The following is a 55496-nucleotide window of genomic DNA, read 5'->3' on the forward strand; positions in this document are numbered from 1 at the left end:
AGCTGGTAGCGGTCGCCGTCCGGGTCGAAGCGGACCAGGACGATGACCGCCAGGACGAGCGTGGCGAGCGAGAAGAGCAGCGCCAGCCACTTGGCGGCGGTCCGCTTCGCGGCCGGTACGGCGGCCGTGGCGATCGCCCCGACGGCCGGGAGCGCCGCTGTCACTGTCAGCAGAGGAAAGGACATCGGTATCAGACCGCCCTCATCAGCAGGGTCGCGGCGACGATGACCGCCGCGCCCCCGAACATCGAGACCGCGTAGGAGCGGGCGAAGCCGTTCTGCAGCCTGCGCATCCGCCCGGACAGGCCGCCGACCGAGGCCGCCGTGCCGTTGACGACGCCGTCGACCAGGGTGTGGTCGACGTAGACCAGGGACCGCGTGAGGTGCTCGCCGCCGCGGACCAGGACGACGTGGTTGAAGTCGTCCTGGAGCAGGTCGCGCCGGGCGGCCCGGGTGAGCAGCGAGCCGCGCGGGGCGACGGCCGGGACCGGGCGACGGCCGTACTGGGCCCAGGCGATGGCGACGCCGATGATCATGCAGGCGACGGTCGCGCCGGTGACCACACCCGCGCTGATCGGCGGGTTGCCGTGGCTGTGTCCGGTGACGGGCTCCAGCCAGTGCAGGAACCGGTCGCCGATGCTGAAGAACGCGCCTCCGGCCACCGATCCGACGGCCAGCACGATCATCGGGACCGTCATGACCTTGGGCGACTCGTGCGGATGCGGCGGGGTGTACTCGCCGCGCGTCTCGGCGGCGGGCTCCACGTCGGGCTTGGCCGGGGACGGCGTCGGGGCGTTGCGCCAGCGCTCCTCGCCGAAGAACGTCATCAGCATCACGCGCGTCATGTAGAACGCCGTGATGGCCGCGCCGAGCAGGGCGCAGGCGCCGAGGATCCAGCCCTCGGTGCCGCCCTTGGCGAACGCCGCCTCGATGATCTTGTCCTTGGAGAAGAAGCCGGACAGACCCGGGAACCCGATGATGGCCAGGTAGCCGAGGCCGAAGGTGACGAAGGTGACCGGCATGTACTTCCGCAGTCCGCCGTAGCGGCGCATGTCGACCTCGTCGTTCATGCCGTGCATGACGGAACCGGCGCCGAGGAACAGCCCGGCCTTGAAGAAGCCGTGCGTCACCAGGTGCATGATCGCGAAGACGTAGCCGATGGGGCCGAGTCCGGCGGCGAGGATCATGTAGCCGATCTGCGACATGGTCGAGCCGGCCAGGGCCTTCTTGATGTCGTCCTTCGCACAACCGACGATCGCACCGAACAGCAGCGTGACCGCGCCGACGATGGTGACGACCAGTTGCGCGTCCGGGGCGCCGTTGAAGACGGCCGCGGAGCGGACGATCAGGTAGACGCCCGCCGTCACCATCGTCGCGGCGTGGATGAGGGCCGAGACCGGGGTCGGGCCCTCCATCGCGTCCCCGAGCCAGGACTGCAGCGGCACCTGGGCGGACTTGCCGCAGGCGGCGAGGAGCAGCATCAGCGCGATCGCGGTCAGCTTGTCCTCACCGGCTGCACCGGCGAGACCGGCCTCCCCGTGGCTGCCGAGCACCGGCCCGAAGGCGAAGGTGCCGAACCACAGGAACATCAGCATGATCGCGATGGACAGGCCCATGTCGCCGACGCGGTTGACCAGGAAGGCCTTCTTCGCGGCCGTGGCGGCGCTGGGCTTGTGCTGCCAGAAGCCGATCAGCAGGTAGGAGGCGAGACCGACGCCCTCCCACCCGACGTACAGCAGCAGGTAGTTGTCGGCGAGGACGAGGATCAGCATCGCCGCGAGGAACAGGTTCAGATAGCCGAAGAAGCGGCGGCGCCGCTCGTCGTGCTCCATGTACCCGACGGAGTACAGGTGGATCAGCGATCCGACGCCCGTGATCAGCAGCACGAACGTCATGGACAGCTGGTCGAGCTGGAAGGCGACGTCCGCCTGGAAGCCCTCGACCGGGATCCAGCTGAACAGGTGCTGGCTCAGGACGCGGTTGTCGGCGTCCTGGCCCAGCATGTCGGTGAACAGCACCAGGCCGAGCACGAAGGAGACGGCCGCGAGCAGGGTGCCGAGCCAGTGGCCGACGGCGTCCAGCCGGCGGCCACCGCACAGCAGGACCGCCGCTCCGAGCAGGGGCGCCGCCACCAGCAGCGCAATGAGGTTCTCCACGATTCTTCCGACCCCTTACAGCTTCATCAGGCTGGCGTCGTCGACCGAGGCCGAGTGGCGGGCACGGAACAGGGACACGATGATCGCGAGCCCGACCACGACCTCGGCGGCGGCGACGACCATCGTGAAGAAGGCGATGATCTGGCCGTCGAGGTTGCCGTGCATCCGGGAGAAGGCGACGAACGCGAGGTTGCAGGCGTTGAGCATGAGCTCGATGCACATGAACACGACGATCGCGTTGCGCCTGATGAGCACGCCGGTGGCGCCGATCGTGAACAACAGGGCCGCGAGGTAGAGGTAGTTGACGGGGTTCACTTCGACGCCTCCTCGGGCCGCTGGAACTTCGCCGGCCCGACCGCCCGTCGCTCCAGCCGCTCCTCGGACCGCTGCTCCAGGGCCTTGAGGTCGTTGAGCGCCTCCCGCGACACGTCACGGATCTGGCCGCGCTCGCGCAGGGTCTTGCTGACGGTGAGGTCGGACGGGGTGCCGTCGGGCAGCAGGCCCGCGATGTCGACCGCGTTGTGCCGGGCGTACACACCCGGTGCCGGCAGGGGCGGCAGTTGCTTGCCCGACCGGACGCGCTCCACGGCGAGCTCCCGCTGTGTCTTGGCGCGCTCGGTGCGCTCGCGGTGGGTGAGCACCATGGCGCCGACGGCGGCCGTGATGAGCAGGGCGCCGGTGATCTCGAACGCGAAGACGTACTTGGTGAAGAGGAGGGCGGCGAGGCCCTCGACGTTCCCGCCGGCGTTCGCCTGGCCGATGCCGTTGAACTCCGTCAGGGACGCGTTGCCGATCCCGGCGACCAGCAGGACGCCGAAGCCGAGCCCGCACAGGGCGGCCAGCCAGCGCTGGCCCTTGATGGTCTCCTTCAGGGAGTCCGCCGCCGTGACGCCGACGAGCATCACCACGAACAGGAACAGCATCATGATCGCGCCGGTGTAGACGATGATCTGGACGACGCCCAGGAAGTAGGCGCCGTTGGCGAGGTAGAACACCGCCAGGATGATCATGGTCCCGGCGAGGCAGAGCGCGCTGTGCACGGCCCGCTTCATCAGGATGGTGCACAGGGCGCCGATCACCGCGACGGTGCCGAGGATCCAGAACTGGACGGCCTCTGCGGTGGAGGTGGAGTAGGCCGCGAGCTGGGTGGTCATCGGCCGGCCACCTTCCCCGACGCCGGTTCCGTCCCACCGAAGGTCGAGTCGGCCTCCTGCACGACCTCGCCCTCGGAGTGGGCGACCTGCTGCTCGGTGCCGGGCGCCGCCTCCGTCACCAGGCCCCGGTAGTAGTCCTGTTCGTCCGTGCCGGGGTAGATGGCGTGGGGCGAGTCGACCATGCCCTCCTCCAGACCGGCGAGCAGCTGCTCCTTGGTGTAGATGAGGTTGGCCCGGCTGGAGTCGGCCAGCTCGAACTCGTTGGTCATCGTGAGCGCGCGGGTGGGGCAGGCCTCGATGCACAGGCCGCACAGGATGCAGCGGGCGTAGTTGATCTGGTAGACGCGGCCGTACCGCTCGCCCGGCGAGTAGCGCTCCTCGTCGGTGTTGTCCGCGCCCTCCACGTAGATCGCGTCGGCGGGGCAGGCCCAGGCGCACAGTTCGCAGCCGACGCACTTCTCCAGGCCGTCCGGATGGCGGTTGAGCTGGTGCCGTCCGTGGAAGCGCGGAGCCGTGGTCTTCTGCTGTTCCGGGTACTGCTCGGTCAGCCGCTTCTTGAACATGGCCTTGAAGGTCACGCCGAAGCCGGCCACGGGGTTCTGGAAACCGGGCTTGGTGTCCTTCGGTTCCTCAGCCTTCGAACGCTCGAGTTCCTCAGCCATCGGACGCCTCCTTTCCATCCGTAGATCCGCCCAGAGATCCGTCACTCTGAGTATCGGGCCCGCCACTGACAATCAGCTCCCGCTCACGGCGCGAGCGGCGGCGCGGGACCGGCGGTAGTTCCTGTCCGGGCAGCGGCGGTACGGGGAATCCGCCCGCCATCGGGTCGAAGGCGGCCGGGGTCTCGGCCGGCTGTTCGGCCTTCTTGGCCTTCTCGCGGAACATGTCGGCGACGAAGGAGAGCAGGAGCAGGGCGAGGACGCCGCCGCCCACGTACAGGGCGATGTCGGCGAAGTCGTAGCCCTCGTTGCGGAAGGCCCGCACGCTCGCGACGAGCATCAGCCACACCAGCGAGACCGGGATGAGGACCTTCCAGCCGAGCTTCATCAGCTGGTCGTAGCGGACGCGCGGGAGGGTGCCGCGGATCCAGATGAACATGAACAGCAGCACCTGGACCTTGACCGTGAACCACAGCAGCGGCCACCAGCCGTGGTTGGCGCCCTCCCAGAAGGTGCTGATGGGCCAGGGGGCGCGCCAGCCGCCGAGGAACAGCGTGGTGGCGACGGCCGAGACGGTCACCATGTTGACGTACTCGGCGAGCATGAACATCGCGAACTTGATCGACGAGTACTCGGTGTTGAAACCGCCGACCAGGTCGCCTTCGGATTCGGGCATGTCGAAGGGGGCGCGGTTGGTCTCGCCGACCATCGTCACGATGTAGATGATGAAGGAGACCGGCAGCAGCACGACGTACCAGCGGTCGGCCTGCTGCTCCACGATCGTCGAGGTCGACATGGACCCCGAGTAGAGGAAGACGGAGGCGAAGGCGGCGCCCATCGCGATCTCGTAGGAGATCATCTGCGCGCAGGAGCGCAGGCCTCCCAGCAGCGGGTACGTCGAGCCTGAGCTCCAGCCCGCCAGCACGATGCCGTAGATGCCGACCGAGGCGACCGCGAGGATGTAGAGCATCGCGATCGGCAGGTCGGTGAGCTGCATCGTGGTGCGCTGGCCGAAGATCGAGATCTCGTTGCCGGCCGGGCCGAAGGGGATCACCGCGATCGCCATGAAGGCCGGGATGGCCGCGATCACCGGCGCGAGGACGTACACCACCTTGTCCGCGCGCTTGACGATCACGTCCTCCTTCAGCATCAGCTTGATGCCGTCGGCGAGCGACTGGAGCATCCCCCAGGGGCCGTGCCGGTTCGGGCCGATGCGCAGCTGCATCCACGCCACGACCTTGCGCTCCATGACGATGGAGACCAGCACGGTCACCATCAGGAAGGCGAAGCAGAAAACCGCCTTGATGACGACCAGCCACCAGGGGTCGGTGCCGAACATCGAGAGGTCTTCAGCGGCGAGGTACGGGCTCATGCCTCCACCTCCTTGGGGGCCTCGCCGGCGAGGGTCGCCGGGCCGATGCGGACGAGGGAGCCGGGCCGCGCCCCGGTGTCGGAGGCGACGCCGCCGCCGGTGGAGTTCAGCGGCAGCCACACCACCCGGTCGGGCATGTCACTGATCTGGAGCGGGAGTTCCACGACCCCCTGGGGGCCGGTCACCGCGAGCAGGTCGCCGTCCTTGACGCCCGCCTCGGCGGCCGTCGCGGACGACAGCCGCGCGCGTGCCGCGTGCCGGGTGCCGGCGAGGGCCTCGTCGCCCTGCTGGAGGACGCCCTGGTCGAGCAGCAGCCGGTGCCCCGCGAGTACGGCCTCTCCGACGGCGGGCCGCGGCAGCGCGGCCGCGGTCTCCAGGGGCTCACCGGCCCGCGGGCCGCCCCAGGCGCCGAGCCGGTCGATCTCGCCGCGCACGGTGCGCAGATCCGGCAGTCCGAGGTGGACGTCCATGGCGTCGGCCAGCATCTGCAGCACGCGCGCGTCGGTGGGCGCGGCGCTGCGGGTCATCTGGTCGGGCTTGAGCGCCGCCTCGAAGAAGCGGATGCGGCCTTCCCAGTTGAGGAAGGTGCCGGCCTTCTCGGCGACCGCGGCGACGGGCAGGACGACGTCGGCCTTGCGGCTGACCTCGCTGGGCCGCAGTTCGAGCGAGACCAGGAAGCCCACCTCGTCCAGGGCGGCACGCGCGCGTGCCGGGTCGGGCAGGTCGGCGATCTCCACGCCCGCCACCAGCAGGGCCTGGAGCTCTCCGGTCGCGGCGGCCTCCACGATCTGGCCGGTGTCGCGGCCGTAGCGGTGCGGGAGACCGGCCACGCCCCAGACGGCGGCGACCTCGTCCCGCGCGCGCGGATCGGTGGCCGGGCGCCCGCCCGGCAGCAGCGACGGCAGAGCGCCCGCCTCGATCGCGCCGCGCTCCCCGGCCCGGCGCGGGATCCACACCAGCCGGGCGCCGGTCGCGGAGGCCGTGCGTGCGGCGGCGGTGAGCCCGCCGGCCACGGCCGCCAGCCGCTCGCCGACGACGATCACCGCGCCCTCGGCGCGCAGCGCCTCGGCGGCGAGCGCGCCGTCGCCCTCCAGGCCGGCGCCGCTCCCGAGCGCGTCCAGCCACTCGGTCTCGGTGCCGGGCGCGGCCGGCAGCAGCGTGCCACCGGCCTTCTCCAGACCGCGGGTGGCGTGCGTGGCGAGCGAAAAGGTCTTCTGTCCGTGCTTGCGCCAGGCCTTGCGCAGCCGCAGGAAGACGCCGGGCGCCTCCTCCTCCGCCTCGAACCCGACGAGCAGGACGGCGGGTGCCTTCTCCAGCGCGGTGTACGTGACGCCCGTGCCGTCGAGGTCCCGGCCCCGCCCGGCGATCTGCGCGGCGAGGAAGTCGGCCTCCTCACCGCTGTGCACCCGCGCGCGGAAGTCGATGTCGTTGGTGTCGAGCGCCACGCGCGCGAACTTGCTGTACGCGTAGGCGTCCTCGACGGTGAGGCGGCCGCCGGTCAGGACACCGGTGCGGCCCCGGGAGGCCAGCAGCCCCTGGGCCGCGATCTGCAGCGCCTCCGGCCAGGAGGCCGGTTCCAGCTCGCCCTCGGCGTTGCGCACCAGCGGCGTGTCGAGCCGGTCGCGCTGCTGCGCGTACCGGAACCCGAACCGCCCCTTGTCGCAGATCCACTCCTCGTTGACCTCGGGGTCGTCGGCGGCGAGCCGCCGCATGACCTTGCCGCGCCGGTGGTCGGTGCGCGTGGCGCAGCCGCCGGAGCAGTGCTCGCACACCGACGGGGAGGACACCAGGTCGAACGGGCGGGAGCGGAATCGGTACGCCGCCGAGGTCAGCGCGCCGACCGGGCAGATCTGGATGGTGTTGCCGGAGAAGTACGACTCGAACGGGTCGCCCTCGCCGGTGCCGACCTGCTGGAGCGCGCCCCGCTCGATCAGCTCGATCATCGGGTCGCCCGCGACCTGGTTGGAGAAGCGGGTGCAGCGGGCGCACAGCACACAGCGCTCGCGGTCGAGCAGCACCTGCGTGGAGATCGGGACGGGCTTCTCGTAGGTCCGCTTGCGGCCCTCGAAGCGGGAGTCGGCGTCGCCGTGCGACATGGCCTGGTTCTGCAGCGGGCACTCGCCGCCCTTGTCGCAGACCGGGCAGTCCAGCGGGTGGTTGATGAGCAGGAGCTCCATCACACCCTTCTGGGCCTTCTCCGCGACCGGCGAGGTGAGGTGGGTCTTCACCACCATCCCGTCGGTGCAGGTGATGGTGCAGGACGCCATGGGCTTGCGCTGGCCCTCGACCTCGACGATGCACTGGCGGCAGGCGCCGGCCGGGTCGAGCAGGGGGTGGTCGCAGAACCGGGGGATCTCGATGCCGAGCTGTTCGGCGGCCCGGATGACCAGGGTGCCCTTGGGCACACTGATCTCCGCGCCGTCGATCGTCAGCGACACGAGGTCCTCCGGCGGGACCGCCGCCGCTCCCCCGCCGGAGGGAGAGCTGGTGGTCACGGTCATGCGTTCACCTCCGTGCGGTCGGCCCAGGCCGTCGACTTGGCCGGGTCGAAGGGGCAGCCCCGGCCCGTGATGTGCTGCTCGTACTCCTCGCGGAAGTACTTGAGCGAGGAGAAGATCGGCGAGGCGGCGCCGTCGCCGAGGGCGCAGAAGGACTTGCCGTTGATGTTGTCGGCGATGTCGTTCAGCTTGTCGAGGTCGGACATCTGTCCCTTGCCGGCCTCGATGTCGCGCAGCAACTGCACGAGCCAGTAGGTCCCTTCGCGGCAGGGCGTGCACTTGCCGCAGGACTCGTGGGCGTAGAACTCGGTCCAGCGGGTGACGGCACGGACCACGCAGGTCGTCTCGTCGAAGCACTGGAGGGCTTTGGTGCCGAGCATGGAACCCGCGGCGCCCACTCCTTCGTAATCAAGAGGGACGTCGAGGTGCTCGTCGGTGAACATCGGGGTCGAGGAGCCGCCCGGCGTCCAGAACTTGAGGCGGTGCCCGGGGCGCATCCCGCCGCTCATGTCGAGGAGCTGGCGGAGCGTGATCCCGAGCGGCGCCTCGTACTGGCCGGGGCTGGCGACATGGCCGGACAGGGAGTAGAGCGTGAAGCCGGGCGACTTCTCACTCCCCATCGACCGGAACCATTCCTTGCCCCGCTGCAGGATCGCGGGAACCGACGCGATCGATTCGACGTTGTTCACCACAGTCGGGCATGCATAGAGGCCCGCGACGGCAGGGAAGGGGGGACGGAGCCGCGGCTGGCCCCGGCGGCCTTCGAGCGAGTCGAGCAGTGCGGTCTCCTCACCGCAGATGTACGCGCCCGCGCCCGCGTGCACGGTGATGTCGAGGTCGAGTCCGCTGTCCAGGATGTTCTCGCCGAGGAAGCCGGCCTCGTACGCCTCGCGCACGGCGGAGTGCAGCCGCCGCAGCACGGGGACGACTTCACCACGCAGATAGATGAAGGCGTGCGACGACCTGATGGCGTAACACGCGATGATCATGCCCTCGATGAGGCTGTGCGGGTTCGCGAAGAGGAGCGGGATGTCCTTGCACGTCCCGGGCTCCGACTCGTCGGCGTTGACAACAAGATAGTGCGGCTTTCCGTCCCCCTGGGGAATGAACTGCCACTTCATCCCGGTGGGGAACCCCGCGCCGCCGCGCCCGCGCAGACCGGAGTCCTTGACGTACGCGATCAGGTCGTCCGGGGACATGGCGAGCGCCTTGCGCAGCCCTTCGTAGCCGTCGTGCCGCCGGTACACGTCCAGCGTCCAGGACCTGTCCTCGTCCCAGAAGGCCGACAGCACCGGTGCGAGCAGCTTCTCGGGGCTCGTGTCTTTCAGCTCGGGTGCCAAGGTCATCACTCCCCCTCCTCGGCGGTGGGCCCGGCCGGGTGGGCCGGGTCGGAGGCCGACGTGTCCTGCGGCGCGTCGTGCGAGCTCAAGTGCTCCGACGGTGACGGCTCGTGCGGTGCCCCGGTGCGGGCCGCCTCGCCGCGCGGGTGCACCACGCGCGCGGGCGAGGCCTCGCCCTTGGCGAGCTTCAGACCGACCAGGGAGGCGGGTCCCGCGCTCCCCCCGGATTCCACGGCGCCCTCCCGCTCGTCGGGGAAGCCGGCCAGGACCCGGGCGGTCTCCTTGAAGGTGCACATGCGCGCCCCGCGGGTGGGGGTGACCGGCCGTCCCGCGCGCAGGTCGTCGACGAGACGCTTGGCGCTGGCCGGGGTCTGGTTGTCGAAGAACTCCCAGTTGACCATCACGACCGGCGCGAAGTCGCAGGCCGCGTTGCACTCGATGTGCTCCAGGGTGACCTTGCCGTCGCCGGTGGTCTCGCCGTTGCCGACGCCGAGGTGCTCCTGGAGCTCCTCGAAGATCGCGTCCCCGCCCATCACGGCGCACAGGGTGTTGGTGCACACCCCCACCTGGTAGTCGCCGCTCGGCCGGCGGCGGTACATGGTGTAGAAGGTGGCGACCGCGGTGACCTCGGCCGTGGTCAGGCCGAGCACGTCCGCGCAGAACTGCATGCCGGTGCGCGTGACATGGCCTTCCTCCGCCTGCACGAGGTGCAGCAGGGGCAGGAGGGCGGACCGGGAGTCGGGGTAGCGGGCGATGATCTCGCGCGCGTCCGTCTCCAGACGGGCCCGGACGTCGTCCGGGTAGGCGGGTGCGGGCAGTTCGGGCATGCCCAGGCTGACGCCCCGCTCGGAAGACGATGTGGTCACCGGTCGACGCCTCCCATCACGGGGTCGATGGACGCCACCGCGACGATGACGTCGGCGACCTGGCCGCCCTCGCACATCGCCGCCATGGCCTGCAGGTTGGTGAAGGACGGGTCGCGGAAGTGGACCCGGTAGGGGCGGGTGCCGCCGTCGGACACGACGTGCACCCCGAGTTCGCCCTTGGGCGACTCGACCGCCGCGTAGGCCTGCCCCGGCGGGACGCGGAAGCCCTCGGTGACCAGCTTGAAGTGGTGGATCAGGGCCTCCATGGAGGTGCCCATGATCTTCTTGATGTGGTCGAGGGAGTTGCCGAGGCCGTCGGGGCCCAGGGCGAGCTGGGCCGGCCAGGCGATCTTCTTGTCGGCGACCATGACCGGGCCGGGCTGGAGCCGGTCCAGGCACTGCTCGACGATCCTGAGGGACTGGCGCATCTCCTCCAGCCGGATGAGGAAGCGGCCGTAGGAGTCACAGGTGTCGGCGGTCGGGATCTCGAAGTCGTACGTCTCGTAGCCGCAGTACGGCTGCGCCTTGCGCAGGTCGTGCGGCAGGCCGGTGGAGCGCAGGATCGGGCCCGTCGCACCGAGGGCCATGCAGCCGGCCAGGTCGAGGTAGCCGACGTCCTGCATACGGGCCTTGAAGATGGGGTTCCCGGTGGCGAGCTTGTCGTACTCCGGGAGGTTCTTCTTCATCTTCTTCACGAACTCGCGGATCTGGTCCACCGCGCCGGGCGGCAGGTCCTGGGCGAGTCCGCCGGGGCGGATGTACGCGTGGTTCATCCGCAGGCCGGTGATCAGCTCGTAGATATCGAGAATGAGTTCACGATCACGAAAGCCGTAGATCATGATCGTGGTCGCGCCGAGTTCCATGCCGCCGGTGGCGATGCACACCAGGTGCGAGGAGAGCCGGTTCAGCTCCATCAGGAGCACGCGGATGATCGAGGCACGGTCGGGGATCTGGTCCTCGATGCCGAGGAGCTTCTCGACGCCGAGGCAGTACGCCGTCTCGTTGAAGAACGGCGTCAGGTAGTCCATGCGCGTCACGAACGTGGTGCCCTGCGTCCACGTCCGGTACTCGAGGTTCTTCTCGATGCCGGTGTGCAGGTAACCGATTCCGCAGCGGGCCTCGGTGACGGTCTCGCCGTCGATCTCCAGGATCAGCCGGAGCACACCGTGGGTGGACGGGTGCTGCGGACCCATGTTGACGACGATGCGCTCGTCGTCGGCGCGGGCCGCGGTCTGGACGACCTCGTCCCAGTCGCCGCCGGTGACCGTGTAGACGGTGCCCTCGGTGGTCTCGCGAGGAGAAGCGTGCGAGGTGCTCATGAGTACGACCTCCGCTGGTCCGGAGCCGGGATCTGGGCGCCCTTGTACTCGACGGGGATGCCGCCGAGGGGGTAGTCCTTGCGCTGCGGAAAGCCCTGCCAGTCGTCCGGCATCATGATCCGCGTCAGGGCGGGGTGGCCGTCGAAGACGATTCCGAAGAAGTCGTACGTCTCGCGCTCGTGCCAGTCGTTCGTCGGGTACACCGAGAACAGCGACGGGATGTGCCGGTCGCTGTCGGGGCAGCTGACCTCGAGCCGGATCACCCGGTTGTGGGTGATCGAACGCAGGTGGTAGACGGCGTGCAGCTCGCGGCCCTTGTCGTTCGGGTAGTGCACGCCGCTGACGCCGGTGCACAGCTCGAAGCGCAGGGCCGGGTCGTCGCGCAGGGTGCGGGCGACGAGGACGAGGTGCTCGCGCTCGATGTGGAAGGTCAGCTCGTCGCGGTCGACGACCGTCTTCTCGATGGCGTTGTCGGGGAGCAGGCCCTGCTCCTCCAGGGCGCCCTCCAGCTCGTCGGCGACCTCGTCGAACCACCCGCCGTAGGGGCGGGTCGCCGGTCCCGGGAGCCGGACCGAGCGGACCAGGCCGCCGTAGCCGGAGGTGTCGCCGCCGTTGTTCGCGCCGAACATGCCGCGCTGGACGCGGATCTCCTCGCCGCCCTGGCCGCGCTGGCCCGGGAGGTTCTCCGCGGAGAGGTCCTTCTCGGGGTTGACCCCGTTGCCGTTCGCGTCGCTCACCGCAGCAGCCCCTTCATTTCGATGGTGGGCAGCGCCTTGAGCGCCGCTTCCTCCGCCTCGCGGGCCGCGTCCTCGGCGTTCACGCCGAGCTTGGAGCTCTGGATCTTCTGGTGGAGCTTGAGGATCGCGTCCATGAGCATCTCCGGCCGGGGCGGGCAGCCGGGGAGGTAGATGTCGACCGGCACGATGTGGTCGACGCCCTGGACGATGGCGTAGTTGTTGAACATGCCGCCCGAGGAGGCGCAGACCCCCATGGAGATCACCCACTTGGGGTTCGGCATCTGGTCGTAGACCTGCCGGAGCACCGGCGCCATCTTCTGGCTCACCCGGCCCGCGACGATCATCAGGTCCGCCTGGCGCGGCGAACCGCGGAAGACCTCCATGCCGAAGCGCGCCAGGTCGTAACGGCCGGCGCCGGTGGTCATCATCTCGATGGCACAGCAGGCGAGGCCGAACGTGGCCGGGAAGACGGACGACTTGCGCACCCAGCCCGCGGCCTGCTCGACGGTGGTCAGCAGGAAGCCGCTCGGCAGCTTTTCTTCGAGTCCCATGACGTGTGGCCCCTCAGTCCCATTCCAGGCCGCCGCGCCGCCATACGTACGCGTACGCGACGAAGACGGTGAGCACGAAGAGCAGCATCTCCACGAGCCCGAAGATCCCCAGGGCGTCGAAGGTGACGGCCCAGGGGTAGAGGAAGACGATCTCGATATCGAAAATGATGAAGAGCATCGCCGTCAGGTAGTACTTGATGGGGAAGCGCCCGCCGCCGGCCGGCGTGGGGGTCGGCTCGATACCGCACTCGTAGGCCTCGAGCTTGGCGCGGTTGTACCGCTTGGGCCCGATCAACGTGGCCATCACCACGGAGAAGATCGCAAAGCCTGCCCCGAGGGCTCCCAGTACGAGGATGGGCGCATAAGCGTTCACCGCTCCTCGCTCCTCTCAGTCGGCACTGACTGCTGGCGGTTTGCATCGGGCTCACGTCCACCCCACCTGTCCCTCGAACCCCGCCCGCCCCGGCGAAGATCGGGAACATGTGAAGCAGGTCACAAGCCCAACCGCGTGCATCTTATGCCCGACGCTCTGTGATCTGCGACACGGGGTATTGCACAAGCTTTGTGATCTCCACCACCTGACGATCGATCATGAAGTCGGATGAGCGGTGATCTTCACACGCGAAGCGTCCGAGTGATCACGAGAGGTGACATTTTGGCTCGTCAGCGCAGGCCGGAGGGGTCGTCTCAATATCAAGAGGGTTCTCTTGCATGCAAATTCGCGATGGACTTGATCCCTTGATAGAGGCGCGTTCACACGTCAGGGGGCACCCGGGGCGAGGTGTGGACGTGTGCGCGCGTTCACGATCTTCGCGAGGCCGTGACACGGTCGTGATCTCCACACCCGGACGCGACCGGCAGGACGGCCGTTGCGTGACCTCCGTCACACGGATGAGAGGTCCGTGAGAACGGGGCTTGGCCAATCGACCCAACCGATGGTAGGCGCGGGGCAATTCGGGCGTATTGATCAAACACCGTGACCACAGGCTGGTCACGGGGCGCCCGCAATGTCCGTTACGGCGTCAATAAAGGGTCTCGTTCGGGGGTTTTGAGGGCCCGATTGAGTAACTGTGGCGCAGCACACGTTTCTTGAAGATATGAAGGAGCCCCTGGTACCGGTTATTCCCATGTCCCACACCGCTCACATACGCAGCCACCGGAAACCCCGCCGCAGCGCGACCTCTTCGATCGCCCTGCGCGCCGGCGTTGCCGGTGGCGTTCTCAGCATGGCAGCGGCGGGCGCGTCGGCCTCGGCGAGCGCCGCCGAGCCGGTGACGCAGACCATCGAACTGCCCACCCTGACGGCCGATATGTCCGCTCAGGTCGCCCAGTCCGCCGCCGCCACCCAGCAGGCCGCGGCGAACTACGAGCTGCGCGCCGAGCGTGACGCCGCGGCCGCCGAGGCCGCCGCGGAGGCCAAGAAGGACCTCGCCGAGGCGAAGAAGAAGGCGGAGGCCAAGAAGAAGGCCGCCGAGGCCGCCCGCAAGGCCGCCGCCGAGCGCGCCAACCGCAGCACCGAGCGCGCCACCCTGTCCGCATCCGCGTCCGCGTCCGCCTCCACTTCCGTGTCCGCGCCCTCCAGCGGCAGCGTCGCGACGGTCATCGCGTTCCTCAAGGCCCAGGTGGGCGACGCCTACGTCATGGGCGCCACCGGTCCCAACGCCTGGGACTGCTCCTCCCTCGTGCAGGCCGCGTACAAGCAGGTTGGTGTGGACCTGCCGCGCGTCTCGCAGGACCAGTCGATGTCCGGCACGGACGTCCCGCTCTCCAGCATCCAGGTCGGCGACATCCTGTACTGGGGCGGCAAGGGCTCCGCGTACCACGTGGGTGTCTACATCGGGAACGGCCAGTACCTGGACGCGGCCAACCCGTCCAAGGGCGTCGTCATCCAGGACCTGTCGGGCTACCCGGCGTCGGGCGCGGTGCGCGTCCTCTGACGTCGCGCGCCGTCCGAATCCTCCGCACATACGGGCTCGAGGGTCGTTGCCACTTCAAGGCGACGGCCCTCCCGGCCTGTCCGGGGCATCAGGCTCCGACCACCCTCACCCCGCCTCTCGCGGCGCTCCAGGGGCCTTCAGGGCCCTTCTGAAGGCCACTCGGCAACACGGTCCGCCCATGCGCTTCCGTCACTCCGGCACCATGTGCCCGAATTGTCCCACCCTGGCCTGATGTTGGCGACGAGCCGTACGACTGCGTCGGCACCTCGGCTCCCCTGACGGGCCGGAAGTTCCGTACGCCCCGGAATGAACCGGCCCGATGGCCGCGTGCGGCCGGACTGCTCGCTCCAAGAGACCGGCACCACGACCCGGCGACCCGCTCACGCCGTCGGCACCACGACCCCGCGACCCGCTCACCCCACCGACACCACGACCCCGCGCCCCGCTCACCCCACCGACACCACGACCCCGCGACCCGCTCACCCCACCGACACCACGCCCCGGCGGGCCGCTCACGCCACCGGCACCACGACCCCGCGGGCCGTTCAGGCCTTCGGCGCCACCCTGCTGAGCCCGTTGATGATGCGGTCCATCGCGTCGCCGCCCGTGGGGTCGGTGAGGTTCGCGAGGAGCTTCAGCGTGAACTTCATCAGCATCGGGTGCGTCAGACCGCGCTGGGCCGCGATCTGCATGACCTTCGGGTTGCCGATGAGCTTCACGAAGGCGCGGCCCAGCGTGTAGTAGCCGCCGTAGGTGTCCTTCAGGACGCGCGGGTAGCGCTGGAGGGCCAGTTCGCGGCTCGCGGGCGTCGGCCGGGCGTGGGCCTGGACGATGACGTCGGCGGCGATCTGGCCGGACTCCATGGCGTAGGCGATGCCCTCGCCGTTGAAGGGGTTGACCAGGCCGCCGGCGTCACCGACGAGCAGCAGGCCCTTGGTGTAGTGGGGCTGGCGGTTGAAGGCCATGGGGAGGGCTGCGCCGCGGATCGGGCCGGTCATGTTGTCGGGGGTGTAGCCCCAGTCCTCCGGCATCGACGCGCACCAGGCCTTCAGGACCTCGCGCCAGTCGAGCTCCTTGAAGGAGTCGGAGGTGTTGAGCACGCCCAGGCCGACGTTCGACGTGCCGTCGCCCATGCCGAAGATCCAGCCGTAGCCGGGCAGGAGACGGTCCTCGGCGCCGCGGCGGTCCCACAGCTCCAGCCAGGACTCCAGGTAGTCGTCCTCGTGGCGCGGGCTGGTGAAGTACGTGCGCACCGCCACGCCCATCGGCCGGTCCTCGCGGCGGTGCAGCCCCATCGCGAGGGACAGCCGGGTGGAGTTGCCGTCGGCGGCGACGACGAGCGGCGCGTGGAAGGTGACCTCGCGCTTCTCCTCGCCGAGCTTGGCGTGCACCCCCGTGATGCGGCCGGTGCGGTCGTCGACGATCGGCGCGCCCACGTTGCACCGCTCGAAGAGCCGGGCTCCGGCCTTCTGGGCCTGCCGGGCGAGCTGCTCGTCGAAGTCGTCGCGCTTGCGGACGAGGCCGTAGTCGGGGAAGGAGGCGAGATCCGGCCAGTCGAGCTGGAGTCGCACCCCGCCGCCGATGATGCGCAGGCCCTTGTTGCGCAGCCAGCCGGCTTCCTCCGAGATGTCGATGCCCATGGCCACGAGCTGCTTGACGGCACGCGGGGTGAGGCCGTCGCCGCAGACCTTCTCGCGCGGGAAGGCGGTCTTCTCCAGCAGGAGGACGTCGAGCCCCGCCTTGGCGAGGTGGTAGGCGGTGGTGGAGCCCGCAGGGCCCGCGCCCACGACGATCACATCGGCGGTGTTCTCCGAGAGGGGCTCGGTCACGACACTCACGGCGGGATCTCCCCAAGGTTCGGAATTGACGTGCCGACCGGCACGGGACACGGGCAGTCTATGCAGCGGCATTCATCACCCGGCTGAAGGGCTGCCCCGTGAACCGAGTTCTCCCCGCCGTGCGGCTGCGAGTCCCCACCCACGAGGACGCGTTCGTCTGGCACCGGATCTTCGGCGACCCGGACGTCATGGAGTTCCAGGGCGGCAGGGCCGCGGAACTCTCGGTCTACGAGGAGCTCACCGCTCGCCAGCGCTGGCACGACGCCGAGCTCGGCTTCTGCCTGTGGACCGTGCTCGACGAGTCGGGGCAGGTCATCGGCTTCACCGGCGCCCAGCCCTGGGAGCGGGACTGGGGCCCGGCCGGCGAGATCGAGATCGGCTGGCGGCTGGGCCGGGAGCACTGGGGCAGGGGTTATGTGACGGCGGCCGCCCGGCAGACGCTGGACCGGGTGCGGGCGGCCGGCGTGCCGGGTGTGGTCGCGATGGTCGACGCCCGCAACAGCCGGTCCATCGCCGTGACGCAGCGACTCGGGATGCGCCTCGCCGAGACGTTCACGACGCCTTCCTCGCGTCGGGCGGGGCACTGCTACCGGCTCGACCTGGCGGCTGTTGACGCAGAGTAGTCGACTGTCACAGCAGGACACCCGTCGCTTCCGGTGGGTTCGGGGCGGGAGTTACCCTTCCAGTACCGCTGGGGGTGACATCTGTGCACATATCCCGCAACACACCCGATGTGCGCGTACCGCGTCTGGTCGGCCTGATGGCCGTGGACGCGCGGGAGAGGGCCCGGGCGCAGGGTCTCCTCCTCACCACGCCGGACCGGCCCGAAGCCCCGCTCGTCGTCGACTACGTCGTCCGCCAGTACCCGCAGCCCGGTGCCGAGGTGCCGCGGGACTCGATGGTCTACGTGTGGTTCGACTTCGGACCCGGGGAGGGCGGCGGGGGCGTGCACGAACCCCGGGTCCCGCGTCCGCCCCGGGGCGGTCTCCAGCGCGAGCTGGACGAGCCGGGCGGCCCCCACATGGTCCTCAGCTCGCCCTAGGACCGACGGGCCCCGGCCTCACTCGGCCTTGAAGCCCCGGTGCAGGGCGACGATCCCGCCGCTCAGGTTGCGCCAGGCCACCCGCGACCAGCCGGCCTTGCCCAGCCGCTCGGCCAGCGCGGGCTGGTCGGGCCAGGCGCGGATGGACTCGGCGAGGTAGACGTAGGCGTCGGGGCTGGAGGACACGGCCCGGGCGACCGGCGGCAGGGCGCGCATCAGGTACTCGGTGTAGACGGTGCGGAACGGCGCCCAGGTCGGGTGCGAGAACTCGCAGATCACGATCCGCCCGCCGGGCCGGGTCACCCGGAGCATCTCGCGCAGGCCGGCGTCCGTGTCCTGCACGTTGCGCAGCCCGAAGGAGATGGTGACGGCGTCGAAGGTGTCGTCCTTGAAGGGGAGCCTCGTCGCGTCGCCGGCGGTGTACGGCAGCCAGGGCTGCCGCCGCTTGCCGACCTGGAGCATGCCCTGGGAGAAGTCGCACGGGACGACGTAGGCGCCGGTGCGGGCGAAGGGCAGCGAGGAGGTGCCGGTGCCCGCCGCGAGGTCGAGGATCTTCTGCGCGGGACGCGCGTCGACCGCCTTGGCGACCTCCTTGCGCCATCGCCGGTCCTGGCCGAGGGACAGCACGTCGTTGGTCAGGTCGTACCGTTCCGCCACGTCGTCGAACATCGAGGCGACTTCGTGCGGCTGCTTGTCCAGGGATGCGCGGGTCACGGGCCCATTCTTGCAGCACGCCCTCCGGGCAGGAGCCGCGGCTGCTTCCGTGCCGCCACGTCCTCCGCCCAGCCGCACAGCAGCACGAACACTCGCGCCGGGCGGCCTGGAGGCGAACGTCCTCGGCTTGAGGCACGTCGGCCGGAGCCGATGGGACACCGCCGGGCCGGCGTTGCCGCGTTTGCGGCTGCGGCCGCGAGAGGCGCGCTTTTCGATGGCGGGCTCGGAATGCATTTCCCGGACAGTAGGGTTCCTTTATGTGCCCCAAACTCGGGTTTTCATGTGAGAGACCCATGAGAAACGGCCCGGGCTGTCTTTTCTCTGAGTGCTTGCGGGAACGCCTGCGGAACGCGTCACGAGCACCGGCCATCGTGAGACGTTCGCGGCCGGGAAACGTATCGGTCTTTGACCCGTGACATCTCACGAGATCGGAAGCGCACGTCATGAGGAACTTGCGGAGGCCGGCAGCCGGGCTCGGATGTCTGATCACCCTGGCCGCCGCCACGGGCTGTTCGGGCCAGGACGGCCCGGCCCGCGCGGCACCCTCCGTGACGGCGGCGCCCGGCACCTCGACCCCTGCCGGGAGCGGCACCTCGACCCCTGCCGGGAGCCGCACCTCGCCCCCTGCCGGGAGCAGCACCTCGTACGCCCCGTACGTCAGTGCCGGGGAAGCCGCCGCCACCGACTCGGCCGGTTCCCCCACGACGTACAACCTGGCGTTCGTCATAGCCGAGGGTGAGGCCTGCGTCCCCCGGTGGGACGGCACACAAGCCATCGGCGACGCGGGAGTCGCATCCCGTGTCGCGAAACTCAAGGAGGGCGGCGGCCGGGTCCGGGTCTCCTTCGGCGGCGCCTCCGGCAAGGAACTCGCGGCGAACTGCGACAGCGCGCCGGAACTGGCCGCGGCCTACGGCAAGGCGCTCGACGCGGCCGGTACGACCCTGGCCGACTTCGACATCGAGGGCGACGACCTGGGCGACTCCGCGTCCACCGCCCTGCGTTCGAAGGCGATCGCGCAGCTGCAGAAGGAACGGCCCGGCCTGAAGGTCTCGTTCACCCTGCCGGTGATGCCCTCGGGGCTCAGCAAGGACAGTCTGGCGCTCCTCGCCTCCGCCAACGACCACGCTGTGCAGGTCTCCACCGTCAACCTCATGACGATGAACTACGGCTCGTCGTACGACGGTGACATGGGCGGCTACGCCCTCACGGCCGCCGAGGCCGCGCACGCCCAGTTGCGGAAGACCTTCAAGACCTCGGACGCGACCGCCTGGCGGGGCATGGCGCTCACCCCGATGATCGGCGTCAACGACGTCGAGGGCGAGACGTTCACGCTCGCGGACGCCGCCGAGGTCCGCACGTTCGCCGAGGAGAAGGGCATCGCCTGGGTGTCGATGTGGTCGACGGCCCGGGACCGGCAGTGCGCGGACGGCACCGAGTCGACGAAGGCGGCGACCGACTGCAGCGGGGTGGCCCAGAAGCCGGGGGCGTTCGGGAAGGCGTTCGCGGGCTGACCCGGCCCCGGGGTCAGCGGGCCCGGTACACCAGGCGGCCGGCCAGCACGGTCGCCACGCAGGTCACTGCGCCGCGCTCGCGCAGGGCCGTCTCGTCGGGTGCGTCGAACACCGCCAGGTCGGCCCGGCCGCCGACGGACAGCGGGGCGTGGACCGTGCCGCGCAGGTCGTACCCCTCCGCGAACGGGTCGAGGTCGGGCCGCTCACCGAGGAGTGTGCCGGGTGCCCCCGTCGTGCCCACGACGGTCAGCCCGGACCGGGCGACGGCCGTGGCCACCATCGGATCGCGGAAACGGGCGCCGGGCGCGGCGACGGCCGTCGTGCCGTACCGCAGCATCCGCTGCACTCCGCGCCGTACGCTGCCCGACCAGCGGGTCTCGGTGAGGTCGCCCAGGGCGGCCAACTTCTGGCCCCACAGGGGTTCTTCGCCCAGTTCGTCGGCTTCGCGCGGGTCGGGGTGGTAGCAGTGGCGCAGCAGCCACAGCGGGTGCCACTGGCGCAGACCGGGGGTGAGCACGCCCGGCCAGCGCCGAACCCGCGCGCCCGGTGCCTTTTCGGTGAGCTCCTCGTACGGCCCGACAGCCGTGATCCGGTCGCCGTCCACCAGGACGGCCCCGTCCACGACGGTTGTGTACGCGCCGGCTGTGTCCGCGCCGGTTGCGGCCACGCCGGATGCGTCCATGCCCGGTGCGGCCATGCCCGGTGCGGCCATACCCGGTGCGGCCATACCCGGTGCGTCCACGCCCGGTGCCGCGCCCGCCGGGAGGACCAGCGGGGCGGCGTGGATCGTCAGCACGGTGGCGTCAGTTGGGGGCCAGCAGCTTCAGCTCGGGGTGAGCCGTGCCGCCCGCGATGGCCGTGGAGGAGATGTGCGAGACCACACGGTCGTCGACCGGGTCGTTCGCCGGGTCGTCGTGGACGACGAGGTGCTCGTAGGTCGTGGCGCGCTGGGCGGGCACCCGGCCCGCCTTCCGGATCAGATCAATGATCTCCATCCGGTTGGACCGGTGCTTGGCACCGGCCGACGACACCACGTTCTCCTCCAGCATGATCGAGCCGAGGTCGTCGGCGCCGTAGTGCAGGGAGAGCTGGCCGACCTCCTTGCCCGTGGTCAGCCAGGAGCCCTGGATGTGGGCGATGTTGTCCATGAACAGCCGCGCGATGGCGATCATCCGCAGGTACTCGAAGAGCGTCGCCTGCGTGCGGCCCTTCAGGTGGTTGTTCTCCGGCTGGTAGGTGTACGGGATGAAGGCGCGGAAGCCGCCCGTGCGGTCCTGGACGTCCCGGATCATCCGCAGGTGCTCGATGCGCTCGGCGTTGGTCTCACCGGTGCCCATGAGCATGGTGGAGGTGGACTCCACGCCCAGGTTGTGGGCGATCTCCATGATCTCCAGCCAGCGCTCGCCGGACTCCTTCAGCGGGGCGATGGCCTTGCGGGGCCGCTCGGGCAGCAGCTCGGCACCGGCACCGGCGAAGGAGTCGAGGCCGGCGGCGTGGATGCGCTGGATGGCCTCCTCCACGCTCACCTCGGAGATCCGGGCCATGTGCTCGACCTCGGACGCGCCCAGCGAGTGGATCACCAGCTGCGGGAACGCGTCCTTGATCGCCTTGAAGTGCTTCTCGTAGTACTCGACGCCGTAGTCCGGGTGGTGTCCGCCCTGGAACATGATCTGCGTGCCGCCCAGCTCGACGGTCTCCGCGCACCTGCGCAGGATGTCGTCCAGGTCCCGCGTCCAGCCCTTGGCGGTGTCCTTCGGGGCGGCGTAGAACGCGCAGAAACGGCATGCCGTGACGCAGACGTTCGTGTAGTTGATGTTGCGCTCGATGATGTACGTCGCGATGTGCTCGGTCCCGGCGTACCGGCGGCGGCGTACGGCGTCGGCGGCGGCGCCCAGGGCGTGCAGCGGGGCGTCCCGGTACAGCACGAGCGCCTCGTCCGGGGTGATCCGCCCACCGGCGGCTGCACGGTCGAGGATGGGCTGAAGGTCGGCCTTCTCGGTCACCGGGCGTCCCTTTCGTAAGGGTTGTGGACGGACCAGCCCAGCGTACGCCAGGGCCTCGATGGGCTGGACGTCAGGCCGTGCGGGCGGGGTGGCCGTAGGGGGCGGGCGGGGTGCTCGGTGCCGAGAGGCGCTGCGGCCGGCGACGCCGGGCGAGCCACAGCACGAGCGCGGCGTAGAGCAGTTCCGTGGCGATGCCGGTGAGAGCCAGCGGCCAGGGCGCGTCGGCGGCGGTCTCGTCCGACGACAGTCCGCCGACGACCGCGGCGGAGAGGCCGAAGGCCAGCAGGTTGTTCAGCACGTGCAGGGCGATGGCCGCTTCGAGTCCGCCGGTGCGGATCGTGAGCAGGCCCGCCACCAAGCCGTTCACCAGCAGCCCGAGGAAGCCCCACCGGGTGCCCCAGCCGTGGGCCGCGGCGAACAGCACGGCCTGCGGGATCACGGCGAGCCACGGGGAACGCACGAACGCCCCGACCGCCTGGAGCAGCCAGCCGCGGAAGACGTACTCCTCGGCCGAGGCCTGCAGCGGGACGAGGACGGCCAGCACGGCCAGGGCCACGAGGAAGGAGCGCCAGCCCACCCAGATGTCGGACTCGTCCGAGCCGCCCGGCAGGAAGAAGGCGATCACCGTGAGCAGGAGGATGGGCGGCAGCCCGGCCAGCAGGCACCACCCCAGCCAGCCGATCCGCAGCCGTCCGGTGACCGACGTGACGGTCCCGGCGGCCCGTCTCGCCGGCCACAGCGTGGCCAGCAGCACCAGGGGCAGGGCTATCGCGATGGACACGAGCTCCATCGCGGTGTTCCCGAGCGGCCCTAAGTCGGCACCGCCGTCGGGCAGTTCGGGGGCACCGAGCGCCGTGCCGAGCCCGTAGGACACGGCCAGCAGCACAAGCAGGATCACGAAGTAGGCGAAGGCCAACAGCACCGTGCCGACCAACGGCCGCCACCAGCGGTGACGGCCTGTGGCGCGGTCCAGGCGGTGGTAGGGATGACCGGCTGGGTCGGGGGTCGGGGCGGCGGGGTACGGCGTGGGGCCGGTGGGGTACGGCGTGGGGCCGGCGGGGTACGGCGTGGGGCCGGCGGGGTACGGCGTGGGGCCGGCGGGGTACGGCGTGGGGCCGGCGGGGTACGGGGTCGGGCCGGTGGGGTGCGGGGGTGTGTTTGTCATGATCAGCATCATGACAGTGCCGATTGCGCGGATCACATGCGTTCGGCGCGCCTCACGCACTCACATACACCTCACCCAGGAGGCACCCCGATGACCGATGCCACCCGCCCCGCGGAGCGCCCGGAATTCGGCCCGGCCCAGTACATAGCCCCCTACCTGCTGCTCGTCCTGGCCCACGCCGGCGTGCGGAAGGCCATCGCCGACGAGCGGCCCCTGCTCTTATGGCTGTTCACGGCCGTCGCCCTGCTCGGCACGGTGAGTGCCGTCGTGCGGCTGCGGCGGATGTGGGGCGCGCATCGGCGGCGCGCCCTGCCCGGGTGGACGCGGTTGCTCGGCGTTCTTCTCGCCGCGTACGGGCTGTACGTCGCCTACCGCGTCCTCGGCGGCATCGCGGGCTGATCGCCGGCTGATCCCCACGCGCGCCGTACGGCGTCGTCAGGCCGTGTACGCGCCCACGAGCAGGCCCAGGAACGCCCCCGCGATCAGGAACGGGCCGAAGGGGATGGCCGTCTTGCGGGTGGCTCGGCGGGTGATCACCAGGGCGGCGCCGTACAGCGCGCCCAGGAGGAAACCCGCGAACGTGCCGAGCATGACCGTCGGCCAGCCGTACCAGCCGAGGGCCGCGCCGGTGCCGAGGGCGAGTTTGACGTCGCCGAAGCCCATGCCGGCGGGGTTGATGAGGAACAGGACGAAGTAGCCGCCGCCCAGGGCAAGGGAGCCGAGCAGGGCGGTCGTCCAGCTGCCCGCGTGTTCGGGAACGAGGGCGGTGAGGCCGAGCAGGGCCAGGGCGGCCGCGGCGAAGGGGAGGGTGAGCGGGTCGGGCAGGCGCCGTACCCGGAAGTCGACGACCGTGAGCAGCACGCCGACCGGGGCGAGCAGCAGCCAGACCCCGAGTTCGGGGCGGGTGCCGGTCGCGGCGGCGAGGACCGCGCAGACCAGGGCGGTGCCGGCCGCGAGGGGCGTCGTACGCGGTCCGTATCCGGACTCCGCACACTCCGGGCATGCCGCCCGCCCCAGCCAGCCCCTGACGGGGTGCCCGCCGGGGCACTCCTTCCGCCAGGCCTCCCCCGACGGCGTCGAGAACCGGTAGGCCGCGCGCGGCAGCAACGCTCCCGCCGCCGCACCCCACAGCACGGCGACGAGGACCAGCAGCCCGGTGCTCATCCCACCGCGGCGATCGCGTCACGCCACGTCGGCAGCAGCTCGTCGAGCAGTGCCTCGGTGCGCGGCGGCAGCCCGCGGGCCCCGCTGCGGCCGATGAGGTCGGTGGCGAGTCCGGTCAGCCGTTCCGTGTCACCGGTGGCGTGGGTGGCGCGCAGCAGCTCGTGCCACAGGCGCTCGTCGGCCGGAGCGGTGCGCAGGGCCGCGTTGAGCGCCTCGATGGCCTTCTCCGCGCGGTCCTTCTCCATGTGGAACTCGCACAGCGCGAGCCCCGTGTCCGCGACGAGCAGCGGCAACTGGGCGTCCACGATCTCGTGGGAGAGCCACTGGTAACGGCCCTCCGGCCGGTCAGCGAGCAGCGGCCCGCGCACCAGCACCAGCGCGTCGGTGAGCAGCCGCCCGCGCACGGCCCGGCTGCCGACACCCCGGCCCTGCGTGGCCTCGTGGTACAGGGACCGCAGCACGTCCAGGTCGGAGACGACCGTCTTGGCGAGTGTGAGCCGGCCGGAGCCGTCGGTGGCGAGGCGGGGCGTGCCGTCGGGGTCGGTGCCGAGCCAGTCGCGCAGCCGGTCGAGCAGCGCGCTGCGCACGTCGTCGGTGACGCCGCGCGGCCACAACGCCGAGGACAGCACGCGCGGGTGAACGCCCTCGCGGTGCAGGAGCAGCAGGGCGAGCGCCTCGTGCAGCAGCGCACTGCGCTCCCCGTCCGGGGTGTCCAGCCCGATGATCTCGTACGGCCCGACGAGCCGTGCGTACACGGCCGGACGCCCCTGCTCGCTGATGTCGACGAGGAACGGCGGGGTGGTAGCCGGCCTGTCGCTCTCGCGGTCCGGGTCGGCCTCGACGAACAGCTCGACCACGGCCCGCTGCTGGGCGACGGGCAGCAACTGGGCGTCGAGTTCGAGCCCGAGGAGGGGCGCGAGCAGCTTGCCCTGGCCGGTGATCTCCATCTCCCAGGCGGCGCCCGGCAGATCGCCGGTCTCGGTGCCGACGAGGTAGCCGATGCCGAGACGGCCGGCGTCAGCGGCGAGTTCGGCGAGCTTGACGGCGTCCTCGGCGGACGGCTGGGCGGCCAGCAGGACGAGGTGCGGGGCCCAACGGGTGTGCTGGGCGGGCCCGGTGCGCCCGGTGAGGACGGAGTCGTGCCCGGCGGCACCCAGCGCTCCGCGCCGCTGCCGCGTCTCGGCCTCCATGGTCTCGACGAGGGCCTCGATGTCCTCGAGGTGCCGGATCCGGTTCGGGGCGAGGGGCGTGAGGTCCTCCCCGAAGCCGACGAGCGTGATGGTCATGCGGTCCGACCACCCGTTGGTCGCCAACTCGGCGGCCACGGAGGCGAAGACGGCGGCCCGGTCGGCCTCCCGGCCGCTCAGCGAGACGATGCCGGGCACGGCCTCCAGGTTGAGCAGCAGCCGCGAGTCGTCCATGGTGCCGAGGCTGACGAGGCCGGGGTAGGGCGCGGCCGTGTCGACGTCCTCGTAGCGCTCGGCGTCGGTGCGGGAGAGCACCCAGAACGTCTGGTCCTGCCCCTGCTGCCAGGGAGCCGGGGGCTTCCCGGCGGGCTGGGCGAGCTGGAGGTGCAGGTCGCCGTTGCTGAGCCAGGCCGCGTAGACGACCGGCAGCGCGCGCGACTCCTCGGCGAGGGAGGCGGCGAGACCGCGCAGGCTCCGGTCCAGCAGTCGTACGCCCTCGGGGTCGGCGCCGACGAGCAGCGCGTCCTGGACGTCCAGCGCGTCACCGCTCGGCGTGGGCGGCTCCATGCCGCGCCGTCCGCCGAGCGAGCCGAACGCCGACTGCCACAGGGCCTGCCGACGGCGCCGCCCCAGGGCGCCGAGGAGACCGGCGGCGAGGAGGGGCGCGGTGAGGAGGGCTTCGGGCAGGCCGAAGGAGCTGTCGGACTCGGCGCCGACGGCGGTGGTCTGCTGGTGGCCGGTGTCGTGGGCGGGCCGCTGCTGGTCGGGGACGGACACCTGGGTGGCGCCGCCGGGTGCCTGGTCGCTTCCCCCCTGCGCGCCGGAGCCGCCTCCGCCCTGGGCGTGGTCGCCGGTCCGGGCGTAGTCGCCGATCTGCTGCTGCACGTCGGGCGACACGTTGGGCGCCTCGTCGGGCATCTCGACGAGGTCGCCGCCGCGGGCGTCGCCCGGCATCTCCATGATCCAGCCGGGCCGGATGAGGCTGGCCTCGGAGAGCTTGGACCCGTCCGGCTGCACGCGGTCCTTGTTGAGCTCGAAGATCTCCTTGTAGCGGCGGCCGTCGCCGAGGTGGCGCTGGGCTATCTCCCAGAGGGAGTCGTGGTGACGGCCCTCGGGCGGCTGGATCCGGTAGTACTTCGTGTCGCCCTGCTTGGCGGTGCTGCCGCCGGCGTCGGCGTGGGCGGCGGCGTGCGAGGCCTGCTCGGCGAGGGCCGCCGCGGCGCCGGAGGCCTGCTCCTGCTGCTGGGCGAAGATGCCCGGGGTGGCCTGGGCGGCCGCGACGGTCGGCTTCTGGTTGGCGTCGTAGCTGTTCCCGAGCTGCGACAGCCCCGGCGTGAAGCTGGCGGCGGTCGCGCCGACGAGCAGCAGCGCGGCGACGAGCTGACGGGCGAGCAACTGGCTCGGCCCGGCGCCGGGCACCCGCCCCGGCACGCCGACGCCCGACAGCGCGGCCTTCATCTCCACGAGCACGCACGCGGTGAACTGCGCCCACGCCAGCCACACGATGACGGTGAGGATGTTCAGGAACGTGTGAACGGTGATCTCTTGCTGCAGCCAGTCGAAACTGGGCACCCCGTTCGGCAGCGGCCACCCGATCTGCGTGGCCAGCGCGCCCGGCACGCCGACGAGCAGCACGGCCAGGGCGACGAAGGCGAAGAACGCCTTGACGAAGTCCCCGAACGACCGCCGCCGGATCCGCACGGGCTGCGGGGTCCGGTTCCGCGGGGCGGCCGTGGTCCCCGTCGTCGTTCCCGTCGTACTTCCCGTCGAGCTTGACGAGCTTGAGGTGCGGCGTCGCGGCATGGCGGGTGTCCTGGGGTCGTGTGTGGAGTGAGTCGAGTGAGGTGAGGCCGAGCTGTGAGGTGAGGGGTGTGCTGAGCCTACAGAGATCTTATGGACTCTTATCGAGGTCGTCGAAGGGCGGATCGAAGGACCCCCATCGGCGTCCGATTTGCCCCTGAATTCATCGGTGTTCACTCGGGAGCCGGGCGACCGCCAGCGACACCTTCGCAATTGCCACGCAGGCCTCTCACGATCCCCGCGCAACCCACCACTGCCTATCAAGGCCTCATTACCGGCCCCTGATAGCTTCGTTCCCTACCGCACACGCAGGACGACGATCGAAACAACGGGGGAGATACGCCAGTGGCTCGCCGCGCTCGCACGACAACAGCCGCCGCGCTCACTGTGGCAGCGGCCTTGCTGCTCACCGCCTGCGGCGGGGGTGGCAACGACTCGCCGGACGGCATCGAGGGAGCGGACAAGGGGGCCGGCAGTCCTTCCGCTTCGGCCTCCGGCGCTGCGTCGACCGATGTCCAGCGGCCTGACGTGAGTGTCCCGAAGGACCTGGATCTGGTCTTCGACTTCGACAGGCCGTCGGACCAGGACGGCGCGGCAGCCCTCGAGGACGCCGCGAACTACATTCGCGCGCTGAACCACGGCATCACGAAACAGGACCCGGAGGATCCCGCCTTCCAGTTCTACTCGTCGGGCCAGGCTTCCCAGTACGCGCACTCGCAGATCAAGGAGTACGTGGACGGCGGCTGGACGCTGACAGGCAGAGACCGGTACTACGACGCAGAGATCAGCTCTGGCGAGGAGTCCGAGAAGGTCAAGACGGTCAGCGTCACCTTCTGTGAGGACCAGTCCAAGGTCTTCGGCAAGGAAGTCAAGAGCGAGAAGGTCCACCGCACGAAGGAAAGCCTGGCCAGCTATCAGAAGTTCACCCTCCTCATGACGTCCGTGAAGGACAACCCCGTATGGCGGGCCCAGCAGGTCACGGTCGAGGGGAAGGCAGAGGCATGCCGGGGGTGACCGCGTCCCGGACGAAGCTGATCGTGGGGCTGGCTGCCGGTTGCGTCCTTTGGACCGCTGGTGCGGCCCACGCCGACAAACCGGTCGGCGGCGAAGCGACACCGCCTCCGCAAGGTGGAAGCGACGGTAAGGGTGGCCTGTCGGCCTCGGTCTCCAACATCAAGGTCACGTATCCGAGTGGTGGGGGTGGCGGTGGCGAGGAAGGCAACCTCGGCACGGTCGATCCCAACTGGAAGCCTCCGGCCTGCTGGTACGAGCCCGCATTCAGCCCGGAGCGGTTGAAGAACTTCGTGGACTCGGACGGTGGCGGTGACGTCGGAATTCACGAGTCCTGGTTCGGCAAGGGTCTGTGGACCGACCACTACCGGGACGGCAAACCGGCGGACAACTTCGATATGCACGCGGCGACGAACAGCTCCGCCGAGGGTTACAAGGACTACAACCTCGGCAAGGACGGCTACTTCTGGCGGGGCGTCGCCCCCGATCCCAGCGATCCGGACTCGTGGGACTGCGGCCGCATCATGTTCTGGGTCGACGCCGGCAAGGTCCCGGACGACCCGAACGCGCCCACCCCGAAGACACTCGCCGAGTACGCCTACAACAAGGTGAAGGTTCCTGACACCCAGGTCGAGCTGAAGCCGGCCGCGAAGTCCACGGTGAACCTGCCCACCTGGGTCTGGCTGGACAAGGGCACCTTCAAGGACGTCAAGGTCCGGGCAGCATTGCCGAACACGGGCCTGTGGGCGGAGACGACGGCCAAGCCGGTCGCCCTCCACCTGGACCCGGGCACCGAGGACGCCGAGGTCTTCCCGGCCTCCGGCGACTGCGAGATCAACGACGACGGCTCCATCGGCACCCCGTACACCAAGGGCGCCGCCGACAAGACCCCGCCGTGCGGCATCCGCTACCTCCGCGCGACCGACGGCGCCCCGTACCAGCTCTCCGCCAGCGTCACCTGGCAGATCACCTGGGAAGGCTCCGACGGCTCCGACGGCGACCTGCCCGACGGCACCTTCGAGACCACCCAGGACATGAACGTCCAGGAGATCCAGTCGATCAACCGCTGAGTGGCGGTGAAGGAAGGCCATGCTCGAGCAACCCGAGCGCTACCGGGTCGAGTTCGCGAGCGGCACAGCCGCCTCGGTGGCGAAGCGCCGCTCATTTCGAGGCCTCGAACGCAACGACATCGAGAGGGACTTGCCCGGCTGGCCGTCTCAGCGCCCCTTCAGAGTGCGAGGTTTCTTCGGCAAGTTCGGTCACCACGTCCTCACCGTCGTCACCGGACTCCTCTTGCTGCCGCTCCACATCATCGCCGACGCTCTCGGCAGCCCCGTGTCGCCGGAGAAGCGGGGAAAGCTGGAGGAGCGTGAGAACGAGGTCGACGACTTCCCCGTCATGTGGGCGGGCGTGGGCCAGACGGCCCGCACACTGCCCTGGCAGCTCGATCCTTCCCGGCGGGACTGGCGCACCGTGACCGAGATCGAACTGGCCGGCCCGGACGGGCTGGTACGCATCGTGTCCCACGAGGACACAGCCCGGGGCAGCCGATTCCTCTCCTGGGGCGGTGGCATGAGGACACCGGGGTCCGAGGCGATCCTCTGGTCGGTGTCCCGGGAGGAGATCGTCGGCGCGGAACTCAAGCGATTCAGCGTGGCCGAGTCCGACTTCAGGATCGCCTTCCGGGATGGTTCATGGGCCCGGCTGACGAGTTCGCCGCACGGTGCACGGAGGATCGTCGCCCTGCTCGGTCAAGGGACCGCGTGAGCGGCATCGTTCGCAATCGCCACGCCGCACTCCTCACCTCGCCGACACAAACCACCACGGGCTCTCATGGTGCCGTGGCCCACCCCTGATAGCTTCGTTCCCTGTCGCGTACACCGAAACTTACGGGGAGATCAACTGTGGCCCGCCGCGCACTGACCACCACGGCCGCAGCGTTCGCCACGACGGCGGCGCTGCTTCTGACCGCCTGCGGCGGGGGCGAGGATTCCTCGTCGGACGACGCCAGGGGCGCGGGCGACAGCTCAACCAGCCCGGCAGCCTCGAAGTCGTCCGCGGTACCCGGCGTCAGGCGCCCGGTCATCAAGCTCCCCAGCAGCTTCCAGCTCACCTTCGAGAACTGGACGAGCAGCGATCCGGTGGAGCAGGCGGTGCTGAACGACGCTAAGGAAGAGGTCAGGGCCGGCTACGCGGCGATCATCGCCAACGACCCGGACAGTGCAGCCGTCACCTTCTACGACACCAAAGGGGTCCGCGGGCTGACGACGGAGTGGATCAAGTCCTACACGGACAAGGACCTCACCGTCATCGGTAAGCTGCCCGCGTTCGACCCCAAGGTCGTCATGGCGGGGAACGACAGGGGAGCGGCGCTCACCTACTGCACGGACGAGACCGAGGCGAAGACCAAGAACCGCAAGACCAGCAAGGTCGAGGGGAATCCGGCGGGCACAAGCCCCTACGTCCGCTACTCGCTTTCCCTGGCGAAGAACGAGCAGGGCGTGTGGCAGAACTCGTCGGTGCGCGGTGAACGGGGGAAGTGCTCCAGGTGAGGACGCCGTTCCGAGCGCCCGCTACCAGCTCTCCGCCAGTGCCACCCGGAAGACGACCTGGGAAGGACCGGACGGCTCCGGCGGTGACCTGCCCGACGGCTCCTTCGAGACGACCCAGGATGCCCAGTTTCTCGCTGGCAGTTCCGGAATCCTGGTGGGAGTTCGACATCCGTCCAGGCATCCCGTTGTCCGCGACCATCACGGTGCCGGTCCTCGGCTCGCGGAACAAGCAGGGCGTGGCCCTGTCCACGGACCCCCGGGCCATCGCCGAGACTCCGCGCACCATCACGCCTCACCGCGAAGGCGATGCCTGGCGCAAGGTTACGACAGTCGAGATCCCGGAAGTGGGCCCTGCCGCGCGCACCTACGGCGTCGAGGACGTGCCCGTCACCCAGGGGGACAGCCGGACGCTGCGTATGGTGGTGACCCAGACGTATGTACCCATCCCGGGAACCACCGACCAGGTCGCCCTCATCTCCGGAGCCAGCCCCGTGCTGGACCTGGCCGACGCCTTCCATGACATCTTCGACACTGTGACGAGTACCTTCCGCTTCGTCCGACCGTCCGACCTGTGGGGGAATCCGAATGGGCAAGGGCAAGAGCGACCTCGCGCTTCCGCTGACCGAGCTGGAGAGCTACGGGCGTCGGCTGCGGTCCATCAAAACGCGGCTGAATCACACCAAGAAGCTCTTCGAGTCGTACAAGGACGACATCGGCGACGGCAGTGTCAATGACGCGCTCGGCGATTTCGAGTCCAACTGGGAAGACGGGCGCGAGGACATCACGCAGCAGCTCGACGCGCTGGCGAGTATGTCCGATGCCGTCGTACGCGAGTTCAAGAAGCTGGATGACGAACTCGCCAAGAAGGTGAACGACGCCATGAAGACCGAGGACAAGCGGGGCGGTAAGGGCGGAAAGGGCCGTGCGGGGGATGGCGGGGGGAAGTAGACCGCCGCCCGAGAGACGCGAAAGGCCCCGGATCCGGAGATCCGGGGCCTTTCCTGCGCGTTCGTCAGGAAGCGACGGCCGCGTTGAGGTGCAGGTCCGCCGCGATGCCCTGCGGCGAGACGGAGAGGCCCAGGCCGCCGCCGACGCCGGTGGTGAGGCCCGCGGCCGTGGTCTCGACGTAGAGACCGGCAGCGGCGCCGGCACCCGCGGTGGCACCGCCCGCCTGGCCGCCGGCGATGGTGTCCAGCTCGGCGTCGGACATCTGGGCGGTTGCGATCTGCGGGGTGAAGGCCATGGGGGGCGGTTCCCTTCGTTCATTCATTTCAATTGCTCGAGCGTGACCGATCAAAGCACGCCGGAGTAGGGGCGGCCAGTCGGTGCCCGGTCCGTGGATGGGAAAGCGGACGGAAAGCGGAGAGGGAATTCATGGGTGTGGCCGTTCGGTCACCGGGGACCTCGCGGCCTTCACATCTTCTGCCGTTTCGCGATACCGGAATGCGGTCCACAGCGCGGAAAGCGGTCCGGGCTCGGCTGCTTCCCCATCCCACCCCGACCTCACAGTGAACGGTGTGCAGATTCGCGGGATGTTCCGGATCTGCTCAGCCGACCTCGTTCTCGGCGACCGCCTGCCCGTGCACCACCACGTCACCGCCGTAGAACATCCCCGTGAAGACCGGCGAGTACGTGAGCTGCACCTCGACCTCGACCTGCTCTGCGTTCGCCGCCACGCAGTGGGTCGCGCCGATGTCCGCGCCCGTCATGTCCATCTCGCGGGCGAAGGCCTTCACGCGGGCGTTGCAGTTCTCGAAGTTGATCGGCGCCGGGCCGCCCTCGTTCTCGTAGAGGGCGTCGCGGTCGATGTCCTGGGCCGCGTAACGAGCCGCCTGTTCGGCGATGTCGGCGGCGCGTTCGCGCTTGGAGATGGACAGGCCGCCGTCGATGACGAACGCGGAGAGGGAGAGGAAGACCAGCGTGAAGATGATGACCGCGCCGGCGCCGGAGCCGCGGTCGTCCAGACGCGCGCCACGGGCCGTCCAGCACGACAGCCAGGAGGACCGGAGGTGCCTCACACCGACCTCCGGAAGGGGTCGAGGGGGGAGCTGAAGCTCGCCGACAGCGTCGTCGGGACGTCGAGGCCGAGCATGGCCAGACCCCGCACCTGGCAGCTGACCTCGACCGTGAAGATGGTGTCCGGCTCGAAGCCCTGGCTGGTCTGCGTGACGTTCACCGGGCCCGAGCAGACGTCCGCCAGGTTGGCCTCGGCGGCCTTCTTGGCCTCGGCCATGGCCGTCGCGTGGTCCTTCTGGATCGAACCCGCGCGGGCCGCGTCCCTGGCCGCGCCGTCGAGCGCTCCGCGGCCGTCCACGAGCTGGCCGAAGGCCACCAGAACCAGGATGAAAAGGATCATCACCGGGGCGAGGATCACGACCTCGACGGTGGACAGGCCGCTGTCGTCCGCAGACCGACGGCGCTTCGGGAAAGGAGGGACGGACATTCAGTTCCCCTCTTCCTGGACGAACCGCTCCACCGGCCCCGCCGACCGCGCGTGCACCGTCAGATCCAGCCCGGGGAACACCGTCGGGACCCTCGCAGCGATCTCCACGCCCACCGTGTTCTGCTCCGGCTGCACCATCGTCACGTCCGGGGACAGGACCAGTTGGGGGCCCAGCTGCTGGATGTAGCTGTCCACCACGTCCCGTGCCTCGCCCCGCCACGCGCCCGGCTGTTCGTCGGCCGTGGCCCGGGCCTTGCGGGCTCCGGCCTGGGCCGCCGCCTGGGCGACGTGGTCCGCGAAGAAGTACAGGGCGAACTGCACGGTCGCGAAGATCATGAAGAACAGGACGGGGGTGAGCAGGACGAACTCGATCGCGGTCATGCCTGAATCGCCGCGGGTGGCCGCCCGTTCCCGTGCGGCCCGCGCCCAGCGGCGTGCCCGTCTGCTGACGTCTGCCGGCATCCCCGTGAACCCCGTTGCTCCTGCTCCCGATGCTCTCGAGGCGATCAGCAGGTCTTGCCCGCGTCGGCGCCCTTGATGCAGTCGCCGACCTTGTTGGCGCCCTCGCTGAGCGCGGCGTTGATGATGGCGGCCACGACACCCACGATCGCCACGACCACCGCGGAGATGATGACCCACTCGACCGCGGAGGCACCGCGGTCCAGCTCGCCGGAGCGGGCCCGCTCGGTGCGGGCCTGGAGGAAGGTGACCAGGAAGTCCACGGCGGGGATGCCGGTGTGGAAGTTACGTCCGTTCATGACGTCTTGTCCTTTCGAAATCGGTTCACGGAGGTTCTGGAGTTGTGAAGGTCGCTCACTGCGAGCTCACTGCAAGGCTCATGCACGGCTCACTGCACCTGGAACACCCGCATCGCCGCCGGAAAGATCAGGAACACCAGGAACCCGGCGCACAGCAGCAGCTGCGCCACGAGCATCGACTGGGACTTCTCGCCCGCGCTGCCCTCGATCTCGGCGAGTTCGCGGTGGCGCATGGTCTCGGCTCGGGAGGCGAGCGACTCGCGGACCTTGGCACCGTCGTCCGCGACCAGGGCCAGGGAGGCGGAGAGGTCCTTCAGCTCCTCCACGCCGATCTCCTCGCCGAGCGCGCCGAGCGCCTGCCACTGGCTGACGCCGGTGATGCGGGCGTCGGACAGGGCGTTGCGGATGCGCTGGTTGGCCCAGCCGTCGGACACCTCGGCCGCCGCCATCAGGGCCTCGGGCAGACCGCGTCCGCCGGCGAGGCTCATCGACACGAGGTCGAGGTAGGCACCGATCACGCGCCGCAGGTCGCGCCTCTTCTCGGCGGCGTCCCGCCGTACTTCCAGGTCGGGCAGGAAGAAGAAGATCGCCGCGAAGAGCAGCGCCAGCCAGACCGGGATGATCGGGCTGCGGCCGAAGCCCAGCGTGTAGACGATGGCGAACAGGAACGGGCCGAAGAACAGACCGGCCACGCCCAGCAGCACCTTCGTCGCCAGGAACTTCTCCCAGCTGCGGTCCAGCACCGCCAGGTCCGCGCGCAGCGAGCGCTGCTCCCAGCCCTGCTGGAGGTAGAACTCCGAGACACGCAGGCCGACTTCGGCGCGCAGCGCGCCCAGGCGGCCCTTCTCCCGCTCCACGCGTGCCGACTCGTAGGCCGAGCCGCGGGCCCGCATCGCGTCGATCCGCGCGACCTGTGAGATCGCGCTGCGCTTGCCGGGCATGAGGGCGCGGACGAGGGCGTAGATGCCCAGGCCGATGACGGCGCCGACGACGAGCGGCATCGTGAGGTCCATCAGCGTGCCCCTTCTTCCTGCGGCATCCGCTGCTGGGACTGCGCGTGCGACGGCGTCCTGGGACGGACGAACTGGACGGAGGCCTCGTCACGGACCAGGAAGCGCTCCGGCGTCTCGATGGTGGACAGCTTGCGCAGCCACCAGAAGCCGAGCGCGAACAGGCCGCAGACACAGGCCAGGACGAGCTGTCCGACGGCCGTTCCGTACGGCTCGACGAAGTCGCGGTTGAAGATCGACAGGCCGAGGACGAAGGCGATCGAGACCGCGACGACGATCTGCACGGACCTGCGGGTCGAGGCACGCTGGGCCATGACCCGCTGGCGCATGTCGACCTCCTCGCGGGCCGACTTGGCCAGGGCGCCGAGGACTTGGCGCAGGCCCGGGCCGCGCAGGCGGGCGTTGAGGATGAGGGCCGCGACGATGATGTCGGCGGAGGCGTCGTCGATCTCGTCGGCGAGCTGCTGGAGCGCCTCGGGCAGCGGGGTGCGGGCGCGCAGCCGGTCGACGAGGGCGTCGAGGTGGGGCCGCAGGACCGGCGCCGCGGCGCGGGCGGAGGCCGGGATGGCCTGTTCCAGGCCCACGGCGCCGGCGATGGTGTCGCGCAGGGACTCCGTCCAGGAGGCGAGTGCCTCCACGCGGCGCATGGCGGCCCGTTCCTCACCGGCCCCGCCGAACAGGCGGTCCCAGAAGAAGACGAGGACCCCGGCGGCGATGCCCGCGACGGCCCAGCGGGTGAGGACGAGGACGACCAGGCCGACGATGGCGGCGAGCGAGCCGCGCCGGCCGGCGAAGCGGATCAGTTCGCTCGCCCGCTCGGCGGCCTTCTGCTTCTCGTGATCGGGCTTGGCGGGCAGCCCGCGTACGGCGATGAGGAGGAGGGCGAGTCCGCCGCCGACGGCGACGCCGCTCCCTATCGAGTACAGGACGGTGGTGGAGAACAGGCCGCCCATGGAGCCGAGCGAGCCGAGTGCCGCGAGATTCGTGGTCATCCCCGGCTCACCCCCAGGTCCCGGTCGGCCGGTAGCCGTGTGCCATCAGTTCCTCCAGGCAGGCTATGGGGGCGTGCGGCACGATCCGGCCGTCGGGGGCCTCCGCGAACACCTCGCTGGACAGCACGCGTCCGTCGACGCCGTTGACCTCGCGGACCGAGGTGACCATGCGCTGGAGGCGGCCGCCGTTGCCGTAGTTGTTGCGTCGCTGGATGAAGACGACGAAGTTGACCGCGCCCGCGATCAGCATCTGGCTCGCCTCGATGGGCAGCCGTTCCGTGGCCTGCAGCGCGTAGGTGGAAATACGGTTGAAGACCTCGTGCGAGCTGTTGGCGTGGATCGTGGACAGGGAGCCGTCGTTGCCCTGTGACATCGCGTTGAGCATGGTGACGATCTCGTCGCCGAGGACCTCACCCACGATGACGCGGGAGGGGTTCATACGCAGCGAGCGTCGCACCAGTTCCGCCATCGAAATGGTGCCCTGGCCCTCGGAGTTGGGCAGGCGCTCCTCGAAGGCGACGACGTTGGGGTGCAGGTCGGGGAAGGTGTCGAGGCCGAGCTCCAGGGCACGTTCGACGGTGATGAGACGCTCGTGCGGCGGGATCTCGTTGGCGAGGGCGCGCAGGAGCGTGGTCTTGCCGGCGTTGGTGGCGCCGGCGATCATGATGTTCTTGCGGGCGCGGACCGCGCACGCCATGAAGTGGGCGACCTCGGGCGACAGGGTGCCGTTGCCGACGAGGTCGGAGATGAACACCTTGCCCATGCGCGCGCGGCGGATGGACAGCGCGGGGCGCCGGGTGACGTCCATGACGGCCGACAGACGCGAACCGTCGGGCAGGCGCAGGTCGAGCTGCGGGTTGGCGGAGTCGAAGGGGCGGGAGGACAGACCCGAGTAGGCGCCGAGCACCTGGATGAGCTCGATGAGCTCCTCGTCGGTCTCGGCGACGGGGTCGCCCTGCTCCTCACGGCCGTCGGCGTAGCCGATGAACACCTGGTCGCAGCCGTTGATGTCGATGTTCTCGACCTCGGGGTTGTCCAGCAGCGGCTGGAGCCGGCCGACGCCGAACAGCGCGGCGTGCACGGCGGCCGCGTACTGCTCCTCGGTCTCGGCGTCCAGCGGCGTACGGCCCGCGTTGATCTCGGAGCGGGCGTACTCCTCCAGGATCTGGGCTATGACGGCCCGGGCGTAATGCCGTTCGTCCTCCGTGGACATCGGAGTGACGCCCGCGACCTGGTCCTGCCGGCGCTGCTCGGCGATGCGGTCGCCGGCGTCCTGGCGGAACCGCTTGACCAACTGGTGGTCGACAGCGGTCATGCGCCGGCCCCCGCGTGGCCCTGCATCTGACCGGGGGCGTGCGGAGCGTGGTGGGCCTGGGGTGCCTGGTTGGCCTGGGCGGAGGCGGCCCAGGCGGCGCCGTACTGCTGGTAGAGGTCGGCGGCGACCTTGCGTGCCGAGCGGATCAGCAGCGACTTGTCGAGGCGGCCGCGCTTGCGGCCGGCCAGCTGGTCGGCCCCGGCCGGGTCGTCGGCGATGGTGCCGACCACGCGGGCGCCGGTCTGGGCGTGCACCAGCATGTCGTTGACCTGCGAGGCGAGCTTGCCGGCCGTGCCGGTGTCGGCGATCAGGACGACGCCGATCATCGGGGTGCCGAGGCTCGCGGCGCCACGCGATCCGCCGTGCAGCTTGCCCGCGAGGGCGGCGGCGCGGTCACGGACGCGGGCGATGGCCTCGGGCTCGGTGCGCGAGATGAGCAGCACGAGCGCGGCGTGCGGGAACAGCTCGACGGCCGGGGTGTCGCCGCTGATGCGTCCGCAGTCGGCGATGACGTCGGCGGCGGCGTGCGGTGAGTCGGCGAGGGAGTTGAAGGCGTGCCCGAGGGTCGGCCACAACCCCGCGAGTCCGGCGGCCTGTTCGGCGATCCCGAGCCCGACGAGGACTTCGAGCCCGCCGCTCAGCGGCTGTACGTGGTCCCAGAGCTGGTCGGGCACGAGACCGCGGCGCGCGGTGGCGGCGATGGACAGCATGCCGGTGTTGGGGTTGAGCGGTCCGCCGTGCGCGGCGGCACTGCGGTAGACGAGGTCACCGCCCGCCGGGTCCGCCTCGGCGAGCAGGACACGCCGCGGCCAGACCGCCGCGAGTGCGACGGCCGCGGTGGTGACGCCGGGGGAACCCTTGTCGGCGGCGAGAGCGATGAGCGCCATGGGGTGGGTGCCGCCTTCTAGTTGCCGGGGACGCGCACGATGGCGACCTGGTTCGCCGCCGCCGCCGAGGCGAGCGCTTCCGCGTCGGCCTGGTCGACAAGGACGGTGATCGAGAGGTTGCCCGTGCTCACGGTGGCGTCGTCGTCCGCCGCGACGCTGTTCACGCGCGCGTCGTCGACCAGGGCGCCGCCGGAGGAGGATGTGCCGCTCGAACCGCTGTTGCTGTCGGAGCTGTTCGAACCGGAGCCGGTGGAGCTGACGCGGTAGGCGGAGACGAGGTCGCCGGCCTTGATGTCCGCGGGGTACGTGCCCTCCTTGAGGGCGAGGCCGACGGAGGCCTTGCCGGCGGGCAGGCTCGCCTTCTCGGCGAACATCTGGCCCATCACGACGGTGTTGGGGTAGATCGTCGTCTTGGCCTTGAGGGTCTTCAGCGTGTTCAGCTGCTCCCACGTGACGTAGTTGATGCTGTCGTCGGCGGCGACCATCACCGACGTCACATCGCTGTCGGTGACGGACTCCCCGGCCTGGATCTCCTTCGTCACCTTGACGACCTCGACCCGGTTACCGACCTGCAGCACGAGCATCGTCACACCCAGCGCACCCACCAGGATCAGCAGCACGGCGAGCGCGGCCAGTGCCGGTTTGCGCTCGCGAGGCGGGGTGGGAAGCCGGTCGCCGACCGAGGGTTGAGCCGGAGCGGCGGAACGACCTGCGCCCGCCCCCGTACGCTCTTGGATCTTCACGCAACCGCTCCCCGTACACCCAAGAAGATGTCTGTCATGTGCCTTCAAATTCGGACACTTCACCCGCGCCGGCCCGCACGGAAAAGTACGGGACGGGCCGGACGTACCCGCCCGACCTGGGCGAATAGCCAGCACTGGGGGTGAGTGTCAAGCCATCGCACCGTATCAGCCGCACATAAGCCCCTCAAGGCGCGTCCGGCTCCACGGGCCGCAGGCTGCAGCCTGTTATCCATCTGCAACGTCAGGCACGCTCAACCCGTCCGGGACCAGCCCCGGATGACAGCACCACCTGTGCGCCAGCGAATCGCCACCACCCCCAACGACCCTTGCCGAGCGGCCGGTTCGTCACCTGGCGGCCATCATGCCTGCACGATTCACTCACGAAGCCGGGGTGAGGCGCGGCGCGATCACGCCCTCGCGGGGGTGACGTCCGCGGCCGGCGGCGTCAACCCTGGAGGGCGTCGAGGTCCAGGCGCCCCGGTCGTAGATCCTCCGGAAGATGCGCCCGGGCCTCCACCTGGTAGGTGCGCAACCTGTCCTTCAGGTCGGCGAATTCCGTCAACACCTCGAACGCGTACGCCGCGGCCATCGTGCAGCGGCCTGTCGCGACCTCCTCGAAGAGGACCTCCGTGCACCCGCGCACCGCCTCCTTGCACCTCGCCGCGATGTCCTCCTGTTCACCGCCCGTGAGCTGGCTCAGAACGGCGAGGGATGTGCGATCGCCAGGCGAGCGGCACCTGCCGGTCGGCGAGAGCGGCGACGAGCATCACCGCGGTCGCGTACGCCGGCTCCATGAGGTTGGACTGGATGTACACGTGGTTGTCCGCCCAGCCTTCCCCGATCCGGCCCGGTAGCGGGCCGTCCAGCGCGGCGAGGAAGTCCTCGGGGACATGGGCCGCGCTTCTGTTGCAACCGCAGGTCATCGCCTGCCAGTCGTGGCGGGAGATCTCGAGGTTCAGGATGCGCATGGGGGATCTCCAGCACTCCGGGGCCGCCGGGGCCGAGCGGAAGTGTCCGGCCGCGCGGCTCGGGCATCTGATGATCACGAGCGCCGCCGTGCCCGGCCTCTCCGCGAAGGCCACCTCCGGACGCTGGGCTGGAGCTACCGGTACCAGTCCTCTCCCCCGCTCTCCAGCGCCCTGCGCACATAGCCGACCAGGTCCGCGGCCACCGGGCTGCGTTCGTCCGTCTCGTGGTCCCAGACGTGGACGCCGGCCCGTTCGGAGGCCCACAGGAACGCGAACTGGTCTCCCCCGCCGTTGTCACCGATGAACAGCAGCGAGTCGAACGGCCGGTGGAGCAAGCGGATTGCGGGGTCGGTGCGGAAGGTCCGGTTGTTCGCGAGGATCTGTTCAGCGGGCCAGACGATGCCTTCGCCGTACGGGCCCTCGATGCCGTCCGTCTGCAGGAGCAGGGCGCTCAGGTCGGGAGGCAGGGAGTGGCCGAGGGACTGCTCGACGCGGTGGAGGACGGCGGGATCCACCGGAGGGGCACGACGGCCCTGCTCCGTACTCCTCGATCAGGCCACGCCACATATCGCCCCTCGGCTCCCTTCGCCCCGATTCCACGCCCCGCCCCAAGCCCCGGCGAACCCTGCCCCACCTCCCCCTCAAAGCAACGTCCATCCTTCCACCAGCACAGGTCACACACCGCGAACCACTGCCCAAGAACGCCAACGCCCCACCACCGGGCCGCCGGGAACGCGACGTGAGCACCGCAACCGGGCAACCTGTAGCACTCGCGAAGCCCCGAGTAGAGTGCCGCGCGGACAGCGATCGGACCGCGGGGGGCTCACCGGTGAGAGCAGTCAGGACGAACCACGCCTGGGCAGGACGGATACCGGCCCGGAGCAACGGCCGCGCCCGCGCACTCCGACTCCTCCTCGCGCTCTGCGCGTTGCCGGCCGTCTTCGCGACCGCCACCCCCGCCCACGCGACGGACACGACTCCCGACACCCGGGCCGCGACCGCCACCCCGGCCCGTGCGGCGGACCCGGCTCCCGTCACCCAGGCCGCCTACCTCGCCGACCGCCTGCGCCAGAACCCGGTCCACGTCACCGACCAACTCCCGCGCGAGGTACCCCGGTCCACCGCCCCCGACTTCGCGAGGCTCGCGAAGAAGACCGGCGTCCCGACCTACGTCCTGGTCCTGCCCATGCTGAGCAGCGCCGACGGGGAGAAGCTGCTGGACGCTGTGCACGACCGGCTCGGGCGCGACGGACTGTACGTCCTGATCGAGGGAACGGACGTCGCGGAGGCCAGGGCCTACGGCGTCCGCGCCCCGACTGACGCCGCCGTCACCGTCACACAGTACGAACTCGCCTACGACGCGGGCCCGTTGCTGAGCTTCGAGCGCTTCGTCGATGTCATCGCGCAGGGCGAGGAGAAGGCCGCCTCCCGCGCCGAGGCCGCTCGCGAGAGGTACCGGGACGACGAGCCCGCCGAGATGTACATCGGCCCGTCCGACCGCCAGAACCAGTCGTTCCTCACGGGGATCCTGCTCACCGGCGTACCGCTGTCGATCCTGCTGCTCGCGGCCTACGCGAGGCGCGGGCGCACCGGAAAGCCCGCCCTGCGCCTGATCGCCCCGGGCGCGGCGCTCCTGTCCGCCGCCGCGATCGCCCTCACCGCTCCCGTCGTCTTCGACGAGACCAGGTCGAGCGCGGCGCGGCTCCCCACCCCCGCCGAGATGTCCGCCCGCGTGGAACGGGTCGCGGCGGGGCTGAAGCAGGACCCCGTCTACGCCGACCCGGAGAGCCCGCGCGTCCTCGACGCCCGGCAACTGGACCGGCTGCACGAGCGGATCCGGGACTTCCGGCGCTCCGACGGCGGCGGCCCCGTGTACGTCTCCCTCGTGCCGCAGACCCCGGAGAGCGAATCGGCCGGTGACGCGGACCTGTTCGCCGCGGCGGTGCACGCCAAGGTGGGCGAGGACGGTGTGTACGTCGTCGCCGATCCGGACGACGGCACGATCGATGTCCTCAACCACGGCCTGCGCCTGGACTCCAGCCACCTGTCCTTCGACCTGCCGGACTCCGTCACCCTGGGCGACAGCAGGGCGGACGAGGCCGACGACCACCTCCTCGGCGAGCGTCTCGACAGGCTGATGACCTTCCTCGACGAGACCCCGCGCACCGACCGGCCGCAGACCGAGCCCGCCCCGGCCGCCGCCCCGAGGGCCGCCGACGAGAACACCCTCCCGCCCCTGTACGCCACCGACTTCTGGCCCGGCCTGTTCGTCGGCGCCTTCGCGGCTCTCCTGCTGACGGGTCTCGCGGCCGGGGCGACCTGGATAGTCCGGGGGCTGCTGCGTCGGCGCTCGCCCGTGCCCGAGTCGTTCGACCGGATGCCGTTCACCGCCCCGACCGCACCGTCGATGTCCTACCTCCGGCGCACCGCGTACAACGAACTCAATGCACTCGGCGCCGAGTTCGACCCGGATGACCACGCTCGCGACCGGGAGCGTCTCGACGCCGCCCTGCTCCTGGTCGACAGCGACCCCGGCCGCGCCCGGCGACCCGGGGTAGATCCCGCGACCCTGGTCGCCGTCATCGTGCTCGCCCGAGCGGGCCGGGCCGCCCTCGTCGGACGGCCGTCGAACCTGTGCTGCGGCGTCAACCCACTGCACGGCCCCGCCGAACACCGCCACCACGTCCGCGTCTCCGCCGAGGGCAATCCCCGCCGCCTGCTCCCCGTCTGCGCGCCCTGCCGCGACGTGGCCGTCGCCGAACCGGGCGGCATCCCGGGCCGGTTGCTCAAGCTGCCCGACCCAGCCCTCGGCAACACCCGCCTCCCCTACTACGACATCACCGAAGGCCCCCTGACCGCCGTACCCGACGGCATCAGCCGGCTCGTCGACAGAGTGAGGGAGACCGCAGGCGTCCACTGAGGCGCCTCCCGAGCCGCCATGCCATGATCTTCGCCCCATCAGCGACCTAGGAGCCCCCCATTGAAGCGCGCCGCCCTGGCCGTCGTCTCCGTCCTGGCCCTCACCTCCGCACTGACCGCCTGCTCGGGCGGCGAGGACGACCCCTCCGCTGCGCCGACGACGCCGAAGGCCAAGCAGATCACTCCGGCCCAGCGGCTGGCGAAGGCCATCGTGACGAAGGAAGACCTGCCCGGATACAACGTGTCCGAGCCGGAAGCCGAGTACGCCTTCGCCAAGTCCTCCGACGAGCTCACGGTCGACAAGCCCAGCTGCGCCCCGCTGGCCCTCGCGATGAACCAACTCCCGCTCGGTGAACCGCAGGCCGACCTGATCCGCAGCGCCGGGGCGGGCTACGGCAAGGAGAGCACCTACATCACTCTCGCCTCGTACGAGCCGGCGGCCGAGGCCGAGTCGTTGCTGGCCGGGCTGGCGAAGGCCGTACCGGAGTGCCGCGGCGGGTTCACCGCGAAGGCGGGCAAGAACACCACGGCCTACGACTCGGTCACCGCCGAGAAGGGCACGGCGAGCGGTTCCGTCGCCTTCCGCTCCACGATGACGTTCCGGGGTGTCACCCACACGCTGCACACCGAAGCCGTCCGCGAGGGTGACGTGCTCGCCGTCTACTTCTCGGTGAACGGCTTCGCCATCGCCGACAGCACACGGCCCAGCGACGCCAAGATGTCCGCGAACGTGGTGAAGGCGCAGAACTCCAAGCTCGCGAAGTGAGCCTTGGCCGGGTTCGGCTCGCGAAGTTCGCCGAACCCGGATTCACCGAAGCGGTGCATCCGGGCCGCACGCGGGGCCGGGCTGCCTCGCCGGTCAGCCGGGTGGCCGGCCCTCGCGCAGGGCGTCGAACAGGGCGCGGGCCCGACGGTCGTCCCACTTCACCGCGCTGCCCTTGGAGGTGCGCAGGTCCGGGTCGGCCACGGGCACGTTGAGCCGCCGCCCTCCGCCGCCCGTGGCCTTCCGCAGGGCCTCGAACAGCCCCATGAGATCGGACAGTTCAGTGCCTTCGTCGACGATGAGCGTGTCGAGTCCCGCGTCCATGGTGGGGAACGACTTCGACGGGTCGGCGAGGGTGGACGGGGTGGCGGCCTTCCGGGCGAGGGCGGCGAGGAATCTCTGCTGGTTGCGGGTGCGGCCCAGGTCCCCCTGGGCCTCCTGCTTGCGCTGCCGTACGAAGGCCAGTGCCTCGGCGCCGTCGAGGGTCTGGCAGCCGGCGGGCAGGTCGGCGCCGGAGTCCTCGTCCCGGACGGCCCTGTCCAGACACAGGTCCACCCCGCCGACGGCGTCGACCACTCCCACGAAGCCGGCGAAGCCGATTTCCGCGTAGTGGTCGACGCGCACGCCGGTGTTGCGTTCCACGGTCCGCACCAGCAGGTCGGGACCGCCCAGCGAGAACGCGGCGTTGAGCTTGTCCGGCGCGGCCCGGTAGCTGCGGCCGGTGCCGGGGTCGACGTAGGACGGGAGGGTCACCCAGGAGTCGCGCGGCAGGCTGAGCATCGTGGCGCCGTTCGCGCCGGTGTGCAGAAGGATCACCGAGTCGGTGCGACGGCCCTCGGCCGAGCCGGTGTTGAGGTCCTTGCGGTCCTGCTCCGACAGTCCGTCGCGGCTGTCGGAGCCGACGACCAGGTAGGTGGTGCCCTCTCCGTCCGGCACCCGGGCGCCGAGCGCGCCGAGGTCGACCTGCTGGTTGAGCCGGGTGTCGGCCCAGACGTACGTGCCGGCGCCGCCGAGCAGCAGCAGGGACGACAGGACGGCCGCCGTCCGCAGGTACCGCCGCCCCCTGCCCGCCCGGCGCCGCGGAGTGCGGCTGCCGCCGCGTCCGCCACGGGTGGGCAGGCCGCTGTCGTAGCGGCCGGGCGCGGCGGGCGACGGCATGCCGGGCAGCGGGGCGGTACGGGTCGAGGGAGGAGGAGCGGCGGTCCGGGCCGAGGGAGGAGGGGCCTCACCACGGGCCGAGGGCTGAGGGACGAGCGAGGGCCCGGGCGGCTCCCGCCGCGGGTTCCACTGCGGCGGGGGTTCGCTCTGCCGGTCGGTCCAGTCGCTCATCGACGCCTCGAAGGTGCTGTGGGGGGCTCTCGGGTCAGCGCATCGGCACGCTCCTATACGGAACGGGCCCACCGATCTGTTCAGCGGCCGTCCCGGACCGCTGCATCCGCTGCCACCGCAGCCGGCTGCCGAGCAGCAGCGCGACCAGCGACTGGATGACGACGAGATACATCAACTGCCGGTAGACGACGATCTGCAGCGGCATCGACCACAGGGCCCGCACCGGCTCGCCGTCGAGTCTCAGCGCGTAGCCCGAGCACACGATCTGCACGCCGAGGAAAGCGAACCAGACCGCGGCCGACTCCCACGGGTCGCGGAACAGCACGCCGTAGAGGGCGTAGACGTCGATGACGGGCGCGAGCAGCGGCAACGCGACCTGGAAGAGTGCGAGATACGTCAGCCCGCGCCGCCCGAACCGCCCGGCCGGGCCACTGCCGAGGAGAGCTCCCCGGTGCTTCCACATCGCCTGCAGCGTGCCGTAGCACCACCGGTACCGCTGCCGCCACAACTGCTTCATGTTGGTGGGCACTTCGGTCCAGGCGACGGCGGACTCCTCGTACAGCACCCGCCAGCCGGACCGCCACAGGGCCATGGTCAGGTCGGTGTCCTCGGCGAGGGTGTCCTCGCTGACCCCGCCGACACCGAGCACGGCGTCCCGGCGGAACGCCCCGATGGCACCCGGCACGGTCGGCATGCACTCCAGCACCTCGAACATGCGCCGGTCGAGGTTGAAGCCGAAGACGTACTCCAGGTGCTGCCAACGGGCCAGCAGGCTGCGCCGGTTGCCGACCTTGGTGTTGCCGCTGACGGCACCCACGGCCGGGTGCGCGAGCGGCTGCACGATCCGCTCGATGGCGTCGGGCTCGAACACGGTGTCGGCGTCGACCATCACGACGATGTCGTAACGGGCGTGCGCGAGACCGCGGTTGAGGGCGGCGGCCTTGCCGGCGTTGACCTGCCGTACGACCTCCACCCGCGCGTCCCCCATGTTCTCGGCGATGTCGGCGGTCCGGTCCGTGGACCCGTCGTCGATGACGACGACCTGAAGCTCCCTGTGCCGGGAATCGAGCAACGACCGCAGGGTCGACCCGATCCCGGCCTCCTCGTTGTACGCCGGGACGAGCACGGTCACGGGCCCCGACGTCTCCCGCATCCAGGGCGCACCGGTCCGGAACCGCTCCAGCCGCCGCACGTGCGCCCGGGCGAACAGGGCGAGCAACAACAGCCGCAGCACACCGAGGCCGCCTGCGACGCCGAGGATCCAGATCATGGCGGTGGAGAAGACCTGCCCGAGGCCGGTGACCCAGATCAGCCCCCGCCCGAGCCACCGCGCGACCGGGGACGAAGGGGCATCCGGGACGAGCCCGAGCCCGTCGGACACGGTGGTGAACCGTTCGACGGCGCGGTTCTTCAGCAGCCGGCGCGCCTCCTGATACGCGCTCTCCGTCTGGCTGAGCTGCCGGACGATGCCCTGCGCGGGCCTGCGCGACCCCTTGTCGGCGGCGACGAGCACGTACCCGTACCCGGTGGCCCGCCGCGCCGCCTGCCACTCGCGACCGCACAGGGTGTCGGGCGAGGTGGTCCGAGGCATCCGCAGCAGATTCGTCCGCCGTCCGGTGGCCCCGGCGAGGGCGCTCTGGGTCATCTCGAGCTCGGCCTGGAAACGGGGCGCGGAGGACTCCCCCAGTACAGCCCCGGTGTACGTGTTGGACCCGATCTCGTGCCCCTCGGCCCGGATCCGCCGGACCAACTCCGGGTGCCGGGCGGCCTGGGCGCCGTGCACGAAGAAGGTCGCCCGCGCGTTGTTCCTGCGCAGCAGGTGGAGGATCCGGGGTGTCCAGACGGGGTCGGGCCCCCCGTCGAAGGTGAGCGCGACGGTCCGCGCGGGCATCGACCCGGTCCGGATCCCGTCCCGGTTGATCCCGATCACGGGCCCACCCTTCGCTACGGCGTCGGGCACGGGAGCCGTACAGGGCGATCGCGTCTTGGCGGCGTCGACCTCGTGCTGGGTCCAGCCTTGGAAGATCAACAGGGCGAAGAGGAGGGGGAGAGTGAGGGCGAGGAGGAGCCAGTGGGCTCGGGGGTCGCGGGGTTGTTTGTGGCGGGGGTGGGTGCGGCGGGGCTTGTGGTTGGGGGGTGTGGTGCGGCGAGGGTTGGGGTTGCGGGGTTCGGTGCGGCGGGGTTCGTCTTTGCCTTGAGAACGGGTCAGGGGACGTCACCGCCCCCGGGCTCGGGCCATCGTTCGACTCCCACGCCCTGCGCGGGCTGTCTTCTCCACGCGTTTCTGTGGAACGGGCGGGATGCCACGAGCGTCGTATTCGCGCTGATGCTGGCGGAGTTACGCATGGGGCGCGAGTGTAGTTTCGGAGGTCTGGCCGTATGAGTGGAACGGCGAGCTTGGCAGGTTGACGGCAGGTGCAGGGCTTCTTCCCGGCCCATGACGCTCCCGGCAAGAAAGGAGGCCTGTTCGGCGCGGCGATCTTGCTGGTGATCGGCACGCCGCTCTTCGCCGTCGGCTCGGGAGTGGTGTTCCGAGTGGAACGGGACGCAACCACGACCCGCCTCCGAGAGCACATCACGGCGGGCACGATCCTCTGCTGCACGCTGATCGGCCTGGTCGCGGGCCTGACGTTCGGCTACAGCTTCGCCCTCCCCCGCAACGGCTTCCCGGCCATGTCCCTGCCGGGCGGGGCGCTGTGGGGCCTCCTGGAGGGAGCGGCCTTGGGCATGCGTGCCGGTGCGCTGCTCACGAGTTCAGGGGACACCAGGCGCAGGATGACCGACGACGCGAAGTCCTTCGCCCGCACGTCCACGGCCATGTTCGGGTGCTGTCTCTGCGTCTCCCAACTGGGTTGGCTACTGCCGACGTGGGCGATGGTGGCCGTCGGAGTCCCGGCGTCGTTTGTGTTGTTCTTGGTGGCGGCGCGCGATGAAGGGCGACTTGGGCGGTGGGTACAGCTGAGGCAGATCGAGCTACCGCAGGGAGCGCTGAACTGAGGCACGTCGGCACACGCCGGAACGACCCGTACATCCAGCAATGCCCGTGTTCTCGCGGAAGTTCGCGCTGGTGAAACCGGAAACCTCACCGGTACCGTCAGGGCACCAACTGAACTTCTGTCTCTCACGGGGAGTCACTGTGAAGCGCCGCTCATTGCCCGTTGCTGCCGCGTTGACGGCGACGGCAGCACTGCTCTTGACGGCCTGCGGTAGCGGGGACGACAAGTCCGGCGACAACAACAAGATTGCAGGGGCCGGCCAGGGGGCGGAGACGCCGAAGGTGTCGGCGTCCGCCGAGGGAGCACCGGCAGGGGACAAGCCGGACGGGGTGGATGTGTCCCTGCCCAACGACATGAACCTGGTCTTCGACTGGGACAAGCCGAAGGACAAGAACGAGGCGGCTGCGATGGTTGACGCCGCGAACTACCTCCGCGCGATCTATCGAGGCGTCGACAAGCGCACGACGAAGGATGCGGCCGTGACGGCTTACTCCACCGGTGATGGGCTGCACTACGCGCAGGTGCAGATCAACGAGTGGATCAAGGGTGGTTGGACCGCGGAAGGCACCCGCCGTCACTACGACGCCACCACCCGGTCCGCCCCGAACGGCAAGTCTGTTGAGGTGGCCTTCTGCGCGGACACCAGCAAGTTCTACGGCAAAGAGGTCAAGACCGGAAAGGTCCTGAAGACCAAGCCAAGCCTCAAGGACTTCGGCTACTACAAGATCGTCATGGTCAAGTTCCCGACCGGCGACGGCCTGTGGCAGGCATCCAAGGTGTTCGTCGAGACCGAGGCGGAGAAGTGCCGGTGACACAGTCGCGTCGTGGAGTCCTCGGCACCAGCACTGCTGTCATGGCCCTTGCGGTCAGCGGCCTCATCCTCGCGGCACCCAACGCTGTGGCGGAACCGGTGGACTTCGGCAAGGGAAGTGACAAGAAGGAGACGGGCGGCAGCAACGAAACGGGCATCTACGCCGCCGCCCGCATCCAATACTCCGGATCCGTGGCCAAGGGCGGCGGCACCGGCAACGTGACGTCCACGGACGTCAACTGGACGCCTCCGCCCTGCTGGTACGCCCCGTACCTCGGTGCCAAGGACTTCAAGAAGGAAATGTCGAAGCACATCGACAGCCAATTGAAGGCGCCCGGTATGGGTGGGACCGCGGGCACGGCAATCGGCGAGACGAAGCGCCACTACGAGGACGAGTACGGCTGGGCCGGAAGTCCAGGCTACAAGGACTACAACGTCGAGAACGACGGCAAGGGGATGTTCTGGGCAGGGGTTGAGAACCCCGACGAGCCGGACTACCTCAAGCGGTCCTCCTGCACCGACCTTCCCTTCTGGGTGGAGAACGGTGAAGCGCCGCCACCTCGATACGAAGAGGCCCTCTCCCCGGAGATACTCGCAGCTCTCGCCTACCAGCACATGGAGCTTCCCGACACCAAGGTCACCCTCGCCCCCGAGGCCACCACCAAGGTGAACCTGCCGACCTGGGCCTGGCTCGACAAGGCCGTCTTCGACGAGGTTCAGGCGACGGCGGCCCTCAACGTCCCCGGCTTCAACATCCAGGCCACCACCACCGCCAAGCCGGTGTCCCTCAAGCTGGAGCCGGGCACCAAGGACGCCGTGACCTATCCGGCCTCGGGCGAGTGCGTCATCAACGCCGACAACTCAATCGGCGAGCCGTACGCCAAGGGCAAAGCCGACCAGACCCCGCCGTGTGGAATCCGGTACCTCCGCTCCTCCGGCGACGGCACGTACAAGCTCCGGGCCACCATCACGTGGGAAATCAACTGGACCGGCACCGGCGGCGCGGGCGGAGACCTCCCGAACGGCACCTTCGGCAACGAACAGGCGGTCACCGTCCAGGAGATCCAGGCCGTCAACAGGTGAACCGACAGCAGCGAGCACACACCCGGGGGGGAGTCGACCATGAGCGACTCGGACCTGACGGTCCTTCTACGACACCCTCGTGGAACTGTTCGACGCTGTCATGGGCACCTTCCGCTGGAGCTACTCCTGAGGGCCTCCCCCGCTGCCCACGTCCCGACGAAAGAGACCGCTCATGGCAGACGGCACCCTCTGGAGCACCGACCTCGGCGCCCCCCTCCACATCGACACGGATGCCGACCCATACCTCTGGGGCTATCTTCATCTCCAGATCGACAGACGGACCTTCAAGGAATGGCTGGACCAGCACCTGATCGGCTTGGCCGCCATTCACAACATCGAACTCACCCGTAAGCTCCGCCGCTTCCACAAGAACTTCTACGAGCAGACGATCGTCATCCTGCGGGAAAAACTCCAGGCCGACGAAGCGTTTATCTACCACCCCGTTCCACTCACCTACATGCCCCTGGTGATGCACGCCACCCGCATCCACTGCGAAGCCCCTGACGCGACCTCCTGTGAGGGGATCGGCGCGCCGACCGTGCCGCACCCGGACATCCCCGAGTGGCAGCAACGCACCAGCGGCATTCCCTTCGCCTCCCCGCATCTGGGCGAGGACGGCGTCCGGGTCACCCGCTCCTACCCGGCGGACAGCACCATCATGATGACCTCGGTGACCTATCACTGGCACACCCCGCCCGGCACCCCCGACGTGTGCCTCCGCGGGCACCATGACGATCCCGAAGTGATCGCCGCGGCAATGGAGCCACTGGACGACTTCGCGCGGACACTCCGACTTCCCGGTACGGCCCACTGACCGGCGCCGCCGCGGGCGGATTCGAGCGGTGAGCGGTGATGTCGTTGTCTGGTCATGCTGGCCGAGATCACCAGGCCGGGGTCGGCACGGGCAGCCCCTGCGGCTGCAAGGGGTACGAGCGGCAATGAGCCGGAGAGGTGGAGCGAACGCCTCTCCGGCCGGCTCGCCCATCTCCGACCGCGACGGTCCCGGCCCGCCGCATCGGCAGTCGGCTGCCCAACCGCACCCCAGGGCAGATTTCATCGTGCAATCTTCGTGAAGAGCTCTTCACCTTGAAGGTCGCCCATTCCGTGAATCTTCACATGCCCACCGTTCCAAGAGGTGCGCCCAACACATAAGCATTCCCAACCCCACCCCGACCCCCAGAAATCGCCCAGACTCCATCCAGAATCTCGCGCTGGCGAACCGCGGAACTCAGCAGATACCGTCGGTGTCACCTGGCAGACCTTTCTCGCTTCTCGGGGGAGTCACTTGAAGCGTCGCCTTCCGCTCCGCACGCCGTCGCGCATCGCCCGTGCAGGCCCAGTCAAGGGACACCACGGCCGCGGCATCGCCGCCCGCATACTCACGGCCGCCACCCGCTGACCCGGCACAGGCGGGGTCCGCCACTCCGCAGGCCGCCACCCACCGACAGAGACTGAGCGCCACCATGAGCGATCTGCGCCTCGAAGACACCGTGTTCGAGCACTTGAAGAAGACCTTCTCCTCCATCAGCGACCGCATGGAGGACGCCCGCCGCGACCTTCGAGGCGCCGACTCCTCGGCCGTCGGCGAGAGCCGGCTCATCGAAGACGTCCAGGACTTCGCCGACGACTGGGGCTACGGCATCAAGCAACTCGGCAAGCACACACACGGCGCGGTGAAGATGATCAACAAGATCGGCGAGACGTTCGACGGCCTCGACCTGGAGCTGGCGCAGTCACTCAAGGTCAAGAAGAAGGGCAAGTGACGTGGCCGGTCAGCGCACCGTCCCTCCCAACATCGGCTGGGACCCCACACCCGGGAGCGTGGAGGACACCCGGCAACTCGCCAAACGCCTGGGCAAGTTGGCGAGCGAACTGGGCACAGCCGTACGTGAGTTGGAGCGAATAGAGTGCGGGGCCTGGAAGGGCAAGACCGCGGTCGCCTTCACCGAGTACATCGGCCAGGACGTCACCCCACTCATCCGCAAGAGCCACGAGTCCTTCGACAAGGCTTCGCGCGCACTGCACCGCTGGGCCAATGAGCTCCAGGACTTCCAGGACGAGACGGACCGCCTGGAGAAGAAGGCGGGAGAGAAACTCGACGCCAAGGCCGAGGCCAAGGAAGGCACCGAGGAGTACGGAAAGGCCTCCGGCGACGTCACCGGCCTCATCCAAAAGGTCCACGAGCTCGAGGGCCGTTACAAGCAGGCCGCCGCAAAGATCAGCAAGGAGCTGGACAAGGCCGCCGACATCGCCCCCGACGAGCCGGGCTTCTGGGAGAAGCTGGGTACGGGCATAGCGGACGCCTGGGACGCCACCGGCGACTGGCTCAAGGAGCACGCCGACCTGATCAAGGCGATCGGTGACGTGCTCAGCGACATCACAGCCGTCCTCGGGCTACTTGCCATCGTCACGCTTCCCTTCCCGCCCCTCGCCGCCATCTTCGGCACCGCCGCGCTCATCGGCGCGGGCCTCACGCTGGCTACGCACGGGGTGGCCAAAGCGGCCGGAGCGGACGTGAGCTGGGCTCAGCTCGGGCTGGACGCGGTGGGCCTGCTGCCCGGGATCGGCATGTTCGGCAAGGGGATCAAGGTGGTCGGTGCGGGCAAGGCCGCGCTGACGGCAGAGAGGCTCGGTAAGGGCTTCAGTGCCACCAAACTCGGCAGTTCACGGGTTCTGATGTCCTTCGGTAAGGAGTCCGCAGACATCGTCGGCGGATTCGGCAAAGCCGGCTTGGTGAAGATCGGCGGCATGTCCGACGACGTCTTCGAGGTCGCGCACGGGAGCAGCGGCCTGATGTCCCGCATGGGGGGCCTCTCCTACGCGGGCTACCATCAGGGCCAGCTGATCGGCTCCAAGGGAGCCAACCTGATTCCGGGGGTGAACATCAACCCGTTCGGAGCGGGCGGTATAGCCCTCGACGCGGGCCTCAAGATCGCCCCCAAGATCTACGGCCACGTGGCGGGCGACTAGATCGAGGTTGCGCCACGCCATCCAAGTTGGCCGCGAGAGGAAGTGTGAGGACATGAGCGTGTGGTGGCCCGACTCGGGAGAGACTTTCATCGCCCGTGCCCCGCTGACTTTCGCCACGGGCGCGGCCACCCGGGTCAAGGGAATGCGTTGGTTTCGCGACACCGAGCGCAATGACATCCAGGACGAACTCGACGGCTGGCCTGAAGGGCCTTCGTACACCGCCCGTTCTTCAGGAAGCACCGTCGGCCGGAACACCGTGAAGGGCGCGGCCATGGCGGTCGGTGTGGCTGTCATGGGCCTCCTGTCGTCCCAGTCGGGCAGTGTCGGCCCAGGCCGCTCGGACAAGGGCTCGGACACCTCGCACGACCGGGCTGACGAGGTGGAGGACTTTCCGGTCATGTGGGCCGCTCGGGGCTCCACCGCCCGCACTCTGCCTTGGCAGTTGGACCCCTCGCGCTCCCCTCAGGACGAATACCGCACACACGCGATCGTCACCGACCAGCGGCTCGTGATCGTGGGCTTCCCCTATATCAAGGGGGAGGAGAGGCGGATCTCCGACGAGTTCCTCTGGGAGACGCATCGGTCCGGCATCGAAAAGGTCGAACTACGAGATTTCAAGCTCGGCAACGACGCAAAGATCGCATTCACCGATGGTTCCTGGTGCAGGGTGAGCAGCATCAAACGGGAGAGGCTCACTCGTTACCTGATCGAACCTCTCGACTTCATCCCGTTGACCTCGCTGACGCAGGCGCAGCGCAAGACCGCCGAGCGGTTCGCAGCAGCTCAGGCATCAGATGCCCAGCCGCCGCTGGTCAAGCGCAACCCATGTGGATGTTTTCGGGTCGAAGTCGTGGCACCGAGCGCCGTTCACGCTTCCTTCGGTCACTCCGGGCTGAACACGGTGATGGACGTGAACGGCACGGAACTCGGCCTGACGGAATACCACCAAGAAGACTTCCTGACCTGACTCAGGCCCGGCACTCGACCAGAACGGCGCACCACCTCAATGATCCCAGCCGCTGACTCCGCGAACACCCAGCACGTCAGTGCTGCTGACGGGACCATCCCGCCCCTCTGGTTCCTCGCCCCCGAGGGCTTCTTCGCTCTGCCCATCGCCGCCACCCCCGAGGAGCGCAGCGAGCGCGCCCTCTCCTTCGTCCGAGAGCTGTACTCCCGGGGCGACGAGAGCATCTGGGAACCTGCTGCCCCCTACTACGCTGCGATAGCCGAACTCATGGGAGACACCGGTGTCTCCTACGCGGCCATGGGCCTGTTCTCCACGGCTGACGAAAGCGAAGTGCCAGAGGGACAGGTGATCAGACACGAGCCTGCCGAGGGCATCGCCCAATGCGCCTTCACCGTCGCCATCGCCCCCACGGGCCAGGCCGGCACCGACACCGACGTCGTCGCCCAGGGCATCCTCGCAACCCTCTCCAGCGACCCGTACAACAACGCCATCTGGCTCGACCTGCCGTGCGGCCCGGCGGTGTCCTGCATCACTCTGCGCGAATACGACCTCGGCCCTGAAGCATCCGCCAGCGGTGAGGAGACAAAGCTCCTCACAGGCCAGATCCAGGTGCACGTGCCCTTCCCTACCGGGCCATGCACAGCGGTTTTCACGCTCTACACGGCCTCGATGGACCACTGGACCGAGATATACGGCTTGTTGTCGGCCGTCCTGCAGACAGTCTCCTTCGTCGAACCGACCGGAGAATGGAACGAGGAGCGACCCGAGGACCTGCCCGGAGAGGCGTGACCTCAATACGAGCACGCTTCGGTCTCGGTGACCTATCACTGACACACTCCGACCGGCATCCCCGCCGTGTGCCTCCGCGAGCACCAAGACGATCCGGAACTGATCGCCTCGGCAATGGAGGCGCTGGACGACTTCGCGCGGACGCTACGACTTCCCCATGATGGCCCCTTGACCCGCGACGCCTGTGGCGGATTCAAGGTGTGAGGATCGTGGATCGGCATTCAACCTCTGCGCGCCGCCCGGCTCTTCCCTTTGCCCTTCTTACGAAGTTTCCGAAGTCGTTCCCGCTCCCGCGCCGCTTGTTCCTCGGACCGAGCGCTGATCCAACGCCAGAAAAACCAGCCCACGACACCAATACTGAGCACGTAGGCGAGGAACGCGCTCCCCGTACCGGGAATGAAAGCACAGTCCGCCGAACGGCAGTTCTTGCCGGGCAGTCCACTCAGCAGATAGAAGAGCGGTCCGAAGGCCGCTGTGCAACAAGCCGCAGTACCCGCGGCTCGCAGCCCCTTTGTCAGACGGGTCTCCCCCGAGCGGCTGGACGCATAGCGCAGACCGCCGGTTGCCCCGACCACAGTGATCAACCCGAGTACGCCTCCGGTCATCCAAGGGCCTCCGGGCAGACCGACCAGGACCGGGGCCGTTTCACGAGCGAGCCGCTTCCACAGGCCCATGGACAGCAGAATGGCGCCCACCCCGACGACCATGCAGAGAAGCCCGCCGGCGATCCCCATGCCATCCCGTGCCCGGAGCCGGTTATCGGCAGCTGTAGCGTTGGCTTGTCGCTCCATCTGTCGTCCTTTCCTCCGCGAGTTGAGGTCCCAGGCGCCACTCGGCTTCAGCGTCTGGTCTTCGCCGCGACATCATGTCCAGTGCAGCGTGTCCGCCACCGCGTCAAAGAGACCCACCATCTGGCGCGCCAGCGGATCCAGGGGCGTGGAGAACGACAGGATCAGCCACTCCTCAGTCGCCGGGACAGGAACGTAAAACTTCACCGTGGTCGTGGGGAGCTCGTTGCCCAGTTGTGTCCTGGGAGAAGCCGCCTCGGAGCGGAGCTCGCGGACCGCCCTGCCGGCGGCAGAGAGTTTGACCACGGTGACCTCCCCCCCACGTCGGCCAAGGACGTCTGCGAACGTGTGGACGTCGGAGGATGAAGGCATCGTCCCCGGCATGGCAAA

57 protein-coding genes and 1 pseudogene (2 of these 58 running past the window's edge) are annotated in these 55496 nt (G+C 69.7%); 21 read left to right on the top strand and 37 right to left on the bottom strand.

The window, feature by feature from the left end; all coding sequences use genetic code 11:
- The 13 genes in view from ACZ7EG_RS09275 to ACZ7EG_RS09335 are tightly spaced (at most 15 nt apart) and all read right to left on the bottom strand, a layout consistent with a single transcriptional unit that may run on beyond the window.
- On the bottom strand, positions 1-185 hold the beginning of the coding sequence (locus tag ACZ7EG_RS09275; protein ID WP_471074433.1) for an NADH-quinone oxidoreductase subunit M. 1387 nt of this gene lie to the left of the window's left edge; the window shows 185 of its 1572 coding nt (coding positions 1-185); the start codon lies at positions 183-185; its stop codon lies off the left edge, out of view.
- A 5-nt stretch (positions 186-190) separates the two neighbouring features.
- Positions 191-2155 (bottom strand): NADH-quinone oxidoreductase subunit L, encoded by a 1965-nt coding sequence (gene nuoL / locus ACZ7EG_RS09280; protein WP_471074436.1) that lies wholly within the window; start codon positions 2153-2155, stop codon positions 191-193.
- 15 nt (positions 2156-2170) lie between these two features.
- The gene (nuoK, locus tag ACZ7EG_RS09285) at positions 2171-2470 is read right to left on the bottom strand and encodes an NADH-quinone oxidoreductase subunit NuoK (RefSeq protein WP_003992252.1); all 300 of its coding nucleotides are present in this window, start codon (positions 2468-2470) and stop codon (positions 2171-2173) included.
- Positions 2467-3309, bottom strand: a complete 843-nt coding sequence (locus ACZ7EG_RS09290; protein WP_471074439.1) for an NADH-quinone oxidoreductase subunit J — start codon at positions 3307-3309, stop codon at positions 2467-2469. Before ACZ7EG_RS09290 ends, nuoK begins: the two co-directional genes overlap by 4 nt.
- Positions 3306-3971, bottom strand: a complete 666-nt coding sequence (nuoI, locus tag ACZ7EG_RS09295) for an NADH-quinone oxidoreductase subunit NuoI (protein WP_386490501.1) — start codon at positions 3969-3971, stop codon at positions 3306-3308. Before nuoI ends, ACZ7EG_RS09290 begins: the two co-directional genes overlap by 4 nt.
- On the bottom strand, positions 3964-5340 hold the full coding sequence (gene nuoH, locus ACZ7EG_RS09300) for an NADH-quinone oxidoreductase subunit NuoH (RefSeq protein WP_471074442.1): 1377 nt from the start codon (positions 5338-5340) through the stop codon (positions 3964-3966). Before nuoH ends, nuoI begins: the two co-directional genes overlap by 8 nt.
- Positions 5337-7841: an NADH-quinone oxidoreductase subunit G gene (locus ACZ7EG_RS09305; RefSeq protein ID WP_471074445.1), complete on the bottom strand. Its 2505-nt coding sequence runs from the start codon at positions 7839-7841 to the stop codon at positions 5337-5339. The genes nuoH and ACZ7EG_RS09305 overlap by 4 nt, the downstream gene beginning before the upstream one ends.
- Positions 7838-9184, bottom strand: coding sequence for an NADH-quinone oxidoreductase subunit NuoF (nuoF, locus tag ACZ7EG_RS09310; protein WP_390991821.1), 1347 nt, complete (start codon positions 9182-9184; stop codon positions 7838-7840). Before nuoF ends, ACZ7EG_RS09305 begins: the two co-directional genes overlap by 4 nt.
- On the bottom strand, positions 9184-10044 hold the full coding sequence (gene nuoE / locus ACZ7EG_RS09315) for an NADH-quinone oxidoreductase subunit NuoE (RefSeq protein WP_471074449.1): 861 nt from the start codon (positions 10042-10044) through the stop codon (positions 9184-9186). The genes nuoF and nuoE overlap by 1 nt, the downstream gene beginning before the upstream one ends.
- Positions 10041-11363, bottom strand: a complete 1323-nt coding sequence (locus ACZ7EG_RS09320) for an NADH-quinone oxidoreductase subunit D (RefSeq protein ID WP_471074452.1) — start codon at positions 11361-11363, stop codon at positions 10041-10043. The genes nuoE and ACZ7EG_RS09320 overlap by 4 nt, the downstream gene beginning before the upstream one ends.
- Positions 11360-12100, bottom strand: coding sequence for an NADH-quinone oxidoreductase subunit C (locus ACZ7EG_RS09325; protein ID WP_471074455.1), 741 nt, complete (start codon positions 12098-12100; stop codon positions 11360-11362). The genes ACZ7EG_RS09320 and ACZ7EG_RS09325 overlap by 4 nt, the downstream gene beginning before the upstream one ends.
- Positions 12097-12651 (bottom strand): NuoB/complex I 20 kDa subunit family protein, encoded by a 555-nt coding sequence (locus ACZ7EG_RS09330; RefSeq protein WP_423651874.1) that lies wholly within the window; start codon positions 12649-12651, stop codon positions 12097-12099. The genes ACZ7EG_RS09325 and ACZ7EG_RS09330 overlap by 4 nt, the downstream gene beginning before the upstream one ends.
- 13 nt (positions 12652-12664) lie before the next feature.
- Complete coding sequence (locus tag ACZ7EG_RS09335; RefSeq protein ID WP_003974383.1) at positions 12665-13024, bottom strand: NADH-quinone oxidoreductase subunit A; 360 nt, start codon at positions 13022-13024, stop codon at positions 12665-12667.
- A 724-nt stretch (positions 13025-13748) separates the two neighbouring features.
- On the opposite strand from ACZ7EG_RS09335, the gene ACZ7EG_RS09340 reads away from it, so the two are divergent.
- Positions 13749-14588 (top strand): C40 family peptidase, encoded by an 840-nt coding sequence (locus ACZ7EG_RS09340; protein WP_471074459.1) that lies wholly within the window; start codon positions 13749-13751, stop codon positions 14586-14588.
- Positions 14589-15133: 545 nt separating this feature from the next.
- Here the strand turns inward: ACZ7EG_RS09340 and ACZ7EG_RS09345 are convergent.
- Positions 15134-16426 (bottom strand): geranylgeranyl reductase family protein, encoded by a 1293-nt coding sequence (locus ACZ7EG_RS09345; protein ID WP_053669586.1) that lies wholly within the window; start codon positions 16424-16426, stop codon positions 15134-15136.
- Positions 16427-16524: 98 nt separating this feature from the next.
- Between ACZ7EG_RS09345 and ACZ7EG_RS09350 the strand changes: the two genes are divergently transcribed.
- Together ACZ7EG_RS09350 and ACZ7EG_RS09355 are read left to right on the top strand one after the other, a co-directional pair.
- Positions 16525-17049: a GNAT family N-acetyltransferase gene (locus ACZ7EG_RS09350; protein ID WP_471074463.1), complete on the top strand. Its 525-nt coding sequence runs from the start codon at positions 16525-16527 to the stop codon at positions 17047-17049.
- Positions 17050-17123: 74 nt separating this feature from the next.
- Positions 17124-17468, top strand: a complete 345-nt coding sequence (locus tag ACZ7EG_RS09355) for a PASTA domain-containing protein (RefSeq protein ID WP_471074466.1) — start codon at positions 17124-17126, stop codon at positions 17466-17468.
- 18 nt (positions 17469-17486) lie between these two features.
- Here the strand turns inward: ACZ7EG_RS09355 and ACZ7EG_RS09360 are convergent, their stop codons facing one another.
- Entirely contained in the window at positions 17487-18182 is a 696-nt protein-coding gene (locus ACZ7EG_RS09360; protein ID WP_471074469.1) for a demethylmenaquinone methyltransferase, read from the bottom strand.
- Positions 18183-18625: 443 nt separating this feature from the next.
- On the opposite strand from ACZ7EG_RS09360, the gene ACZ7EG_RS09365 reads away from it, so the two are divergent.
- Positions 18626-19693, top strand: coding sequence for a chitinase (locus ACZ7EG_RS09365; RefSeq protein WP_471074472.1), 1068 nt, complete (start codon positions 18626-18628; stop codon positions 19691-19693).
- Positions 19694-19706: 13 nt separating this feature from the next.
- Here ACZ7EG_RS09365 and ACZ7EG_RS09370 read toward each other — a convergent pair whose 3' ends face one another.
- From ACZ7EG_RS09370 to ACZ7EG_RS09380, 3 genes are all read right to left on the bottom strand, one after another.
- A complete protein-coding gene (locus ACZ7EG_RS09370; RefSeq protein ID WP_471074900.1) occupies positions 19707-20375 on the bottom strand; it encodes an amidohydrolase family protein in 669 nt (222 codons plus the stop codon).
- 121 nt (positions 20376-20496) lie between these two features.
- A complete protein-coding gene (mqnC, locus tag ACZ7EG_RS09375; protein ID WP_471074475.1) occupies positions 20497-21696 on the bottom strand; it encodes a cyclic dehypoxanthinyl futalosine synthase in 1200 nt (399 codons plus the stop codon).
- A gap of 70 nt (positions 21697-21766) precedes the next feature.
- Positions 21767-22861 carry a lysostaphin resistance A-like protein gene (locus tag ACZ7EG_RS09380; RefSeq protein WP_471074478.1) on the bottom strand — a complete coding sequence of 365 codons (1095 nt, stop codon included), beginning with the start codon at positions 22859-22861 and terminating at the stop codon, positions 21767-21769.
- A gap of 90 nt (positions 22862-22951) precedes the next feature.
- Between ACZ7EG_RS09380 and ACZ7EG_RS09385 the strand changes: the two genes are divergently transcribed.
- Complete coding sequence (locus ACZ7EG_RS09385; RefSeq protein ID WP_471074481.1) at positions 22952-23260, top strand: hypothetical protein; 309 nt, start codon at positions 22952-22954, stop codon at positions 23258-23260.
- A gap of 36 nt (positions 23261-23296) precedes the next feature.
- Here ACZ7EG_RS09385 and ACZ7EG_RS09390 read toward each other — a convergent pair whose 3' ends face one another.
- Positions 23297-24025 carry a prepilin peptidase gene (locus ACZ7EG_RS09390; RefSeq protein WP_471074484.1) on the bottom strand — a complete coding sequence of 243 codons (729 nt, stop codon included), beginning with the start codon at positions 24023-24025 and terminating at the stop codon, positions 23297-23299.
- Positions 24022-26913 carry a BTAD domain-containing putative transcriptional regulator gene (locus ACZ7EG_RS09395; protein WP_471074487.1) on the bottom strand — a complete coding sequence of 964 codons (2892 nt, stop codon included), beginning with the start codon at positions 26911-26913 and terminating at the stop codon, positions 24022-24024. The genes ACZ7EG_RS09390 and ACZ7EG_RS09395 overlap by 4 nt, the downstream gene beginning before the upstream one ends.
- A 627-nt stretch (positions 26914-27540) precedes the next feature.
- Between ACZ7EG_RS09395 and ACZ7EG_RS09400 the strand changes: the two genes are divergently transcribed.
- The 6 genes and pseudogenes from ACZ7EG_RS09400 to ACZ7EG_RS09425 all read left to right on the top strand — a co-directional run bounded on the left by ACZ7EG_RS09400 (position 27541) and on the right by ACZ7EG_RS09425 (position 31523).
- Positions 27541-28026: a hypothetical protein gene (locus ACZ7EG_RS09400; RefSeq protein WP_471074490.1), complete on the top strand. Its 486-nt coding sequence runs from the start codon at positions 27541-27543 to the stop codon at positions 28024-28026.
- Positions 28014-29093, top strand: a complete 1080-nt coding sequence (locus tag ACZ7EG_RS09405; protein ID WP_471074493.1) for a hypothetical protein — start codon at positions 28014-28016, stop codon at positions 29091-29093. The genes ACZ7EG_RS09400 and ACZ7EG_RS09405 overlap by 13 nt, the downstream gene beginning before the upstream one ends.
- 19 nt (positions 29094-29112) lie before the next feature.
- The gene (locus tag ACZ7EG_RS09410; protein ID WP_471074496.1) at positions 29113-29790 is read left to right on the top strand and encodes a hypothetical protein; all 678 of its coding nucleotides are present in this window, start codon (positions 29113-29115) and stop codon (positions 29788-29790) included.
- 137 nt (positions 29791-29927) lie between these two features.
- The gene (locus ACZ7EG_RS09415) at positions 29928-30575 is read left to right on the top strand and encodes a hypothetical protein (RefSeq protein WP_471074498.1); all 648 of its coding nucleotides are present in this window, start codon (positions 29928-29930) and stop codon (positions 30573-30575) included.
- Positions 30576-30694: 119 nt separating this feature from the next.
- Positions 30695-31132, top strand: a pseudogene (locus tag ACZ7EG_RS09420) (hypothetical protein); the annotation flags it as partial.
- A 28-nt stretch (positions 31133-31160) separates the two neighbouring features.
- Entirely contained in the window at positions 31161-31523 is a 363-nt protein-coding gene (locus tag ACZ7EG_RS09425; protein WP_471074501.1) for a hypothetical protein, read from the top strand.
- A gap of 64 nt (positions 31524-31587) precedes the next feature.
- Here ACZ7EG_RS09425 and ACZ7EG_RS09430 read toward each other — a convergent pair whose 3' ends face one another.
- The 13 genes from ACZ7EG_RS09430 to ACZ7EG_RS09490 form a co-directional block, all read right to left on the bottom strand.
- Positions 31588-31818, bottom strand: a complete 231-nt coding sequence (locus tag ACZ7EG_RS09430; RefSeq protein WP_471074504.1) for a hypothetical protein — start codon at positions 31816-31818, stop codon at positions 31588-31590.
- Positions 31819-32122: 304 nt separating this feature from the next.
- Positions 32123-32593 carry a pilus assembly protein TadG-related protein gene (locus ACZ7EG_RS09435; protein ID WP_471074506.1) on the bottom strand — a complete coding sequence of 157 codons (471 nt, stop codon included), beginning with the start codon at positions 32591-32593 and terminating at the stop codon, positions 32123-32125.
- Positions 32590-33018, bottom strand: coding sequence for a TadE/TadG family type IV pilus assembly protein (locus ACZ7EG_RS09440; RefSeq protein ID WP_471074509.1), 429 nt, complete (start codon positions 33016-33018; stop codon positions 32590-32592). The genes ACZ7EG_RS09435 and ACZ7EG_RS09440 overlap by 4 nt, the downstream gene beginning before the upstream one ends.
- Entirely contained in the window at positions 33019-33480 is a 462-nt protein-coding gene (locus ACZ7EG_RS09445; RefSeq protein WP_471074512.1) for a TadE family protein, read from the bottom strand.
- Between the two features lie 44 nt (positions 33481-33524).
- Positions 33525-33776, bottom strand: a complete 252-nt coding sequence (locus tag ACZ7EG_RS09450) for a hypothetical protein (protein ID WP_010041603.1) — start codon at positions 33774-33776, stop codon at positions 33525-33527.
- 89 nt (positions 33777-33865) lie between these two features.
- Positions 33866-34789 (bottom strand): type II secretion system F family protein, encoded by a 924-nt coding sequence (locus ACZ7EG_RS09455; protein WP_471074516.1) that lies wholly within the window; start codon positions 34787-34789, stop codon positions 33866-33868.
- Complete coding sequence (locus ACZ7EG_RS09460; RefSeq protein WP_471074903.1) at positions 34789-35739, bottom strand: type II secretion system F family protein; 951 nt, start codon at positions 35737-35739, stop codon at positions 34789-34791. The genes ACZ7EG_RS09455 and ACZ7EG_RS09460 overlap by 1 nt, the downstream gene beginning before the upstream one ends.
- Positions 35740-35785: 46 nt before the next feature.
- Positions 35786-37093, bottom strand: a complete 1308-nt coding sequence (locus tag ACZ7EG_RS09465; RefSeq protein WP_471074519.1) for a CpaF family protein — start codon at positions 37091-37093, stop codon at positions 35786-35788.
- Entirely contained in the window at positions 37090-37980 is an 891-nt protein-coding gene (locus tag ACZ7EG_RS09470) for a hypothetical protein (protein ID WP_358963454.1), read from the bottom strand. The genes ACZ7EG_RS09465 and ACZ7EG_RS09470 overlap by 4 nt, the downstream gene beginning before the upstream one ends.
- A gap of 17 nt (positions 37981-37997) precedes the next feature.
- A complete protein-coding gene (locus ACZ7EG_RS09475; RefSeq protein ID WP_471074523.1) occupies positions 37998-38723 on the bottom strand; it encodes a hypothetical protein in 726 nt (241 codons plus the stop codon).
- Positions 38724-39168: 445 nt separating this feature from the next.
- Positions 39169-39366, bottom strand: a complete 198-nt coding sequence (locus ACZ7EG_RS09480; RefSeq protein WP_471074527.1) for a hypothetical protein — start codon at positions 39364-39366, stop codon at positions 39169-39171.
- A gap of 34 nt (positions 39367-39400) precedes the next feature.
- Positions 39401-39691 carry a hypothetical protein gene (locus tag ACZ7EG_RS09485; protein ID WP_471074530.1) on the bottom strand — a complete coding sequence of 97 codons (291 nt, stop codon included), beginning with the start codon at positions 39689-39691 and terminating at the stop codon, positions 39401-39403.
- A gap of 134 nt (positions 39692-39825) precedes the next feature.
- Positions 39826-40206, bottom strand: a complete 381-nt coding sequence (locus ACZ7EG_RS09490; RefSeq protein ID WP_471074532.1) for an SMI1/KNR4 family protein — start codon at positions 40204-40206, stop codon at positions 39826-39828.
- Between the two features lie 314 nt (positions 40207-40520).
- On the opposite strand from ACZ7EG_RS09490, the gene ACZ7EG_RS09495 reads away from it, so the two are divergent.
- Together ACZ7EG_RS09495 and ACZ7EG_RS09500 are read left to right on the top strand one after the other, a co-directional pair.
- On the top strand, positions 40521-42611 hold the full coding sequence (locus ACZ7EG_RS09495; protein WP_471074534.1) for a hypothetical protein: 2091 nt from the start codon (positions 40521-40523) through the stop codon (positions 42609-42611).
- Positions 42612-42671: 60 nt separating this feature from the next.
- Positions 42672-43376 carry a hypothetical protein gene (locus tag ACZ7EG_RS09500; protein WP_471074535.1) on the top strand — a complete coding sequence of 235 codons (705 nt, stop codon included), beginning with the start codon at positions 42672-42674 and terminating at the stop codon, positions 43374-43376.
- 93 nt (positions 43377-43469) lie between these two features.
- Here the strand turns inward: ACZ7EG_RS09500 and ACZ7EG_RS09505 are convergent, their stop codons facing one another.
- Together ACZ7EG_RS09505 and ACZ7EG_RS09510 are read right to left on the bottom strand one after the other, a co-directional pair.
- A complete protein-coding gene (locus ACZ7EG_RS09505; RefSeq protein WP_471074537.1) occupies positions 43470-44702 on the bottom strand; it encodes an LCP family protein in 1233 nt (410 codons plus the stop codon).
- Positions 44703-44736: 34 nt separating this feature from the next.
- Positions 44737-46662 carry a glycosyltransferase gene (locus tag ACZ7EG_RS09510; protein WP_471074540.1) on the bottom strand — a complete coding sequence of 642 codons (1926 nt, stop codon included), beginning with the start codon at positions 46660-46662 and terminating at the stop codon, positions 44737-44739.
- Positions 46663-47117: 455 nt separating this feature from the next.
- Between ACZ7EG_RS09510 and ACZ7EG_RS09515 the strand changes: the two genes are divergently transcribed.
- The 8 genes from ACZ7EG_RS09515 (at position 47118) to ACZ7EG_RS09550 (ending at position 54318) form a co-directional block, all read left to right on the top strand.
- Entirely contained in the window at positions 47118-47699 is a 582-nt protein-coding gene (locus tag ACZ7EG_RS09515) for a hypothetical protein (protein ID WP_471074543.1), read from the top strand.
- Between the two features lie 139 nt (positions 47700-47838).
- Positions 47839-48510, top strand: a complete 672-nt coding sequence (locus ACZ7EG_RS09520) for a hypothetical protein (protein WP_471074546.1) — start codon at positions 47839-47841, stop codon at positions 48508-48510.
- A 41-nt stretch (positions 48511-48551) separates the two neighbouring features.
- A complete protein-coding gene (locus ACZ7EG_RS09525) occupies positions 48552-49592 on the top strand; it encodes a hypothetical protein (protein WP_471074906.1) in 1041 nt (346 codons plus the stop codon).
- Between the two features lie 172 nt (positions 49593-49764).
- Complete coding sequence (locus ACZ7EG_RS09530; protein WP_471074549.1) at positions 49765-50406, top strand: hypothetical protein; 642 nt, start codon at positions 49765-49767, stop codon at positions 50404-50406.
- 649 nt (positions 50407-51055) lie between these two features.
- Entirely contained in the window at positions 51056-51355 is a 300-nt protein-coding gene (locus ACZ7EG_RS09535; protein ID WP_467424019.1) for a hypothetical protein, read from the top strand.
- A gap of 1 nt (position 51356) precedes the next feature.
- Entirely contained in the window at positions 51357-52562 is a 1206-nt protein-coding gene (locus ACZ7EG_RS09540; RefSeq protein WP_471074552.1) for a WXG100 family type VII secretion target, read from the top strand.
- Between the two features lie 52 nt (positions 52563-52614).
- Entirely contained in the window at positions 52615-53529 is a 915-nt protein-coding gene (locus tag ACZ7EG_RS09545) for a hypothetical protein (protein WP_471074555.1), read from the top strand.
- A gap of 39 nt (positions 53530-53568) precedes the next feature.
- Complete coding sequence (locus ACZ7EG_RS09550) at positions 53569-54318, top strand: hypothetical protein (RefSeq protein WP_471074558.1); 750 nt, start codon at positions 53569-53571, stop codon at positions 54316-54318.
- A gap of 221 nt (positions 54319-54539) precedes the next feature.
- On the opposite strand, the gene ACZ7EG_RS09555 is transcribed toward ACZ7EG_RS09550, so the two are convergent.
- Positions 54540-55109: a hypothetical protein gene (locus ACZ7EG_RS09555; protein ID WP_471074561.1), complete on the bottom strand. Its 570-nt coding sequence runs from the start codon at positions 55107-55109 to the stop codon at positions 54540-54542.
- Between the two features lie 72 nt (positions 55110-55181).
- Positions 55182-55496 carry the 3' portion of a hypothetical protein gene (locus ACZ7EG_RS09560; protein WP_471074564.1) on the bottom strand. Its footprint extends 294 nt past the window's final position, so 315 of the gene's 609 nt are visible here — the last part of the coding sequence; its start codon lies off the right edge, out of view; the stop codon is at positions 55182-55184.

The sequence above is a fragment of the Streptomyces sp. NPDC037100 genome (assembly GCF_055606225.1).

Coding starts and splice junctions, on each gene's coding strand:
- ACZ7EG_RS09290 (WP_471074439.1), bottom strand. CDS start 3,309: ATGACCACCCAGCTCGCGGCCTACTCCACCTCCACCGCAGAGGCCGTC.
- nuoI (WP_386490501.1), bottom strand. CDS start 3,971: ATGGCTGAGGAACTCGAGCGTTCGAAGGCTGAGGAACCGAAGGACACC.
- nuoH (WP_471074442.1), bottom strand. CDS start 5,340: ATGAGCCCGTACCTCGCCGCTGAAGACCTCTCGATGTTCGGCACCGAC.
- ACZ7EG_RS09305 (WP_471074445.1), bottom strand. CDS start 7,841: ATGACCGTGACCACCAGCTCTCCCTCCGGCGGGGGAGCGGCGGCGGTC.
- nuoF (WP_390991821.1), bottom strand. CDS start 9,184: ATGACCTTGGCACCCGAGCTGAAAGACACGAGCCCCGAGAAGCTGCTC.
- ACZ7EG_RS09320 (WP_471074452.1), bottom strand. CDS start 11,363: ATGAGCACCTCGCACGCTTCTCCTCGCGAGACCACCGAGGGCACCGTC.
- ACZ7EG_RS09330 (WP_423651874.1), bottom strand. CDS start 12,651: ATGGGACTCGAAGAAAAGCTGCCGAGCGGCTTCCTGCTGACCACCGTC.
- ACZ7EG_RS09340 (WP_471074459.1), top strand. CDS start 13,749: ATGAAGGAGCCCCTGGTACCGGTTATTCCCATGTCCCACACCGCTCAC.
- ACZ7EG_RS09365 (WP_471074472.1), top strand. CDS start 18,626: ATGAGGAACTTGCGGAGGCCGGCAGCCGGGCTCGGATGTCTGATCACC.
- ACZ7EG_RS09370 (WP_471074900.1), bottom strand. CDS start 20,375: ATGGACGCATCCGGCGTGGCCGCAACCGGCGCGGACACAGCCGGCGCG.
- ACZ7EG_RS09380 (WP_471074478.1), bottom strand. CDS start 22,861: ATGACAAACACACCCCCGCACCCCACCGGCCCGACCCCGTACCCCGCC.
- ACZ7EG_RS09385 (WP_471074481.1), top strand. CDS start 22,952: ATGACCGATGCCACCCGCCCCGCGGAGCGCCCGGAATTCGGCCCGGCC.
- ACZ7EG_RS09390 (WP_471074484.1), bottom strand. CDS start 24,025: ATGAGCACCGGGCTGCTGGTCCTCGTCGCCGTGCTGTGGGGTGCGGCG.
- ACZ7EG_RS09405 (WP_471074493.1), top strand. CDS start 28,014: ATGCCGGGGGTGACCGCGTCCCGGACGAAGCTGATCGTGGGGCTGGCT.
- ACZ7EG_RS09410 (WP_471074496.1), top strand. CDS start 29,113: ATGCTCGAGCAACCCGAGCGCTACCGGGTCGAGTTCGCGAGCGGCACA.
- ACZ7EG_RS09425 (WP_471074501.1), top strand. CDS start 31,161: ATGGGCAAGGGCAAGAGCGACCTCGCGCTTCCGCTGACCGAGCTGGAG.
- ACZ7EG_RS09430 (WP_471074504.1), bottom strand. CDS start 31,818: ATGGCCTTCACCCCGCAGATCGCAACCGCCCAGATGTCCGACGCCGAG.
- ACZ7EG_RS09440 (WP_471074509.1), bottom strand. CDS start 33,018: ATGTCCGTCCCTCCTTTCCCGAAGCGCCGTCGGTCTGCGGACGACAGC.
- ACZ7EG_RS09445 (WP_471074512.1), bottom strand. CDS start 33,480: ATGCCGGCAGACGTCAGCAGACGGGCACGCCGCTGGGCGCGGGCCGCA.
- ACZ7EG_RS09450 (WP_010041603.1), bottom strand. CDS start 33,776: ATGAACGGACGTAACTTCCACACCGGCATCCCCGCCGTGGACTTCCTG.
- ACZ7EG_RS09455 (WP_471074516.1), bottom strand. CDS start 34,789: ATGGACCTCACGATGCCGCTCGTCGTCGGCGCCGTCATCGGCCTGGGC.
- ACZ7EG_RS09460 (WP_471074903.1), bottom strand. CDS start 35,739: ATGGGCGGCCTGTTCTCCACCACCGTCCTGTACTCGATAGGGAGCGGC.
- ACZ7EG_RS09465 (WP_471074519.1), bottom strand. CDS start 37,093: ATGACCGCTGTCGACCACCAGTTGGTCAAGCGGTTCCGCCAGGACGCC.
- ACZ7EG_RS09470 (WP_358963454.1), bottom strand. CDS start 37,980: ATGGCGCTCATCGCTCTCGCCGCCGACAAGGGTTCCCCCGGCGTCACC.
- ACZ7EG_RS09485 (WP_471074530.1), bottom strand. CDS start 39,691: ATGCGCATCCTGAACCTCGAGATCTCCCGCCACGACTGGCAGGCGATG.
- ACZ7EG_RS09505 (WP_471074537.1), bottom strand. CDS start 44,702: ATGAGCGACTGGACCGACCGGCAGAGCGAACCCCCGCCGCAGTGGAAC.
- ACZ7EG_RS09525 (WP_471074906.1), top strand. CDS start 48,552: ATGGCCCTTGCGGTCAGCGGCCTCATCCTCGCGGCACCCAACGCTGTG.
- ACZ7EG_RS09530 (WP_471074549.1), top strand. CDS start 49,765: ATGGCAGACGGCACCCTCTGGAGCACCGACCTCGGCGCCCCCCTCCAC.
- ACZ7EG_RS09535 (WP_467424019.1), top strand. CDS start 51,056: ATGAGCGATCTGCGCCTCGAAGACACCGTGTTCGAGCACTTGAAGAAG.
- ACZ7EG_RS09545 (WP_471074555.1), top strand. CDS start 52,615: ATGAGCGTGTGGTGGCCCGACTCGGGAGAGACTTTCATCGCCCGTGCC.
- ACZ7EG_RS09550 (WP_471074558.1), top strand. CDS start 53,569: ATGATCCCAGCCGCTGACTCCGCGAACACCCAGCACGTCAGTGCTGCT.
- ACZ7EG_RS09555 (WP_471074561.1), bottom strand. CDS start 55,109: ATGGAGCGACAAGCCAACGCTACAGCTGCCGATAACCGGCTCCGGGCA.